Source organism: Pseudomonas sp. 22490 (assembly GCF_052044465.1).
GTDB lineage: Bacteria > Pseudomonadota > Gammaproteobacteria > Pseudomonadales > Pseudomonadaceae > Pseudomonas > Pseudomonas aeruginosa.
Genome location: NZ_JBQENS010000011.1, coordinates 1 through 54173 on the forward strand (window position 1 = coordinate 1; position 54173 = coordinate 54173).

The window sequence follows — 54173 nt, forward strand, 5'->3', positions numbered from 1 at the left end:
AGAACACCGTCTGGATCTTGATCCCCGCCACCAGCGCGTTGTCGACCTCGTCGACCCCGCCCGGCTGCTTGATGTACTGCAGGTTCGGCCGCACCGTCAGCCAGTCGGTCACATGCACCCCGTAGTACAGCTCGGCGTTGTACTCGGTGTCCTGCAGCGGCTGGTACAGCGGGTTGTCGTAGTCGTCGATGCCGTTCACCTGGTTCACCAGGCGCTGGCGCTTCTTCACATCGTCGTTGACATGGATGCGCGCGATGCCCAGGCCGATGTCGTCCTTCGGCCGCGCGTCGAACGGACCCTTGTAGACCACCCCGAGCTGCTGGTAGTTGTCCACCACGTTGGTCGCCTTGTCGTGGACCGTCAGGTTGGCGAACAGGCTCAACCCGCGCGAGGCATCGCCGTTGTGCGAAGTGACCTGCTGCTGCGCCACCACCCACCAGCCATGCTTGCTGCCGCGCGACTTGAAGTCGTTGCCGGTCAGCCCCTGCGGCTGGCCGTCGACGTCGTCGTAGACGTCATCGGCCTTCGCCGTGCTGTAGTAGTAACCCAGCCGGTACTCGCCCGGCAGTTGCTCGGCGCCGACCTTCGGCTGCCAGATCAGCTCCACCGGCAGCAACGCGCCCTTGGTCCCGCTGCCGCTCATCTTGAAGCCGTTGCCGGTCTCCAGGTTCGACGGGTTCTGCTCGTAGGCGCCGACCTGCACGTACCAGTCCGGCGCGAAGTTGTACTTCACCCGCAACGCCCACTGGCTGACCGGCCAGTTGTACCAGATGCTCCCCGCCCAGTTGCCCACCTGCGAGCCGCAGAAGGCCAGGTTCTGGAAATCGCAGGGGAAGCTGTTGAAGTCCTCGCCCTCGCCGAAACGGCCGAATTTCACGTCCAGCGCGCCGTCGAAGTACTGCTGCTTGAGCCACAGCTGGGTCAGCCGCCAGGTCTGCCCGCGGCCCCAGACCTCCTGCACCGAGCTGATGTGCCCGGCACGCGGGTCGCCGATGCGGTCGTTGGAAAGGTTCTTGCCGTTGCGCTCGGTGACGGTGAACTGGAACTCGGTAGCCTTCCAGCCGAGGATCTTCTCCAGGTCCATGTGCACGCCCAGGGCGAACTGGTCGGTGTAGCGTCCGGTCTTGTCGTCGTCATAGCCGCCGTCGAGGTTGGCCGCCGCCTCGCCGACGTACTCCAGCTTGAAGTCGTAGCCCTTCTCCAGCAGCTCGGTGCGCTTGCCGCCCCAGTCGCCGAGCATCCATTTCGAGTTCGGGGAGAACGCCTCGGCGGCGTGCGCCGCGCTCCCCAAGCCCAGCGCTCCAAGGGCAAACAGGCAGCCAACGGTCCTGGCGGCCGGTCTGGTTTTCTTGTTCTTGTACATTTCCAGCGTCCTCGTGGTTGTGGTCTAGGCAGTACGAAAGGATTCAGGAGTTCTTCTGACGATTGCCGTTCAACGCGGTGACCTTCTCCGCTGCCGCGCCCGCCGTGCGCACGGCCACGCGCTCGCCGCTCTGCGCGTCGAACAGCAGGACCCGCGCGGGATCGAAGCGCAGGCTCATGCCGCTGCCCGCGGCCGGCGCGACGTCCGGCGCCAGGCGGCAACAGACCTTGACCTGGTTGACGGTGACGAAGACCAGGGTGTCCGGCCCGGTCGGTTCGAGCACCTCGACCTCGGTACGCAGGTCATGGGCAGCGCTGCCATCGCCCAGGGCGATCTGCTCCGGTCGTACGCCGAGGATCAGCTCGCGCCCCTCCTCCAGGCCGGGCTCCAGGCTCAGCGGCAGTTCGATACGGTCCTGGCCGCTATCGAGCAGGCCGGTCCAGCGTCCGTCCCGGCGCTGCAGGCGCAACGGAATGAAATTCATCGGCGGCGAACCGATGAAGCTGGCGACGAACAGGTTGGCCGGGTCGTTGTAGATCTGCTGCGGCGTGCCGAACTGCTGGATGACGCCGTCCTTCATCACCGCCACCTTGTCGCCGAGGGTCATGGCCTCGATCTGGTCGTGGGTGACATACACGGTCGTGGTCTTCAGCCGCTGGTGCATCAGCTTCAGCTCGGTGCGCATTTCCACCCGCAGCTTGGCATCGAGGTTGGACAGCGGCTCGTCGAACAGGTAGACCTTGGGCCGCCGCGCCAGCGCCCGGCCCATGGCCACCCGCTGCTGCTGGCCGCCGGAGAGCTGCGAGGGCTTGCGTTCGAGCAGGTGCTCGATCTGCAACAGCCGGGCCACCCGCGCCACCTCCTCGTCGATGGCGGCCTGGGGCATCTTGCGGATCTTCAGGCCGAAGGCGATGTTCTCGCGCACGCTCATGGTCGGGTACAGGGCGTAGGACTGGAAGACCATGGCGATGTCGCGGTCCTTGGGGCTCATGCCGCTGATGTCCTGGCCGTCCACCAGGATCGCACCGCCGGTGATGCTCTCCAGCCCGGCGATGCAGTTCATCAGGGTCGACTTGCCGCAACCCGAGGGCCCGACGAGGATCAGGAATTCGCCGGAGTCGATCTTCAGCCGGATGTCCCTGAGGGTATCGGCCAGGCCGCTGCCGTAGCTCTTGTGCAGGTTGCGCAGTTCGAGGGTTGCCATGTTTCGTTCGTCTCCGGGGTCAGCGACCCGTCTCAGCCTTTCACGGCGCCGGCGGTGAGGCCGCGCACGAAGTACTTGCCGGCCAGTACGTAGACCACCAGCGTGGGCAGCGCGGCGATCATCGCCGCGGCCATGTCGACGTTGTATTCCTTGACCCCGGTGGTGATGTTCACCAGGTTGTTCAGGGCCACGGTGATCGGTTGCGAATCGCCGCTGGCGAACACCACGCCGAACAGGAAGTCGTTCCAGATCTGGGTGAACTGCCAGATCAGGCAGACCATCACGATGGGCGTGGACATCGGTAGCAGGATGCGCAGGAAGATGGTGAAGAAGCCGGCGCCGTCCAGGCGCGCGGCCTTGACCAGGGCATCCGGGATCGCCACGAAATAGTTGCGGAAGAACAGCGTGGTGAAGGCCAGGCCGTAGATCACGTGGACCAGCACCAGGCCACTGGTGGTATTGGCCAGGCCGAGCTTGCCGAGGGTGAAGGACATCGGCAGGAGGATCACCTGGAACGGCAGGAAGCAGCCGAACAACAGCGCGCCGAAGAACAGCTGGGAACCGCGGAAGCGCCACATCGACAGCACGTAGCCGTTCAACGCGCCGATGAAGGTGGAGATCAGCACGCCGGGCACGGTGATCAGCACCGAGTTCCAGAAGAACGCGCCGACGCTGTCCCAGGCCTTGAGCCAGCCGATGACGGTGAAGGTGTCGGGCAGCGACAGCAGGTTGCCGGTGCGGATGTCGTCCGGCGTCTTGAAGCTGGTCAGCAGCATCACCAGCAGCGGCACCAGGTAAAGCGCGCAGGCGCCCCAGAGGGTCAGGTGCACGGCCAGGCGGCTGACGCTGAAGCTCGGGTTCAGGGACGCGTCACGCATGGCGCTTGCCTCGCAGTTCGGAATACAGGTAAGGCACCACGATCGCCAGTACAGCGCCGAGCATCAGCATCGCGCTCGCCGCGCCGAGCCCCATCTGGCCACGGGTGAAGGTATGCGCATACATGAACATCGCCGGCAGGTCGGAGGAATAACCCGGGCCGCCGGCGGTCATCGCCGCCACCAGGTCGAAGCTCTTGATCGCGATATGGGCGAGGATCATCAGCGCGCTGAAGAACACCGGGCGCAGGCTCGGCAGGACGATGCGCAGGTAGATGGTCGGCAGGCTCGCACCGTCGACCTGGGCGGCGCGCACGATGGCCGGGTCGACCCCGCGCAGGCCGGCGAGGAACAGCGCCATGACGAAGCCGGAGGCCTGCCACACGGCGGCGATCACCAGGCAGTAGACGACCCGCTCCGGGTCCACCAGCCAGTCGAAGCGGAAACCTTCCCATCCCCAGTCGCGGAGCAGCTTGTCCAGGCCCAGGCCCGGATTGAGCAGCCACTTCCAGGCGGTGCCGGTGACGATCATCGACAACGCCATGGGATACAGGTAGAGGGTGCGGATGAAGCCTTCGCGGCGGATGCGCTGGTCCAGCAGCACTGCGAGGAACACTCCGAGCACCAGGCAGATGGCGATGAACGAGCCGCCGAAGAGCAGCAGGTTCTTGCTCGCCACCCACCAGCGGTCGTTGTCCCACAGGCGCTGGTACTGGCTCAGCCCGGCCCACTTGTAGCTGGGCATGAAGCGCGAGTTGGTGAAGGACAGCAGCAGCGTCCAGCCAATGTAGCCATACATGCAGAACAGCACCACGACCACGCTTGGCGCCAGCACCAGCTTCGGCAGCCAGCCTTGCAGGCGATCGAGTGGCGAGACGCGACGAGGCGCTACCGGAGCCGTGGGATAGACAGGGGAATTGGTCGCCATGCGTTTTCTCGCGTGCGAAGGAACCCACCCGTGCCGCTCGGCGGCACGGAGCCAGTCGGGAGGATCGAGCGGAGCCCAGGCCGGGCTCCGCGCCAGGGACTTACTGCGCCGCCGCCTCGATGGCGGCCGCCAGTTGCTGGGCGGCCTTCTGCGGATCCGCGGCGGGGTCGTTGAAGAAGTTGGTCACCACGTCGAAGATCGCCCCCTGCACGTAGCTGGAAGCGGCCATGCTGTGGGCCATGCTCGGCACCAGGTTGCCGTCCTGGGAAGCCTGCTTGAAGTCCTTCATCGACTGCTGGGCGCAACTGTCGAACGGCGCCATGTCGGCGTCCAGGCGAACCGGGATGGAGCCCTTGTTGAGGTTGAAGTCCTTCTGGAAGGACGGGTCGAGCACGCTGCGCGCCAGGTCTTCCTGGGCCTTGCGGTTCTCCGCGTTGCTCAGCTTGAACATCACCAGCGAGTCGATGTTGTAGTCGAAGGCTTTCTGCGTGCCGGGGAACGGCAGGCACTGGTAGTCCTTGCCCGGCACCTTGCCGGCGGCGGTGAACTCGCTCTTCGCCCAGTCGCCCATGATCTGCATCCCGGCCTTGCCGTTGATCACCATCGCCGTGGCGGCGCTCCATTCGCGACCGGCGGCGTCGGCATCGACGTAGCCGCGGAGCTTCTTCAGCGCGGCGAACACCTCGACCATCTGCGCTCCGGTGAGGGTCGCCTTGTCCTGTTCGACGAAGGCCTTGCGATAGCCTTCCGGACCCATCTTGCTCAGCACCAGGTTCTCGAACACGGTGCCGTCCTGCCACGGTTGGCTGCCATGGGCCAGCGGCGTGAAACCGGCGGCCTTGAGCTTGTCGGCGGCGACGAACAGTTCGTCGAGGGTGGTCGGCGGGGTGGCGCCGGCCTTCTTGAACACTTCCGGGTTGATGTAGAGCCAGTTCACCCGGTGTACGTTGATCGGCACTGCTACGTAGTCGCCGTCGTACTTCATGATCTGCGCCACCTGCTTCGGCAGCAGGCTGTCCCACTTGCCTTCGGCGGCCACCGCGTTGAGGTCGGCGAGCAGGCCCAGTTCGCCCCACTCCTGGATATCCGGCCCCTTGATCTGCGCCGCGGCCGGCGGATTGCCGGACACCGCGCGGGTCTTCAGCACGGTCATCGCCGCCTCGCCGCCACCGCCGGCCACGGCGAAGTCCTTCCAGGTGTGGCCCTTGGCTTCGACCAGCTTCTTCAGGGTTTCGGCGGCGCGCTTCTCGCCGGCGGAGGTCCACCAGTGCAGCACTTCGACTTCGCCGGCCTGGGCCAGCAGCGGGGAGAGACAGAGGGAGGAAAGACAGATGACGGCAGAGAGGCGACGGATCGCATTCATGAGGAAAACCTTCTTCTTGTTATTCGGAGCAAGTCTGCGCTTGCAATGCTTCGAGTCTATTCAAGCGTTCCGCGTCGCGGGTAACGAAGCGATCCGGGTTTGTCACGGAGTGGTTACATTGGGATTGAGGCAGAGCAGGAAAATCTGGACTCGAACTCGGCAAGGCGGTTTCGCGACAGAAACCTCCTACAACACGAAAATGACCTCCAGCAGCACCTCCCTGCGCGGCAGCACCTTGTCGTTCCAGAAACGCAGTACCCTGGACCCCGGCTCTCCAGCCAGGCATCGGCCGGCGAACCCACATGCTGCCCACCATCCAGTTGGATCACCAGCATCCGCTCATGACAGACGAAATCGACGATGTACGGCCCGAGAACCTTCTGCCGACGAAACTTCAGCCCGAGCAATCGATGCCCGCGCAAACACTGCCATAGCGCCCGCTCCGCCTCTGTCTGCGGCTGCCGCAGAACACGGGAGAACCTCGTGCCTGCCCGCCTCGTTCAAGGGCCCGACAGGCCAGCCCATCACTCCAGCCCCAGGCGTGGCAAGCGCAGGCTGACCCGCAGGCCGCCCTCGCGACGGTTCTGCAAACTGACTTCGCCGCCATGGGTGTGCGCGATGTTGCGCGCAATGCCCAGGCCCAGCCCGTAGCCCTGCCCTCGCGGAGACAGGCGGAAGCGCGGCTCGAAGATCTGTTCCAGGCGCTGCTCGGGCACGCCGGGGCCGTCGTCGTCGACGTGCAGCACCACCGCTTCCGGCCCGTCCTCCAGGCTCAGGCGGGCGCGTTCGCCGTATTTCAGCGCATTGTCCAGCAGGTTGCCGATACAGCGCTTGAGCGCCAGGGGCTTGCCCGGATAAGGCTCCGCGGCGCGACCGACGACCTCCACCCGGCCATCGGCCAGGTAGGGCTCGGCGATGTGCTGGAGCAACAGGTTGAGGTCGACCGGCTCGACGTTCTCGTGGATATCGGTGTCCTTCACGCATTGCAGCGCGCCCTTCACCAGCAGTTCCAGCTCGTCCAGGTCGCGCCCGAACTTCTCCTGCAAGCGCTCGTCCTCGAGGAGTTCTACCCGCAGGCGCAGGCGGGTGATCGGCGTGCGCAAGTCATGGGAGATGGCGCTGAACAACTGTCCGCGCTCGTTCAGGTAGCGGTCGATGCGCTCGTGCATGGTGTTGAAGGCGCGCGCCACCTCCACCAGTTCGCTGGCGCCGCGTTCCTCCAGCGCTGCCGACGGACTGCCCAGGGCCAGGTCGCGGGCGGCGCGCGCCAGGCGCTTGAGCGGACGGCTCTGCCAATGCATCAGCAAACCGGTGAAAAGCAGCAGCAACAGGCTGGTGAAAACGATCGAGAGCACCTGCTGCGGTTGCAGTCCCTCGGGTTCCAGGCTGACGTACGGCGCCGGCATCAGGCTGGCGATGTACAGCCACTCGCTGTCGCCGATGCGGATCTGGGTCACCAGCACCGGCGGGTTCACCGGCTCCAGGGTCAGCGCGTAGTGCGCCCAGGAACGCGGCAGCTCGTCGAGCTTCAGCGCGCCGTTGAACAGGCGCAGCTCGTCGGGACTGACGAATTCGACCTGCAGCTCGACCTCCTTGCCCAGGCGTTGGTGCAACACGTCCTGGACGATCTCCAGCACCGCCTGCTTGTTCGGCGTGTCCGGCAGGGCACGCATCTCCAGCGGCCGGTCGTTCAGCGAGACGAAGAAGCGCGTACCGCCCATGCTGCGCAACTGGTCGAGCACCAGCGGACGGTAGCCGAGCGGCAGGGAACGGAAGTAGCTGACGCTGGCCGCCATCGAGTAGGCCAGGCTGCGCGAGCTGGTGAGCAGGCCCTCGCGCTGGCTGGAGCGCAGGTGCGACAGCCAGAACAGGCTGGAAAGCCCTTGCGCGACCAGCACCGCGAGCAGGGTCAGGAGCAGCATGCGCCCGAGCAGCGAGCGCGGCACCGGCGACCAGCGCCGCCGTTCGCTCATGGCTGCAGGTGCGGCCGCACCTGCGCCGCCAGCAGGTAGCCACTGCCGCGCACGGTCTGGATCAGCCGCGGCGCCTTGCCGGTGTCGCGCAGGCGCTGGCGCAGGCGGCTGACCGCCATGTCGACGATGCGCTCAAGCGGCAGCACCTCGCGGCCGCGGGTGGCGTTGGCGATGGTGTCGCGGTCGAGGATCTGCTGCGGATGGTCGAGGAACAGCTTGAGCAGGGCGAAATCCGCGCCGCTGAGGAAGAACTCCTCGCCGTCCTCGTGGAACAGTCGGTGGCTGACCGTGTCCAGCCGCCAGTCCTCGAAAGCCAGTACGTCGCCACCGCGCACCTGGGTGAACTGCGCGCGGCGCAGCAGGGCCTTGATCCGCGCCAGCAGCTCGCGCGGGCTGAACGGCTTGCCCAGGTAGTCGTCGGCGCCCAGTTCCAGGCCGATCACCCGGTCGGCCTCGTCGGAACTGGCGGTGAGCATGATGATCGGCATGCAGGCCAGGCGCTGGTGGGAGCGAATCCAGCGACAGAGGCTGAAGCCGTCCTCGTCCGGCAGCATCACGTCGAGGATCGCCAGGCTCGCCTCCTCCTCGCACAGCGCCTGGCGGAAGTCGGCGCCCCGCGAGACGCTGCGGACCTGGAAGCCGGCGCGGCTCAGGTAGGTCTCCAGCAATTCGCGGATTTCCTGGTCATCGTCCACCAGCAGGATCGATCGTCCGTTCGCGCTCACGAGGCTCCTCCTTATGCGGTTGCTCGACGCCGACTCAACCCTCGGCGTCCAGGGCCTGCTGCAGGGCGACTCCGGCGCCGAGCAGGCCCGGATGTTCGGCGGTCATGACCCACACCGGTACGTCCTGCAGGTAAGCGCCGCTAGTCTTGCCACGGCTGGCGAAGGCCTCGGCGAAGCCGCTGGCGATGAAACGCTCGAGGAAACGCGGGACGATGCCGCCGGTAATGTAGACGCCACCGAGCGCGCCGACGGTGAGCACCGCGTTGCCGGCGACCCGCGCCAGCCACAGGAAGAAGTGCTCCAGCACGGCGTCCGCCTGGGCGTCGCCGGCCATGGCCAGGGCACCGACTTCCGCCGCACTGCTCGCGCGTACGGCGACCCCGTCCAGGGCACAGCTGATTTCATAGAGGGCGAGCAGGCCGTTGCCGGACAGTGCGCGCTCGGCGGAGACATGTCCGTAGCGCGCCTGCAGGCCCTGCCAGAGCGCGAAGTCGCGCGGCGAAGTGACCGGCAGGTCGACGTGCCCGCCCTCGCAGGGCAGCACTTCCCAACGTCCCCCGCCCAGCGGCAGCAGGCTGCCGACGCCAAGGCCGGTGCCGGGACCGATGATCAGCCGGGCGCGATCCGCCTGGGCACTGCCGGCGCGGACCTGCACCAGCTCGTCCGCACCTAGCCGCGAGGCGGCCCAGGCCATGGTGCTGAAGTCGTTGACCAGCAGCAGGTGATCCAGCCCCAGCTCCTCGCGGAACGCGGCACGATTGATCACCCAGTGGTTGTTGGTGAAACGGAAATCGGCCGCCCCGACCGGACCGGCGCAGGCCAGGCAGACCGAGTCGATGTTCGCCACCGATTCGCCGATCCGCGCCAGGTAGTCGCGCACGGCCAGTTCAGGCCGCGGGTAGTCGGCGCAGGCGAGCACCTCGATGGATTCCAGGCGCTGCCCGCGCCAGAGCGCGAAACGCGCATTGGTGCCGCCGATATCGCCGACCAGGCCGAGGCCGCCGGCGCTTCTCTTGTTGTCGTTATTCATCGTCGTTGAACCGCAATGCCCCGCGCCAGGGCGGGACGGTCGGCAGATGTTGCCGGAGAGACAGCCGCCAGCCAAGCGCCGGCGGATATCGACCTATCAGAATCAGCGCCAGCCGTTGAGGCTCTCGGTAAAGCTGCAGGCGCCCTCTTCCGCGCTGCTCATGGCGTTGCGCATGAAGGCGAACAGCTCGCGGCCGCAACCGAGATTGCCGTCCTGCGGCGCCGGCTCCAGGCTGCGCGCCTGCCATTCGGCGTCGTCGACCAGCACCCGCAACTCGCCGTTCACCCCATCCACCCGCACCCGGTCGCCGTCGCGCAGGCGCGCCAGCGGACCGCCGGCGATGGCTTCCGGACTCACATGGATGGCCGCGGGCACCTTGCCCGACGCCCCGGACATGCGCCCGTCGGTGACCAGCGCCACCTTGAAGCCACGATCCTGCAGGACCCCGAGGAACGGCGTGAGCTTGTGCAGCTCCGGCATGCCGTTCGCCCGCGGGCCCTGGAAACGCACCACGGCGACCAGGTCGCGCTCCAGCTCGCCGGCCTTGAAGGCCGCGGCCAGGCTGGCCTGGTCGTGGAAGATCCGTACCGGCGCCTCGACCACCTGGTGTTCCGGCGCCACCGCCGAGACCTTCATCACGCCGCGACCGAGGTTGCCCTCCATCAGGCGCAAGCCGCCTTCGGCGGAGAACGGCTTGTCCAGCGGACGCAGGATGGCTTCGTCGAGACTCCGTTCCGGCCCTTCGCGCCAGACCAGCCGGCCATCCTCGAGGAACGGCTCGCGGGTGTAGCGGCGCAGGCCGGGGCCGGCGACGGTCTGTACGTCCTCGTGAAGCAGCCCGCCGTCGAGCAGTTGGCGGATCAGGAAGGACATGCCGCCGGCCGCCTGGAAGTGGTTGATGTCGGCCTGGCCGTTCGGATAGATGCGCGCCAGGGTCGGCACCACATGGGACAGCTCGGACATGTCCTGCCAGGTCAACTGGATGCCCGCCGCCTGGGCGATCGCCAGCAGGTGCAGGGTGTGGTTGGTCGAGCCGCCGGTGGCGAGCAGCGCCACCACCGAGTTGACGATGGCCTTCTCGTCGACGATCTCCGCCATCGGCACGTAGTTGCCGTTCTCGGGGGTCAGCCGGCTGGCCTGGCGTGCCGCTTCGCGGGTGAGTTCGTCGCGCAGGGGGGTGTTCGGGTTGACGAAGGAGGCACCGGGCAAGTGCAGGCCCATCACCTCCACCAGCAACTGGTTGGTATTGGCGGTGCCATAGAAGGTGCAGGTGCCGGGTGCATGGTAGGAGGCCATTTCCGAGGCCAGCAGCTCTTCGCGAGTGGCCTTGCCCTCGGCGAACAGTTGGCGCACCGCGGCCTTTTCCTTGTTGGAGATGCCGGTCGGCATCGGCCCGGCCGGGACGAACACGGTGGGCAGGTGGCCGAAGCGCAGCGAGCCGATCAGCAGGCCCGGCACGATCTTGTCGCAAACACCCAGGCACAGCGCTGCATCGAACATGTTGTGAGACAGCGCGATGGCGGTGGACATGGCGATCACGTCGCGGCTGGCCAGCGACAGTTCCATGCCCGGCTCGCCCTGGGTCACCCCGTCGCACATGGCCGGCACGCCGCCGGCGAACTGGCCGACCGAACCGATCTCGTGCAGCGCCTGCTTGATCAGCCCCGGAAAGCGCTCGAACGGCTGGTGCGCCGAGAGCATGTCGTTGTAGGCGGAAACGATGGCCACGTTGGCCTGGTTCATCAGCCGCAGGGTCTGCTTGTCGCTTTCGCCACAGGCCGCGACCCCGTGGGCGAGGTTGCCGCACGGCAGGGTGCCGCGGTGCGGCCCCTTGCTGGCCGCCGCCCGGACCATCTCGAGATAGCGCTGGCGAGTGGCCGCGCTACGGGCCTGGATGCGGCGGGTGACTTCGAGCACACGAGGGTGCATGGCAGATTCTCCTACAGACTATCAATTGTTGTTTTTACAACATAATCATCGGTTGAAGGATGTTTACTTTTCTTTCTGGACGAAATGTAATGGTTTTTACCACAACAATAGAAAAGAGACGACCTCATTATGACTATCCGCCTGGCCATCAACGGCTTCGGTCGCATCGGCCGAAACGTTCTTCGCGCCCTGTATACCGGCCACTACCGCGAACAGTTGCAGGTAGTGGCGATCAATGACCTCGGCGACGCCGCGGTCAACGCCCACCTGTTCCAGTACGACAGCGTCCATGGACGCTTTCCCGGCGAGGTCGAGCACGATGCCGAAAGCCTGCGGGTGATGGGCGACCGCATCGCCGTCAGCGCCATCCGCAACCCGGCGGAACTGCCCTGGAAGAGCCTCGGCGTGGACATCGTGCTCGAGTGCACGGGGCTCTTCACCAGCCGCGACAAAGCCGCTGCCCACCTGCAGGCCGGCGCCGGCAAGGTGCTGATCTCGGCGCCCGGCAAGGACGTCGACGCCACCGTGGTCTACGGCGTCAACCACGAGGTGCTGCGCGCCTCCCATCGGATCGTCTCGAACGCCTCCTGCACCACCAACTGCCTGGCACCGGTGGCCCAGGTGCTGCATCGCGAGCTGGGCATCGAGCACGGCCTGATGACCACCATCCATGCCTACACCAACGACCAGAACCTCTCCGACGTGTACCACCCGGACCTGTACCGCGCACGTTCGGCGACCCAGTCGATGATCCCCACCAAGACCGGCGCCGCCGAGGCGGTCGGCCTGGTCCTGCCGGAACTCGCCGGCAAGCTTACCGGGCTGGCGGTGCGGGTGCCGGTGATCAACGTGTCGCTGGTCGATCTCACCGTGCAGGTGGCCCGGGATACCAGCGTAGACGAGGTCAACCGCCTGCTGCGCGAGGCCAGCGAGGGCTCTCCGGTGCTCGGCTACAACACCCAGCCGCTGGTGTCGGTGGATTTCAATCACGACCCGCGCTCGTCGATCTTCGACGCCAACCACACCAAGGTCAGCGGCCGGCTGGTCAAGGCGATGGCCTGGTACGACAACGAGTGGGGCTTCTCCAACCGCATGCTGGACAGCGCCCTGGCGCTGGCCGCCGCCCGCGACTGACGCGCCTCAGCGGAACTTGCGCCGACCGCGCGCCTGCAACGCCAGCAGGCGCAGGTCGGCCTCGGCGAGGATCAGTCGCTGCTCGGCCTTGTCCGCGCGCTTCCAGGCACGGATTTCCTGGCGCGTACGCCCGCAGCCACGGCACACGTCGGCATCGAACTCACAGATATTGATGCAAGGACTTTTCAAGCGTTCCCCCTTTTTCGGCGCGGACCGCAACCGGTCCTCGCCCGTCACTTCACGACAGGCGGCGGGCCGGCGTCCAGGAGGGAATGACTATCGGGCCGATCGAGCGGCCCGCGGTCACTCGGCCTCGGCGTCGCGCAGGCTTTCGTAGGCAGGCGCGGCATAGATGCCGGCCTCGACGCAGAGCGCCATGACCCGCGGCAGGTCCTGGGTATAGACCAGCACCGCCTGCAACTCGTCGTCCAGCGGCTCGCTGAAATCCACCAGCACGTAACCGCCCTTTTCCGGATACATGCTGCTCAGTTGCACCTGGATACGGTTGAGGGCGACCAGCGGCTCGGTCTTGAGCAACTGCTTCGGCTTGATGTTGAACGCCACGTCCTTGCCGAAGGAGGCGACGATCCGGGCGAACAGCTCGGCATAGGTGTCGGCCTGGAACAGCACGATATCCGGCAGGCTACCGACCACCACCCACTCGCCGAGCGGGATCGGGAAACTGTCGTCGTAGTTGATGTCCGGGTTGGCGGCGAGGAACCCTGCCGGATCGGCGTAGGCCTGGGCCGCCTCGTCGGCGATCCGCCGGATCTCCTCGGCGCCCATGCAGCCGGTGCTGATGAGGGTGATCAGTTCGTTCAGGGTCTCTTTCATGGGGAGTTCCAGGGTCGATGAAACGGAGCGGGCCGGCCTCGCCGGCGCGGCCGGATGAATTCTACAGGGTGGAACGACGGTCAGCGGCGCGGCCAGTCGTCGTCGGCGTCCAGTGCCTCGCGCTCCTCGCGCATGGCCTCCGCCAGGGCGCGCTCTTCGTCATCGGGATCGGCGCCCGCGACAGCCTCCGCGACGGCAGGCTCGACGGCTTGCTCCGCGACCACGGGAATCGGCCCAGCCGCTGGCTCGGCGGACTCGTCGCCCTGCTCCGAGGGCTCCGGAGGGTCGAGCAGGTCGTCGAAGTCGGTCTTCAGGCCCTGCTCCATCTCGTCCAGTTCCAGCAGCAGGCTGCGGAAGCTGGTTTCCTCGCGCGGCTTCTCCGGCTCGCCGGCCTCCCCCTCGATCTCCTCGAGGCTTTCCCCGGCCTCGGCGATGGCGCGATCGGCCAGGGCCTGGATCGAGGCAGGAATCGCATCCTCGTCGAGATCGTCGCGCGGCGGCTGCGCCGCGGGCGCCACTTCGACCGGCGGTTCCGGCTCGGGCTCCATCTCGCGCAGCGCCGACAGCGGCGGCAGCTCGTCGAGGCTCTTCAGGTTGAAATAATCGAGGAACGCCTTGGTAGTCGCCAGCATCGCCGGGCGCCCCGGCACCTCGCGGTAGCCAACGATGCGGATCCACTCCCGCTCCATCAGCGTCTTGACGATCTGGGTGTTCACCGCCACGCCGCGGATCTCCTCGATCTCGCCACGGGTGATCGGCTGGCGGTAGGCGATCAGCACCAGGGTTTCCAGCAGCGCGCGCGAATAGCGCTGCGGACGCTCCTCCCAGAGGCGCCCGACCCACGGCGAGAAACGCTCGCGAATCTGCAGGCGATACCCGGACGCGACTTCCTTCAGTTCGAAGGAGCGCCCTGCGCAGGACAGTGCCAGGATCGCCAGGGCGTCGCGGAACTGCCCCGGCTCCGGCCGCTCTGCCTCGTCGAACAGCTCAGCCAGGCGTTCCAGCGACAGCGGCTTGCCGGCCGCGAGGAGGATGCCTTCGAGCAGGGTGGCGAGTTCGTGGGGATCGGACAGGTTCATCGTCGCAACGGATACCGGAGCCAGGAAGAGGGAAAGATAGCGGAATCGGGCATGCAGCTTAACAGGCTACGGCAGGGAGCGAAGCCGGAAGCTCGGAAAAGGCGACCGTCCGCAGGAGGACGAACGGCCAGCGGCGCGCTCACTCGAAATCGTCTTCCAGGGCTTCCTCCAGGGTTTCGCCTTCCTCCGCTTCGCGGGCTATCCGCAGGCGCACATGGATGGCGCCGAAAGCCTCGTTCTGCACCAGTTCCACCATCTGCTCCTTGACCAGTTCGAGGATCGCCATGAAGGTGACCACCACGCCGAGCTTGCCCTCCTCCAGGGTGAACAACTGGATGAAGGGCACGAAGGCGCCGCCTTTCAGGCGCTCCAGCACTTCGCTCATGCGTTCGCGGGTGGACAGTACCTCGCGGGTCACCTGGTGGCTCTCGAACAGGTCGGCGCGGCGCAGCATCTCGCCCATCACCAGCATCAGCTCCTGCAGCGCCAGCTCCGGCAGCAGCTTGCGCGCCCGCGCCTCGGGAGCAGCCACCGCCGGCACCAGCACGTCGCGGCCGACCCGGGGCAGTTCGTCGAGGTCTTCGGCGGCCTTCTTGAACCGTTCGTACTCCTGCAGGCGGCGGATCAGCTCGGCCCGTGGATCTTCCTCTTCCTCCTCGGCTTCCGCCGAGCGCGGCAGCAACATGCGCGACTTGATCTCCGCCAGCATCGCCGCCATCACCAGGTACTCGGCGGCCAGCTCCAGGCGCACCGCCTTCATCAGCTCGACATAGCCCATGTACTGGCGGGTGATTTCCGCCACCGGGATATCCAGGATGTCGATGTTCTGCTTGCGGATCAGGTACAGCAGCAGGTCGAGCGGGCCCTCGAAGGCCTCGAGGAAGACCTCCAGCGCGTCCGGCGGGATATAGAGGTCCTGCGGCAGCTCGGTGACCGCCTCGCCGTAGACCAGCGCCAGTTGCAGCGGCACCCGCTCGGCGGCGGGTTCGGCTGGAGGGGTGTCGGCGTTGGCCGGGTTATCGTCCTGCATCGCTAGGCTCGTGGTGGGCGGATTCGGGCGGCGCTCAGGCCGGCTGCATGAACGGCGCCGGATCGCCGCAACCCACGCGGATCACTTCGGGATCGGTGTCGGTCAGGCTGATCACGGTGGAGGCCTCGCCGCCGCCATAGCCCCCGTCCACGATCAGGTCGACCTGGTGTTCCAGTACCTGGCGCATTTCATAGGGATCGTTCAGTGGCTCGCCGCTGCCGGGCATGATCAGGCTCACGCTCATCAGCGGTTCGCCCAGTTCCTCCAGCAGCGCCCGGGCGATCGGACAGTTCGGCACGCGCAGGCCGATGGTGCGGCGCTTGGGGTGCAGGAGCATGCGCGGCACCTCGCGGGTGGCGCTGAGGATGAAGGTGTAGGGACCGGGGGTGTGCGCCTTGAGCAGGCGGAACAGGCCGGTGTCGACCTTGGCATAGACGCCCAGCTCGGAAAGGTCGCGGCAGACCAGGGTGAAGTTGTGCTTGTCGTCCAGTTGGCGGATGCGGCGGATGCGATCCACCGCGGTCTTTTCGCCGATGCGGCAGCCCAGGGCATAGGACGAGTCGGTGGGATAGACGATCACCCCACCCTGGCGGACAATTTCCACCGCCTGCTTGACCAGCCGCGGCTGGGGATTTTCCGGATGGATCTGGAAGAACTGGCTCATTCGGCCCCCTTGGCTTCGGAATGACGTTCGGTATCGCGAAAATGCCTGGCGAAACGCGGCCACATGGCCGGAAGGTCCTCTGGAACCGCACGGTACATGCCCAGTTCGGACCAGTCGCCCGGCGCGTGGAAATCGCTGCCGGCGGTGACCATCAGGCCGAACTCGCGGGCCAGGATCGACAGGGTACCGACCTGTTCGGCCGGCTGCACGCCATTGACCACCTCGATGGCGTGTCCGCCGGCCTGGAGAAAGTCGGCGACCAGGCGCCGGCGCTTGGTCCGGGTGAAATCATAATGATACGGGTGCGCCAGGCTGATCCAGGCGCGCGCCTCGCGCAGGCAGCCGACCACTTCCTCCAGGGTCGGCCAGTGCTGCTTGACGTCTCCCAGCTTGCCGGCCCCCAGCCACTTGCGGAACGCGTCGGCGCGATCCTTGACCCAGCCGCCCTGGACCAGGAACTCGGCGAAATGCGGCCGCGCCGGCGCGTTGCCGCTGTCGCCCAGGGCCTGCTGGATCGCCCGCGCGCCCTCCAGCGCACCGGGCATACCCTTGGCCGCAAGCCGCCGGTCGATTTCCTCGGCGCGCGCCCAGCGGCCCCGGTGCAGGGCTTCGGTCGCCTGGCGCAGGGGAGCGGCGTCGAGGTCGAAACCGTAGCCCAGCACATGAATGGTGGCACCGCCCCAGGTGCAGGACAGCTCGACACCGTTGACCAGTTCGATACCGAGTCGAGCGGCCGCCTGGTGGGCTTCCGGCAGGCCTTCCAGGGTGTCGTGGTCGGTCAGCGCCAGCAGCCCGACGCCTTTCTCGTGGGCCCGCTGCACCAGGGCGGCGGGCGCGAGCACGCCATCGGAGGCGGTACTGTGGCAATGCAGATCGACACGCATGGCTGAATCCTGATTCCAGTGAAGAATGGTGATGAAGCAACGCCGATTCGCTGCCTCGCGGTATCGAGACGTACCGTTCATGGGTCCGGGGAGCCTGCTCCACCTGGCGAATGCGCCTGCGGCACAGGCCTGACGCATTCGGAAAGACAGGATGACTGTTTCAGAACATCCAGAGGTTGCTATTATGCCGTTTCAACCGTGTCCTGACTGCCACCATGAAGCAATTCATCGATTTCATCCCACTGATCCTGTTCTTCATCGTCTACAAGATAGACCCTCAGAACGTCGAGTTCGCCGGGTTCAATCTGAGTGGCATCTACGGCGCGACCGCGACCCTGATCCTCGCCTCGGTGATCGTCTACGGCGCCCTCTGGCTCAAGCACCGCCACCTGGAAAAGAGCCAGTGGTTCACCCTCGGCGCCTGCCTGGTCCTCGGCGGCCTGACCCTGGCCTTCCACGAGGACACCTTCCTCAAGTGGAAGGCGCCGCTGGTCAACTGGCTGTTCGCCCTGGCCTTCGCCGGCAGTCACTTCATCGGCGACAAGCCGATGATCCAGCGCATCATGGGCCATGCCATCCAGTTGCCGCAGGGCCTCTGGGTGCGCCTGAACATCGCCTGGGTGGTGTTCTTCCTGGTGTGCGGCTTCGCCAACCTGTACGTGGTCTTCACCTATCCGAACTTCTGGGTGGACTTCAAGGTGTTCGGCAGCCTCGGCATGACCTTGCTGTTCCTGATCGGCCAGGGCCTGTTCCTGGCTCGCCACCTGCACGACGCCGATACCGGCGAAAAGCCCAAGGACTGACATGCTCTACGCGATCATCGCCCGTGACATCCCCGCTTCCCAGGAACGCCGCCTGGCCAGCCGCCCGGCCCACCTGGCCCGTCTCGAACAGCTGAAGGAAGAAGGCCGCCTGGTACTCGCCGGCCCGCACCCGGCGATCGACAGCAACGACCCGGGCGCCGCCGGCTTCACCGGCAGCCTGATCGTCGCCGAATTCGATTCGCTGGCCGCGGCGCAGAGCTGGGCCGAGGCCGATCCCTACCGGGCCGCCGGGGTGTACGCCGAGGTGGTGGTCAAGCCGTTCAAGAAAGTCCTGCCCTGAGGCAGTCGCCGGGTACCGGCGGCCGGCCCGGTCGCCCTCCCGGCAAACGTTTTCGCACCGGACGCCGCTTTCCGGTGCCCGCCGCAGCGCAACCAGGCCGGCCCGGCGCTTCCGCCAAGCCGGAAGGGCGAACCGGAAGACAGTGCAATCCGTCGCTTCATCGGTACAAGGAGTCATGATGCGTCCATCCGCTGCCCATTGCCTGCTGCTGAGCCTGGGAGCTTCCCTGGCCCTGGCCGAGGAACCCGCGCCGGCACCGATTCCAGCCGCGCAGCCTTCCATTACGCAGGCTACCGCCGAACTGGAGCGCCGCCTGGTGGAAACGGAACGCCAGCGCGACGAACTGGTCAGTCGTATGCGCCAGGAGAACCGCCAGTTGCGCGAGCAGCTGCAGGCGGCCCAGGCGCAGCGGCAACCGCCGCTGCTCACGGAAGAGCAGACCTGGTATGTCGCCGGCGCCGCCACGGCCCTGCTCGCGTTCGTCCTCGGTGCCCTGAGCCGCGGCCGCCGGCGACAGCGACGCGAATGGATCAATTGAGCGACACTCGATGAGCGAACTGCTGTTGATCGACGATGACCGGGAGCTCTGCGAGCTGCTCGGTACCTGGCTGGTCCAGGAAGGTTTCTCCGTGCGTGCCAGCCACGACGGCGCCCAGGCCCGTCGCGCCCTCGCCGAGCAGACACCGGATGCCGTGGTGCTCGACGTGATGCTGCCGGACGGTAGCGGCCTGGAACTGCTCAAGCAACTGCGCGGCGACCATCCCGACCTGCCGGTGCTGATGCTGTCCGCCCGCGGCGAGCCGCTGGACCGCATCCTCGGTCTGGAACTGGGCGCCGACGACTACCTGGCCAAGCCCTGCGACCCGCGCGAACTCACCGCACGGCTGCGCGCCGTGCTGCGGCGAACCCACCCGGCGCAACCCAGCGCGCAGATGCAACTGGGCGACCTGTCGCTGAACCTGACGCGCGGCGTGGCGCAGATCGACGGCCAGGAGATCAGCCTGACCCTTTCCGAAAGCCGCATCCTCGAAGCGCTCCTGCGCCAGCCCGGCGAGCCGCTGGACAAGCAGGCCCTGGCGCAACTGGCGCTGGGCCGCAAGCTGACCCTCTACGACCGCAGCCTGGACATGCACGTCAGCAACCTGCGCAAGAAGCTCGGCAGCCACCCCGACGGCAGCCCGCGCATCCTCGCCCTGCGCGGCCGCGGCTACTACTACAGCCACTGAGCGGGTTTCGTCAGCCCGCCGACACAAGGTCTTTACCCAAGCTTTACTCAGGGCTGACCGCGCTTGACCTTGACCTCCCTAGACTGGGCTCATCCGGTAAATGGCCGGACCCAGAAAGGAGAAACACCATGCGCAAGACGCTAACCGCCCTGTTCATCGCCGCCGCCCTGCCGACCTTCGCCATGGCCGCGCCCGCCGCCAACGACCTGCCCCCCCCGCCGATGGAAGGCGGCCACATGATGGGCCAGCACGGTCCCCGGCATGGCGGCCCGATGAAGGAACTGGACCTGACCCGCGAACAGCGCCAGCAGATGGGCAAACTGATGGGCGAACAAATGAAGGCCCGCCACGAGATCACCCAGCGCTACCTGGCCAAGCTGCCGGCGGCCGAGCAGAAGGCCCTGAAGGACGAACTCAAGGCCAGCCACGAGAAGACCCAGAAGGACATCCGCGCCCTGCTCACCCCCGAGCAGCAGAAGAAGTTCGACGAACTGCAGAAGAAGCGCGAGCAGCGCAAGGCAGAGTGGGCCGAATTCCAGCAATGGAAGGCCGACAAGAAGTCCAACTGACGTCCGAGCCACCGCTACCGGGTCCTCCGGTAGCGGTCTTCCGACCAGCCGGAATCGCATATCCTAGGGGTTTACCCTCGCGGCCGGCCCGACATGCGATTCAACAGGAAAACCATGCGTTCACTCTTCTGGCGAATCCTCGCCGCCTTCTGGCTGGCCCTGCTGCTGGTCGCCGGGCTGTCCATCCTGCTGGGTCGTGCGCTGAACCAGGACACCTGGATCATCGCCCGCCATCCTGGCCTGAAGGATCTCGCCGAGCAGTGGACCGCCCTCTACGAAGAACAGGGCAGCTACGCGGCCCAGGGCTTGCTGGAGCAACGCCGTCGCGACTACGGGATTTCCATCCAGGTGCTCGATGAAAGCGGCCAGCGCCTGGTCGACGGCACCTACCTGCCGCGCCCCCACCACCGCCCGCCGCGCACCAGCGACCGCAACCTGCCGCGCTTCCCCTGGCGCCAGCTGAGCCAGGAATACGTCAGCCCGCAGAGCAACCATACCTATCTGTTCATCTACCGCATCCCGCACCCGGAGCTGGAGGCCTGGCACCGCGGCAGCCTGCTCTGGCCGCTCAGCGCGCTGGGCATCGCACTGGTGGTGCTGACCCTGTTCAGCCTGCTGCTGACGCTGTCCATCACCCGTCCGCTGAACCGTCTGCGGCGCGCCGTGCACGACCTCGGCCAGACCGCCTACCAGAAGGACAGCCTGGCCCGCCTGGCGCGGCGCGGCGATGAACTGGGCACCCTGGCGCGCGATTTCAACCGCATGGGCGAACGCCTGCAAAGCCTGATCGGCAGCCAGCGTCAGTTGCTCCGCGACGTATCCCACGAACTGCGCTCGCCGCTGGCGCGCCTGCGCATCGCCCTGGCCCTGGCCGAACGCGCCGAACCGGAAGCGCGCGCGCAGATGTGGCCGCGCCTGGAACAGGAATGCGACCGCCTGGAAGCGCTGATCGGCGAGATCCTCGCCCTCGCCCGGCTCGACGCCGAACCCGGCGCGAGCCAACGGATCGCCCTGCTACCGCTGCTCCAGCGGCTGCGCGAAGACGCCCTGCTGCTGGCTCCGGAACAGGATATCCGCCTGGAGGTGGCGCCTGACCTGAGCATCGACGGCTGGCCGGACATGTTCGAACGCGCGGTGGACAACCTGCTGCGCAACGCCGTGCGCTTCAACCCCGTCGGCCAACCCCTGGAGGTGCGTGCCAGCAGCGCCGGCGACTACCTGCGCCTGAGCGTCCGCGACCATGGGCCAGGCATCGCCGCCGAACTGCAGGAGCAGTTGGGCGAGCCGTTCTTCCGCGCACCCAACCAGAGCAGCCCGGGACACGGCCTGGGCCTGGCCATCGCCCGCCGCGCCATCGAGCGCCACGGCGGGCACCTGCGCCTGGGCAACCATCCCGACGGCGGCTTCATCGCCACCCTCAGCCTGCCGCTACGGCGCAAGGCGACCGAATGACGCCGCGCCCAGATGAACAATTCCCCAGGAGCATCCGGCATGACTCTTCCCGCTTCGTTGTTCCTCGATGAACACCCGCTCGCCCAGGCCATCGCGCCGCCGCCGGAACCTCCCGGCGACGAACCGCAATCGCTGGTCCTGGCGGTCGAGCTGGGACAGGTCGCCCAGCAACTGCGGCATCGCTGGGCGCGCCTCGACCTGAACCTGCCGGAACGCGGCACCTGGCCGCTGGAAAGCTGGCGCCCGGCCTTGCACGAGGCGCTCTACGGCCTGCTCGGCGGCGCCGCGCAGGCCCGCCCGTGGCAGCGCATCACACTGAATCCGGCGCTGGACGCACGCCACGGCCGGCTGCGCCTGGACATCCTCGGCCAGGCGGAAGAAGGCCGGCGCTGGCTGCCGGCGGCCGTGGAAGCCGCCCGACGACTGGCCGGCTGGCAGGGCGGACGACTGCTCTGGCACGCCCAGGGCGCGTATTGGTGCGTACGCCTGCTGTTGCCGCTCAGCCCGGCCAGGCGCTGACGAAGGCCGTCGGGTCGAGTTCCGCCGGCGTGCGCAACTCGCCCATCGGCGTACCCAGGTAGACGAAGCCGATGATCCGCTCCTGCTCGCCGAGCCCCAGGCCGGCGTGCACCACCGGATCGGTGGCCATCTCGCCGGTCCGCCACATCGCCCCCAGTCCCTGGGCATAGGCGCCCAGCACCAGGCCGTGGGCGGCGCAGCCGGCAGCCAGCAGTTGCTCAGCGTGCGGCACCTTCGGGTGGTCCTGCAGGCAAGCGACCGCCACGACCAGCAGCGGTGCGCGCAGCGGCATGTTGCGGGCCTTGGCCAGCGCTTCCTCGGCGGCGTCCGGCTGGCGGCTCGCCAGGGCGCGGGCGTAGAGGTCGCCCAGGGCCCGGCGGCCTTCGCCCTCTACCAGGATGAAGCGCCAGGGCCGCAGTTGCCCGTGGTCCGGGGCACGCAAGGCGACCCGGAACAGCCGGTCGAGCTGCTCCGGCGAGGGCGCGGGATCGCTCAGGCGGGCGTGGGAAACGCGAGTGAGCAAGGCGTCGAGAGCCTCCATGGGCGAACTCCTGTCAGAAACGAAATCGCCATTGTAGACGCAATCGCCAGGCTCACGCCCGCTCTCAGGCGACCCGTCCCGGCGCCAGGTGCGGCTGCAGCGGCGGGGTCAGCGGCGGCAGGCCGTAGGCGGCACGCGCGGCATCGCAGGCCGGGTTGGGCTGGCCGTTGGCCCAGGCCGCCTCGAACTCGCGGCAGGTACTCGAGCGCTGCTCGTAGACGGTGCAGCGAACGCCGCAACCGACCTCGCCGAGCAGCCCGACGCAGCGTGCCGGCTTGTTCTCGGTACCGCTCATGGCAACCATCTGCGGGCTGATGCGGACGGTCAGTTCGTCGGGTACGACGCCACCTGCGGAACGGCACTCGCCCCAATAGAAAGACACACGAAAATGCGCACAGCAGGCGCCGCAGGTAAGACACGGATTGTCAGTGGACATGGTTGGCAGAACACCAGAGAAACCGGCGAGCGCCGGCGGGCGAAGCGAGATTCTAGCGATTTCGCGGCAGCTGTGAAGAGGGGGGCAGCGGCAGATTTACTCTCCGCGGACGGCTGGTAGAATGGCCGGTCCGCCACAGCCCAGAGCCCCACGATCCATGGCCTTGCCGACCCTACGTATCCTCGGTTTCATCATCGGCATCTTCCTGATCACTCTGGCCGCCAGCATGCTGGTCCCGATCCTGACCATGCTCGCCTTCGACCGTACCGAAGGCATCCAGGCATTCATCTGGTCCAGCGTCGCCACCTTCGTCACCGGCCTCGGCCTGGTCCTGCCGGGACGTCCCGAGCATGTCCACCTGCGCCCGCGGGACATGTACATGCTCACCGTATCGAGCTGGGTGCTGGTATGCATCTTCGCCGCCCTGCCGTTCGTCCTGCAGCAGCACATCAGCTACACCGATGCCTTCTTCGAAAGCATGTCGGGAATCACCGCCACCGGCTCCACCGTGCTCAGCGGGCTGGACGACATGTCCCCGGGCATCCTCATCTGGCGCTCTCTGCTGCACTGGCTGGGCGGCATCGGCTTCATCGCCATGGCCGTGGCGATCCTGCCGATGCTGCGGATCGGCGGCATGCGCCTGTTCCAGACCGAATCCTCGGACCGCTCGGAAAAAGTCCTGCCACGCTCGCACATGGTCGCCAAGTACATCGTCGCCACCTATGTCGGCATCACCCTGCTCGGCAGCCTGGCCTTCTGGGGCGCGGGCATGAGCCCGTTCGACGCGGTCAACCACGCCATGTCGGCGATTTCCACCGGCGGTTTCTCCACCTCCGACCAATCCCTGGCCAAGTGGAAGCAGCCAGCGGTGCACTGGACCGCGGTAGTGGTGATGATCCTCGGCAGCCTGCCGTTCGCGCTCTACGTCGCCACCCTGCGCGGACACCGCAAGGCGCTGATCAAGGACCAGCAGGTCCGCGGCCTGCTCGGCCTGCTGCTGGTGACCTGGCTGCTGATGGGCACCTGGTACGCGGTAACCTCCAAGCTGCCCTGGATGGATGCTTTCCGCATCGTCGCAGTGAACGTCACCTCGGTGGTCACCACCACCGGCTTCGCCCTCGGCGACTACAGCATGTGGGGGCACTTCTCGATCATGCTGTTCTTCTACCTCGGCTTCATCGGCGGTTGCTCCGGTTCTACCGCCGGCGGTATCAAGATCTTCCGCTTCCAGGTCGCCTATACCCTGCTCAAGGCCAACCTCTACCAGTTGATCCATCCGCGCGCAGTGCTCAAGCAGAACTACAACGGCCATCGCCTGGACGAGGAAATCGTCCGCTCGATCCTGACCTTCTCGTTCTTCTTCGCGATCGTCGTCTGCCTGCTCGCCCTCGGCCTGTCGCTGATCGGCCTGGACTGGATGACCGCCCTCACCGGCGCCGCCAGTACCGTGGCCGGCGTAGGCCCGGGGATGGGGCCCATCATCGGCCCCTCGGGCAACTTCGCCAGCCTGCCGGACGCCGCCAAGTGGCTGCTGGCCGCCGGCATGCTGCTCGGTCGCCTGGAGATCATCACCGTGCTGGTCCTGCTGACCCCGGCGTTCTGGCGCCACTGAGCGCTCACGGGCCTGTCTGCAATGGCTCTACTCAGGGACTGAAAAGCCGGTGTAAGCTTCTGCACCATGACGACACAGCCGCAACCCGGCCACGTGAGCCTGGATAGCTCCACCCAGCCCGCCCGCGTCAGAGCCATAGGTGATTGGACGCTCGCCCACTACACGGCTCTGGAGCGCGAGGTGACGCGCCTGCGCAGCGAAGTGGCGGCCAACGTCAGCTTCGACCTGAGCCAACTGGGCGCCCTGGATACCGCCGGCGCCGCCCTGCTCGCCGAATTGCTCGGCGCCGAGCGCCTGGCCGACCTCGCCGAGCTGGAGCCCGGCCTGCCGCGCGAGCGCCAGGCCCTGCTGAAGACCGTCGGCCACGCCCTGCACGACTTCTGCGAGCCGGAGAAACCCAAGCCGCCAACCACCGCCATCGAACTGCTGGCTCGCATCGGTTGTGCCATGGAGACCTTCTGGCTGCACCTCAAGGCACTCCTCGGCTTCATCGGCCTGACCCTGGAGACCCTGTTCCGCAGCCTGGTCCGCCCGGCCAGTTGGCGGGTCACGCCGCTGGTGGCGAACATCGAGAAGAGCGGCCTGGACGCGGTGCCGATCATCGCCCTGCTGACCTTCCTGGTCGGCGCGGTGATCGCCTTCCTCGGCGCCACGGTGCTGGCCAACTTCGGCGCGACCATCTACACGGTCAACCTGGTGGTGTTCTCCTTCCTCCGCGAGTTCGCCGTGCTGCTCACCGCGATCCTCATGGCCGGCCGCACCGCCAGCGCCTTCACCGCGCAGATCGGCTCGATGAAGGCCAACGAGGAGATCGACGCGATCCGCGCCCTCGGCCTCAACCCCATCGAGCTGCTGGTGCTGCCGCGGGTGCTGGCGCTGCTGGTATCGCTGCCGATGCTGACCTTCGTCGGCATGCTCTGCGGCATCGTCGGCGGCATGACCGTCTGCGCCTGGACCCTGGACATCCCGCCGGCGATGTTCCTGTCGATCATGGAGGACGGAATCGGCGTACAGCATTTCCTGGTCGGTATCAGCAAGGCCCCGCTGTTCGCCTTCCTGATCGCCGTGATCGGCTGCCTGGAAGGCTTCAAGGTCAGCGGCAGCGCCCAGTCGGTGGGCGAGCACACCACCACCAGCGTGGTCCACTCGATCTTCGTGGTGATCCTGCTCGACGCCCTCGCCGCGCTGTTCTTCATGGAGATGGGCTGGTGAACCAGGACAACCCGCAGGCGATCATCCAGGTCCGCGACCTGTGCAACCGTTTCGGCGCCCAGGCGGTCCACGAGCACCTCGACCTCGACGTCCGTCGCGGCGAGATCCTCGGCGTGGTCGGCGGCTCCGGCACCGGCAAGTCGGTGCTGCTGCGCAGCATCGTCGGCCTGCGCCGGCCGACCTCCGGCAGCGTGCGGGTGTTCGGCGAAGACCTGCTGCAACTGCCAGAGGAGCGCCGCTCCCTGGTCGAACGGCGCTTCGGCGTGCTGTTCCAGCAGGGCGCGCTGTTTTCCTCGCTTACCGTGGTGGAGAACGTCGCCCTGCCGCTGATCGAGAACGCCGGCCTGCCGCGCGCCGACGCCGAGCACCTGGCCCAGGTCAAGCTGGCCCTGGCCGGGCTACCGGCCAACGCCGGCGACAAGTATCCGGCCTCGCTTTCCGGCGGCATGATCAAGCGCGCCGCCCTGGCCCGCGCCCTGGCGCTGGACCCGGACATCCTGTTCCTCGACGAGCCCACCGCCGGCCTCGACCCGATCGGCGCGGCGGCCTTCGACAACCTGATCCGTACCCTGCGCGACGCCCTCGGCCTGACCGTGTTCCTGGTCACCCATGACCTGGACACCCTGTACACCATCTGCGACCGGGTCGCCGTGCTGTCGCAGAAGAAGGTCCTGGTAGTCGATACCCTGGAACGGGTCGCCGCCACCGACGACGCCTGGGTCCGCGAATACTTCCACGGGCCGCGCGGGCGCGCCGCCCACCAAGCCGCCGCCGTGCCGGAGAATCACTGAGATGGAAACCCGAGCCCACCATGTGTTGATCGGCCTGTTCAGCGTGATCGTGATCGGCGCCGCCCTGCTCTTCGGCCTGTGGCTGGCCAAGTCCGGCTCGGAGGGCAAGTTCAACTACTACGACATCGTCTTCAACGAAGCGGTCAGCGGCCTTTCCCAGGGCAGCTCGGTGCAGTACAGCGGGATCAAGGTCGGCGACGTGGCCTTCCTCCGCCTCGATCCGAAGGACCCGCGCAAGGTCTGGGCACGCATCCGCGTGGTGGCCAGCGCGCCGATCAAGCAGGACACCACCGCCAAGCTGGCGCTCACCGGGATCACCGGCACCTCGATCATCCAGCTCAGCAGCGGCACGCCCGCCAGCCCGATGCTGGAGGGCAAGGACGGGAAGATCCCGGTGATCGTCGCCACGCCCTCGCCGCTGACCCAGTTACTGAGCAACGGCGAAGACCTGATGGGCAACATCAACCAGCTCATCGCGCGCTTCAGCAACCTGCTCTCCGAGGAAAACACAGCGCGCATCAGCCGCACCCTCGACCATCTCGACCAGGCCACCGGCGCGCTCTCCGCCGAGCGCGAGAACGTCAGCGCGGTGATGCAGCAGTTGGCCCAGGCGAGCAGGCAGGCCAACGCCGCCCTGGCCCAGGCCAGCGAGTTGATGCGCAGCGCCAACGGCCTGCTCAACGAGCAAGGCAAGGGGATGCTGGAAAACGCCAACAAGACCATGGCTTCGCTGGAGCGCACCAGCGCCACCCTCGACCAGTTGATCAGCGAGAATCGCCACTCGCTGGACGGCGGCATCCAGGGACTCGCCGAGCTGGGCCCGGCGGTCAGCGAACTGCGCGATACCCTGGCGGCACTGCGCGGAATCAGCCGGCGCCTGGAAGAGAACCCGGCGAACTACCTGCTGGGCCGGGAAAAAACCAAGGAGTTCACCCCATGAGGCTCGCCCTTCGCCCGCTGCGTCGCCTGTCCCTGGCCGCCAGCCTGGCCGCGCTCGCCACCCTCGGCGCCTGCTCGATCCTGCCGGAGGCGCAGGTCCTCCAGGTCTACCTGCTACCGGTGCACAACCCTCCGGCCAGCGCCGCCGCGCGGCCGGTCGACTGGTCGCTGCGGATCGCCCGGCCGCGTACTAGCCTGGTGCTGGAGAGCCCGCGCATCGCGGTGCGCCCGCACGGCGACGAAATCAGCGTGTACCAGGGCGCGCGCTGGAGCGATCCGGCGCCGTCGCTGCTGCGCGATCGTCTGATGCAGGCGTTCCAGGCCGACGGCCGGGTCCGCGGCCTGAGCAGCGACGACAGCAACCTGCAGGCCGATTTCGAACTGGGCGGCGACCTTCGCGCCTTCCAGACCGAGTACCCGAACGGCCAGGCCAGCGCGCTGATCCGCTACGACGCGCGCCTGGTGCGTACCGACGACAAGCGCGTGGTCGCCAGCCGGCGTTTCGAGGTCAGCCAGCCGGTGGATGGCAAGAAGGTCGCGGCGGTGGTCAGCGCCTTCGGCAAGGCCGGCGATACGCTGTCGGCCCAGGTTCTCGACTGGACCCTAAGCCAGGCCTCGGCGCAACCCGCCGTGCAGCCCTGAAGCGTCCCGCCTGGCCTGGCGACTAGCCCGGGCGCTCCTGGCGGCGCGCCCGGTATTCGTTGGGCGTGCAGCCGAACCAGCGGCGGAATGCCCGGAAGAAATTGCTCGGATCGGCGAAACCCAGCAGGTAGGCGACTTCCAGCAAGGTCAGGCCGGGCTGCTGGAGATACTGTTCGGCCATATCCCGGCGCGTGTCGTCGAGCAGTTGCTGGTAGCTGGTGCCTTCTTCCTGGAGGCGCCGTTGCAAGGTGCGCTGCGACAGGTGCAGCGCCTGGGCCACCCGTTCGCGCTTGGGTTCTCCCTGCGGCAGCAGCCGGCACAAGGTCTGCCGGGTCAGATGGGTAATGCGGCTGGTACTGAAACGCGCCAGGTATTCGCCGGCGAAGCGATCGTGCAACTGGGCCAGCGCCTCGTTGGCCGAGGGTAGCGGCGTCTCGAGGTCGACGCGGGAAAACACCAGCGCGAACTCCTCGGCGTGAAAGCGCAGCGGCGCGCGGAACAGCTCGACATAGGGTGCCAGCGGCTCGCGGGGCGCGCCGGGCAGTTCCACCGCCAGCGGGTCCAGCGACCGGCCGGTGATCCAGCGGACCATGTCCACCAGGTAGGCCAGCGAGCATTCGGCACTCTGCGGTGGCGCCGGCAGGCGATCGCCATGCACCGTGACGCCGATTCGATAGCCCTGCGGCGTGCGCCGGAAAGTCAGGTCGGACGCTTCCGCGATGATCCGCTGGTAGCGCTCCAGGCGCGCGAAGCCTTCCGCCAGGTTGCGGCTCGACATCAGCGCATAGCCGACGACGTGGAAAGCCGGGCGCCGGACCCGGGCGATGTTCAGGGCGATCGCCGGGTTGCCGCTGAGCGCCACCGCACGCTGCCACAGACGGCTCATGGCGTCCTGCGGGAAGCGCGCGTCGGGGTCCTGCAAGGCCTGGTAGTCGAGGCCCAGCTCGGCGAACAGCTGGCGTCCGTCGAGGCCTTCCAGCTCCAGGGCGAGGACGATGCCCTGGACCCAGCTGGACAAGGTTGTACGTTCCGGCATCGGTCTCTTCTTGTTCTGGCGGGAGGCACGCCGACCGTCGTCCGGCCTGGCGGCCCAAGGATACTAAACTGGCCCTGTATGTCATCCGCGACATCGTGCGGCCCGCACTACACTGCGCGGACACAACGAGAGGAGGCATTCCATGAGCAGCCCTGATGACGAGCGTTTCCACAGTTTCGCCGAGTTCTACCCCTACTACCTGCAGGAACACAGCAACGCGGTGTGCCGCCGCCTGCACTACGTCGGCAGCCTGCTGGTGCTGGCGGTGCTCTTCCACGCCGTGGCCAGCCAGCAGTGGCTATGGCTGCTGGCGCTGCCGCTGGTGGGCTACGGCTTCGCCTGGGTCGGCCACTTCGTCTTCGAGAAGAACCGCCCGGCCACCTTCAAGTACCCGCTGTGGTCGTTCATGGGCGACTGGGTGATGCTCAAGGACGCTTTCACCGGCCGCATCCGCTTCTGACCCATCCGCGCGGCTGGCCCCCGGGCCGGTCGCTCCCCCGGGACGACCGTCGGTCCCGGATCGGCGCGCTTTCCTGAACTATCGATCAGCTGTCACTGGCCGCCGCGCAAACGCTTGGTTAAGATTCCGCCAGCAACCTGGCCACCCGCCATTCCCCAGGCGGAAAGCTCACGAGGCCGAGCCGGGACGAAAATACACAGGGATCCTCTCCAGCGCATGAAGCCTACCCTCCCCGACCGCTCGCCGACGAGCCGGTCCGTCGCGTCCATGCGTGAATACTATTCGCGCGTGCTGGCCTATATCGCCTGTGGCGCCAGCATCGCGGCGGGAACCTACACCCAGTATTTCAGCTACGGCATCCTCTGGATGGTGCCCTATGCGCTGCTCTACCCGCACCTGGCGTACCACCTCGGCCAGCGCTTCCGCCAGCACGACCCGCGCAAGGTGACCCGCGCCCTGCTCGCGGTCGACGCCGTGCACTGTGGCCTGGGCATGGCGCTGCTCGGCTTCTCCGTGGTGCCCAGCCTGATGTTCCTGCTGGTGCTGAGCTTCACCGCGCTGGTCATCGGCGGCCTGCGCCTGCTCGGCATGGCCTTGCTGGTATCGGCCAGCAGCGCCCTGCTGGTCGCCGTGCTCGTCGCCCCGCCGCTGCTGGGCAATACCCCGGTCGAGGTGGCCGCGGTCAGCATCCTGTTCTGCGGACTGTACATCTGCATCACCGCCTTCTTCGGCCACCAGCAGGGCCTGCGCCTGGCCCAGGTGCGCCAGGAGATCGCCCGCGAGCAGGAAAAGGCCGCGCGGCTCGCGCGCAACCTGGCCAAGTACCTGTCGCCGCAGGTCTGGGAAATGATCTTCAGCGGCAAGAAGAGCGTGCGCCTGGAAACCCAGCGCAAGAAGCTCACCGTGTTCTTCTCCGACATCCGCGGCTTCACCGAGCTATCCGAGGAACTGGAAGCCGAGGCCCTGACCGACCTGCTCAACAACTACCTCAACGAAATGTCGAAGATCGCCCTCAAGTACGGCGGCACCATCGACAAGTTCGTCGGCGACTGCGTCATGGTGTTCTTCGGCGACCCCAGCACCCAGGGCGCGAAGAAGGACGCGGTGGCTGCGGTATCGATGGGCATCGCCATGCGCAAGCACATGAAGGTGCTGCGCCAGCAGTGGCGGGCCCAGGGCATCACCAAGCCGCTGGAAATCCGCATGGGCATCAACACCGGCTATTGCACGGTGGGCAACTTCGGCGCCGACACGCGCATGGACTACACCATCATCGGCCGCGAGGTGAACCTCGCCAGCCGCCTGGAAAGCGCCTCGGAAGCCGGCGAAATCCTCATTTCCCACGAGACCTACTCGCTGATCAAGGACGTGATCATGTGCCGCGACAAGGGCCAGATCGCGGTCAAGGGCTTCAGCCGCCCGGTGCAGATCTACCAGGTGGTGGACTCGCGCCGCGACCTCGGCGCCGCGCCCAGCTACGTCGAGCACGAATTGCCCGGCTTCTCCATGTACCTGGACACCAACAACATCCAGAACTACGACAAGGAACGGGTCATCCAGGCCCTGCAACAGGCCGCCGAACGCCTGCGCGACAAGGTCATCCTCTAAGTTCGTCGAACGCCGCCGGCAGTTCGTCGCGCCATTCCGGCGCAGTCCGCGGGCCGCTCGCCTGCAGAGCCAGGAACTCCTCCGCCGAAACCCGCCAGGACTGCTCCCGCGCCCAGCACCCGCAGGCCTGGCGATCCAGCGCCAGCGCCTGGCGGCAGGCTTCGCCAAGATCCTCGTGCATGACCCCGGTCACGCCCTGCTGCAATACATCCAGCGGCCCCGGCACGGCGAAGGCCGCCACCGGCACGCCACAGGCCAGGGCTTCGAGCATCACCAGGCCATAGGTATCGGTCAGCGAGGGGAACACCAGCACCGAGGCCGCCCGGTAGGCGTCGGCCAGCGCGCGGCCATGGCGGTAGCCGAGAAAACGCGCCTGTGGATAGCGCTGCTCCAGCGCCGCCCGCTGCGGGCCGTCGCCCACCAGCCATTTTTCGCCCGGCAGTTCGAGATCGAGGAACGCCTCCAGGTTCTTTTCCGTCGCCAGCCGCCCGACATACAGGAACACCGGCGGCCGCTCTTTCGCCGGAGGTGTCTCGGCGGGATGGAACAATTCGGTATCGACGCCCTTGCGCCACAGCCGCAGGTGCTGGAAGCGCCAGGCGCAGAACTCGTCGCGCAGGCGCGGGGTGCTCACCAGCACCGCCCGGCTCGGCCGATGGAAGGTGCGCAGGAAGGCATAGCCCCAGGACAACGGCAGCCACGGACAGCGGTCACGCAGGTATTCGGGAAAGCGCGTATGGATCGCCGAGGTGAAGTCCAGGCCGCGCTTGCCCAGCCAGCGCCGCGCGGCCCAGCCGAGCGGCCCCTCGGTGGCCAGGTGCACGGCATCCGGGGCGAAGGCCTCGATCAACCCGCCGAGGCGCCAGAGGTTCCAGGCCAGGGGGATTTCCGGATAGCTGGGACAGGGCAGGCAGCGGAAGTCGGCGGGCGACAGCACCCGTACCTGGTGGCCCAGCAGTTCCAGCTCGCGCTGCAGGGCCAGCAGGCTGGTGACGACTCCGTTGACTTGCGGTAACCAGGCGTCGCTGACGATCAATAGCCTCATGCCGCCGGCTCGACCGCCGCGGCCTGCGCCGCCAGCCGCGCCTGCTCCTCGGCCAGGCGGTAGAGCTGGATGCTGCCGTCCCAGTGTTCGATCAGCGCCGTGCAGGACTCCACCCAGTCGCCGCAGTTGAGGTAATCGACGCCCTCGATGCGGCGGATCTCGGCATGGTGGATGTGCCCGCAGACCACCCCGTCGAGCCCGCGCTTGTGGCACTCGTGGGCGATGGCTTCCTCGAAGTCGCTGATGAAGTTCACCGCGGTCTTGACCTTGTGCTTGAGGTACGCCGACAGCGACCAGTAGCCGTAGCCCCAGCGCCGCCGCCAGTGGTTCAGCCAACGGTTGAGGAGCAGGGTGAACTCGTAGGCGGAATCGCCGAGGAACGCCAGCCAGCGGTGGTAGCGGGTGATCACGTCGAACTGGTCGCCGTGTATCACCAGCAGCTTGCGGCCGTCGGCGGTACTGTGCACCGCCTCGTCGACCAGGCGGATGTTGCCGAGGATCAGGCTCGAATAGCGGCGCAGGAATTCGTCATGGTTGCCGGTGACGTAGATCACCTCGGTGCCGCGCTTGCTCAGGGTGAGCAGGCGGCGGATCACGTTGGTGTGCGCCTGCGGCCAGTAGATGCCGCCGCGCAGCTTCCAGCCGTCGATGATGTCGCCCACCAGGTAGATGCGATCGGCGTGGTAGCGCTTGAGGAACGCCGCCAGGTGTTCGGCCTGGCAATCCCGCGTCCCCAGGTGGACATCCGAGATCCACAGGGTCCGAACCCGCTGCTTGCGGTTCGAGGTGAAGCGTTGCGCGGTGCTCATCGGCGGGTCTCCGACGGTGTTTTTCCGATCTTGGACGGCGCCGGTGAAACGACTGTGACAGGCCGGCGACCGTTGCGTGACAGGGCGCGACTGTCTGTCGCCGGCGCCAGCGGGTAGACTGGGCGCCTGCCTCCGGGAGCTTCGCCATGGGTTCGATCCTTTCCCTGCGCCACTACAGCCACGACCAGATCGTCCACAGCCATGACCATGCCCAATTGGTCCTGGGCCTCAGCGGCTGCCTCGAGTTCGAGGTCGAGGGGCGCGGCAGCCGCGTGTTGCGGCAGACCTTCGCGGTGGTGCCGGCGCAAGCCCGGCATGCCTGCTCGAGTCCCGCCGGCAGCCGCTGCCTGGTCCTCGACCTGCCCTGCGACGGCAGCCTGCTGCTGGGCCTGGGCGAACACGCCGAAGCCGGTCGGCGGCTGTTCGAGCGACCGCAGGCGCTGTCGCTGACGCCCGCCCAGGGCCAACTGGTGAACTGGCTGGCCAGCGGCCCGATCAACGACCCGGTAATCGCCCACCAGGGCGCCGGCCTGCTCCTCGCCAGCCTGGCCAGCGAGCGCCAGCCGCCGCGCCAGCAGCCCCGCCTGCCACTGGCCAGCCTCGACGCCTACCTCGACCGCCATGCCGCCCATCCGCTACAGGTAGCCGACCTGGCGCGGCTGGCCGGTCTTTCGGTGGCGCGCTTCCACAGCCTGTTCCTCGCCGAGACCGGACAGACGCCCATGGACTACGCGCGCAGCCGACGCCTGCACCAGGCCCACGAACTGTTGCTGGAGAGCAGCCTGGCGGTGGGCGAGATCGCCGCCCGGGTCGGCTACGCCTCGCAGAGCGCCTTCACCGCAGCGCTGGTCCGCGAGTTCGGCGTCACCCCGCGACAACTGCGTCGCGAGTCCCGCGACAAAACCGGCTAGCCGCACGACAGACAAATCCGTCACGACTCCTTACTCTCTGCCCATCGACAGAACAGGAGTCAGCATGGACATCATCGAATGGCAGGATTTCGAACGCGTCGAACTGCGCGTCGGCACCATCCTCAGCGCCGCTCCCAACCCCAAGGCACGCAAACCCGCCTATGTCCTCGAGGTCGACCTCGGACCGCTCGGCCTGCGCACCTCCAGCGCGCAACTGACCGCACACTACCAGGCCGAGCAACTGGTCGGACGCCAGGTCCTCTGCGTCTGCAACTTCGCTCCGAAGCAGATCGCCGGGGTGCGCTCGGAGGTCCTGGTCACCGGGGTCTACGATAGCGAGGACAAGGTGGTCCTGGCCGGCTTCGACAAGCCCCTGCCCAACGGTGCGCGCCTGGCCTGAAGGATCCCCATGAATCGACGTTCCGCCCTCGCCGCCCTGCACGGCGGCGCCCTCCTCTTCGGCCTGACCGGGGTGTTCGGCAAGCTGGCCAGCGCCTCCCCCGGGGTGATCGTGTTCGGTCGTGCGCTGTTCGCGGTGCTCGCCCTCGGCCTCTTCGCCCGCCTCGCGGGCCAGGCCTGGCGCGCCCTGGGACCCGCGCAATGGCTGCGCCTGGCGCTCTGCGGCCTGCTCCTGGCCGGCCACTGGGTGAGTTTCTTCATCGCCGTGAAGACCGCCGGCGTGGCCATCGCCACCCTCGGCTTCGCCAGCTTCCCGGCCTTCACGGTAATCCTCGAAGGGCTGCTCTTCCGCGAGCGCATTCATCTCGCGGAAGGACTGCTGGTGGTCCTGGTCAGCCTTGGCCTGGTGCTGGTCACGCCGAACTTCGACCTCGCCAGCGGCGCCACCCTCGGCCTGCTCTGGGCGATCCTTTCCGGCCTGCTGTTCGCCCTGCTGTCGCTGGCCAACCGTAGCAACAGCGGGCAGGTCGGCCCGGTGCAGGCGGCGCTCTGGCAGAACCTGGTAGTCGCCCTGTGCCTGCTGCCATTCGCGGTCGGCGAACTACCGGCGCTACCCGCTCTCGACTGGCTCTGGCTGGCCCTGCTGGGCGTCTTCTGCACCGGCCTGGCGCACAGCCTGTTCGTGGCCAGCCTGGCGGTGGTCAAGGCCCGCACCGCGGCACTGGTATTCGCCCTGGAGCCGGTCTACGGGATCGCCTTCGCCTGGCTGCTGTTCCATGAGACGCCGGGGCCGCGGATGTTCCTCGGCGGTGCCCTGATCATCCTCGCCATCGTGCTGTCGGCGCGCCTCGGTGCACGGGGCAGGAAAACCGCAGTCGGCGACGAACGAGGCGATCCCGAGCGCGCCTGAATCCGCCCCGGCCGTCACACCGGCAACCATCGAAAGTCCGCAGGGAATAAAAAAACCCGGTCGAACACGCGGGGGGAAGGGGTTCGACCGGGTGCTGCGTCCAATCACCGGAGCGTTGGCAGAGGGACGCAAAGGGAGGTGTCGGTTTCCAGCGCCTGCCGCATCCGCTCACGGGCTCGCGCCAGGCCTTTCTCACGGAATTCCGGGCCCATGTTCATGCCCTCCGCGTGGATGAAGGTGACGTCGTGGATGCCGACGAAGCCCAGCACCTGGCGCAGATAGGGTTCCTGGTGATCGAGACCACCGCCGGCGTAGATCCCGCCGCGGGCGGTGAGAACGAAGGCGCGCTTGCCCTGTAGCAGGCCTTCCGGCCCCTGCTCGGCGTAACGGAAGGTCAGGCCGGCGCGCAGCACATGGTCGAACCAGCTCTTCAGGCTGCTGGGAATGGCGAAGTTGTACATCGGTGCCGCCAGCACCAGCACGTCCGCCATCCGCAACTCCTCGGTCAGGCGATTGGAACGCTCGAGGGCGCGCCTTTCCGCAGCGCTATGGCCATCACAGGGGGTGGTCCAGGCTCCCAGCAATAATTCATCGAGGTGCGGCAGCGGCTCGCGCGCCAGGTCGCGGACCTGGAAGCGATCAGCGGGATGCGCGATTTTCCAGTGGGAGATGAATTCCGCCGTCAGCAGGCGGGAAACCGAGCCCCGTTGGCGGGCACTGCTCTCGATAACCAGGACACGGGACATGACTCGACCTCCACCCACTGCGCTACAACGATGGAGGTGAGGGTAGAGAATGATTAATCGATTAAAAAGTTGAAAAAACCGCTGTTAAATATCGACCAGGTTGATTTATAAACAGGCACCACCTAGTCTTTCGGTGAGAGAACGCTCTATTTCGCGATCTTGCAGGTCAGCTTGATCCGCAACTTGATGATGTCGCGGCCGAACTGCGCGGTGAAGTTGCTGTTCTGCCCGGGCTGGATCACGCCCTTGCGCACTTTCGGGGTCTCCGGGCCGTTGCGGAACACCGCCGTGCACTCTGCCGCCTGGCCTCCCAGGTTGGTGAGAAGGATCGCGCCCATGTCGCGCCCGATGTCCTGGGTGCTGTAGGAGACCTCGGTGCCGTTGAGTTGCGGGTCGACCTCGATCGGATAGGCGAAAGCGGACAGGGGCAGCAGCGATAGTGCGAAACAGCAAAGCCTTTTCATGGCCGGACTCCCGGTAGCGACAGATGGAAAAATGGCAACACCCTGAAAACCACGGCATCCCGTACGTCAAGAGAATGGACAGCTACCCCGTACAGGACGCCGACGACACGATAAGCGAAGTCGCCCCTCCGGCGCACTCGTCATCGCCTGCCGGCCGCGGAAACGCCGGCGAGGCATCCCTGCATTCGAGGAGGCGGAAATGAAAGCGCCACGCGTAACCCTGGACCAATGGCGGACCCTGCAGGCGGTGGTCGACCACGGCGGCTTCGCCCAGGCCGCGGAAGCCCTGCACCGCTCGCAATCGTCGATCAGCTATACCGTGGCGCGCATGCAGGAACAGCTCGGCGTGCCGCTGCTGCGCATCGACGGACGCAAGGCGGTGCTGACCGAGGCCGGCGAAGTATTGCTGCGCCGTTCGCGGCAACTGGTCAAGCAGGCCGGGCAACTGGAGGAACTGGCGCACCACATGGAACAGGGCTGGGAACCCGAGGTGCGCCTGGTGGTGGACGCCGCCTACCCCACCGCGCGGATCGTCCGCTCGCTGTCCGCCTTCATGCCGCAGAGCCGCGGCTGTCGCGTGCTGCTGCGCGAGGAAGTGCTCTCCGGCGTCGAGGAAGCGCTGATCCAGGGCGCCGCCGACCTGGCGATCAGCGGCCTGATCATTCCCGGCCACCTCGGCGCCGACCTCAGCGTGGTCGAGTTCGTCGCCGTGGCCCACCCCGACCATCCGCTGCACCGCCTGCAACGCGAACTGACCCACCAGGACCTGGAAACCCAGATGCAGGTGGTGATCCGCGACAGCGGCCGGCTACAGCCGCGCGACCACGGCTGGCTGGGCGCCGAACAGCGCTGGACGGTGGGCAGCCTGGCTACCGCGGCGACCTTCGTCGGCAACGGCCTGGGCTTCGCCTGGCTGCCGCGACACATCATCGAGCGCGAACTGCAGAGTGGCCAGCTCAAGCCGCTGCCGCTGAGCCAGGGCGGCGTGCGGCAGAGCCGCTTCTACCTCTACACCAACAAGGAAAAGCCGCTCGGCCCGGCCAGCCAGATCCTCATGGAAATGCTCAAGTCGTTCGCCAACGTACCGCTCAACGCGCCCTTCGCGGCGCCCGAACCGGCCGCCGAGTGAACGCAGATGCCTGACTTCCAGCACCGCGACTGCACCCTCGTCTACGACGACCACCCCGGTCCCACCGAGCGCGCGCCGGTCCTGCTGCTGCACGGTCTCGGTTCGAGCGCCCGCGACTGGGAATACCAGTTGCCGGCCCTGCTGGGCCGCTACCGCCTGCTGGTCCCGGACCTGCGCGGCCACGGCCGCTCCGGCAAGCCGCGCGGCGGCTACAGCATGGCCGGCTTCGCCGAGGACTGCGCGGCGCTGCTCGACCGGCTCGGCTGCGGCCCGGTACACCTGGTCGGCATCAGCATGGGCGGGATGATCGGCTTCCAGTTGGCCTGCGACCGACCCGACCTGCTGCGCAGCCTGACCATCGTCAACAGCACTCCGGAAGTCATCCCGCGCAAGCCTCGCGAACATCTGGAGGTGGCCAAGCGCAAGCTCCTCTCGCGCCTGCTCAGCCTGCGGACCATCGGCCGCGCCCTCGGCCGGCTGTTGTTTCCCAAGGCGGAACAGGCCGGGCTGCGAGAGAAGATCGAGGCGCGCTGGGCGGAGAACGACAAGCGCGCCTACCTGGCCAGCCTCGACGCGATCATCGGCTGGGGCGTGCAGGAACGATTGGCCGAGATCGCCTGTCCGACCCTGGTGATCAGCGCGGATCGCGACTACACGCCGGTATCGCTGAAGCAGGCCTATTGCGAGCGGATCGCCGACGCCCGCCTGGTGGTGGTGGAGGACTCCCGCCACGCCACGCCGATGGACCAACCCGAGATTTTCAACACCACCCTGCTCGGCTTCCTCGCCGATATCGATAAAACCAAGGAACAACCATGCTCAAACGTCTCCTGATCGCCGCCTGCACCCTGCTCTTCGCCGGTTCCCTGCTGGCCGCCACGCCTGCCGCCAAGCCGCACGTCCTGATCGCCACCAGCCTCGGCGAGATCGAGGTAGAACTCGATCCGGCCAAGGCGCCGATCAGCGTGAAGAACTTCCTCGAGTACGTCGACAGCGGCTACTACGACGGCACCCTGTTCCACCGCGTGATCCCGGGCTTCATGGTGCAGACCGGCGGCTTCAGCGCCGGCATGCAGGAGAAGAAGACCCGTGCACCGATCAAGAACGAGGCCGACAACGGCCTGCTCAACGAGCGCGGCACCCTCGCCATGGCCCGTACCGGAGTGGTCGATTCGGCCACCAGCCAGTTCTTCATCAACCTGACCGACAACGACTTCCTCAACCATGGTGCCCGCGACTTCGGCTATGCCGTGTTCGGCAAGGTGGTGCGTGGCATGGGCGTGGTCGACCAGATCGCCAAGGTTCCCACCACCCGCCGCAACGGCTTCGCCGACGTGCCGAGCGACGACGTGGTGATCCTGTCCGCCAAACGCCTCTGAGTCCAGCCGCAGGGGCTTGATCCGGCGGGCCCAGGACGGGCCCGCTCCAGAAGAGAGCCATCATGCTTTATCGTCGTTTCGAACGTCTGATCGACCCGTTCCGCAGTGCTTCCGAACGCATGCCGCCCAGCGAAGTGCTGCGTTTCTATGTCTACTTCCTGCGCCAGGTCTGGCCGGTGTTCCTGGCCCTGCTGGTGGTCGGCCTGATCGTCGCGCTGATCGAGGTGGCGCTGTTCAGCTACCTCGGCCGCATCGTCGATCTCGCCCAGAGCACGCCCAGCGCGGAGTTCTTCCGCGTGCACGCCAACGAACTGATCTGGATGGCGGTGGTGGCGCTGGTCCTGCGCCCGCTGTTCAACGCCCTGCACGACATGCTGGTGCACCAGAGCATCAACCCGAGCATGACCAACCTGATCCGCTGGCAGAACCACCGCTACGTGCTCAAGCAGAGCCTCGGCTTCTTCCAGAACGATTTCGCCGGGCGCATCGCCCAGCGCATCATGCAGACCGGCAACTCGTTGCGCGATTCGGCGGTGCAGGTGGTGGACGCCCTCTGGCACGTGCTGATCTATACCGTCAGCGCCCTGGTGCTGTTCGCCGAGGCCGACTGGCGCCTGATGATCCCTCTGGTGCTGTGGGTGTTCGCCTACGTCGGCGCCCTCGCCTACTTCGTTCCCCAGGTCAAGCGCCGCTCGGTGGAGGCCTCGGATTCGCGCTCGAAGCTGATGGGGCGGATCGTCGACGGCTACACCAACATCACCACGCTGAAGCTGTTCGCCCACACCCGCCAGGAAGAGGACTACGCCCGCGAAGCGATCGGCGACCAGACCCTCAAGTCGCAACGCGCCGGGCGCGTAGTGACCTCCATGGACGTGACCATCACGGTGATGAACGGCGTGCTGATCACTGGCACCACCGGCCTGGCCCTGTGGCTGTGGAGCCAGGAGCTGATCTCGGTGGGCGCCATCGCCCTGGCCACCGGGCTGGTGATCCGCATCAACAACATGTCCGGCTGGATCATGTGGGTGGTCGGCGGCATCTTCGAGAACATCGGCCAGGTCCAGGATGGCATGCAGACCATCGCCCTGCCGCGCAAGGTGGTCGACCGCGAGGACGCCCAGCCGCTGCGGGTAGAGCGCGGCGAGGTGGAGTTCGAGCACATCGCCTTCCACTACGGCAAGGGCAGCGGCGTGATCCAGGGTCTCGACCTGAAGGTCCGGCCCGGCGAGAAGATCGGCCTGGTCGGACCTTCCGGCGCCGGCAAGTCGACCCTGGTCAACCTGCTGCTGCGCCTGTACGACCTGGAGAGCGGACGCATCCTGGTCGATGGCCAGGACATCGCCGGGGTGACCCAGGAAAGCCTGCGCGCGCAGATCGGCATGGTCACCCAGGACACCTCGCTGTTGCACCGCTCGATCCGCGACAACCTGCTCTACGGCCGCCCCGGCGCCAGCGACGCGGAACTCATGGAAGCGGTGCGCAAGGCTCGCGCCGACGAGTTCATCCCGCTGCTCAGCGACGCCGAGGGCCGCCGCGGCTTCGACGCCCATGTCGGCGAACGCGGAGTGAAGCTCTCCGGCGGCCAGCGCCAGCGCATCGCCATCGCCCGGGTGCTGCTCAAGGACGCGCCGATCCTGATCCTCGACGAAGCGACCTCGGCGCTGGACTCGGAAGTCGAATCGGCGATCCAGGAAAGCCTGGAGACCCTGATGCAGGGCAAGACGGTGATCGCCATCGCCCACCGCCTGTCGACCATTGCGCGCATGGACCGCCTGGTGGTGCTGGACAAGGGCCACATCGCCGAAAGCGGCACGCATGCCGAGTTGCTCGCCCATGGCGGCCTCTATGCGCGCCTCTGGCAACACCAGACCGGCGGCTTCGTCGGCGTCGACTGAAGCCTCGGCACCGGGCGGCGGCTCGCGCCGCCCGGCCTGGGTGACCTTGTCAAAGGCTCTGCAACGGGCCTTTTCGCGGCAATCATCACCGCCGTCGATCTCGACTAGCACGCGCTTCGATTTTTTCCGCCAGCGAAACGGTGTTCTTATCGAACCCGTGCCCCGGCTCGATCCCGACGCCTGCCGCATCGTCCCCGTCCACCTGGCGTCGGCCACGGACGACCAAGGATGCCAGTGCTCGGTACCGGGGATTTCGCCCCATCGCTACGGAGAATCACAGAATGAAACTTGCCTCTGTCGTGTCCGCCGTCATCACCAGCCTCGCCCCCATGGCCTTCGCCCAGGACGTGGACAAGGACCCGGGCCGCGGCCTGCCGGTCGAGGAATACCACTACGGCATGCAACTGGACGTGAAGAATGTCCTGCACCGTACCGACAATTCGACCAGGACCGGCGTAGTGCCGGTGACCGTGGTCTACGAGGACCATAGCGGCGAGCTGCACAAGATCCGCTTCCTCGAATGGGGCGGCAGCACCAGCAACGGCTGAGCGGACGCCACGCCCTATCGTTCCGGCCCCCTTCAGGCCTGGCGGTAGGGCAACAGGCCGTGGGCCTCCTCGGCGTAGGCGCGCACACCCGCCCGCTCCTGTTCGAGGAACTGCGCCACGGCATCGCGCAGACCGGGATGCGCCAGGTAGTGCCAGGAGCGCGTCAGCACCGGCTCGAAACCGCGGATCAGCTTGTGTTCGCCCTGGGCGCCGGCGTCGAAGCGCGCCAGGCCGGCGCCGATGGCGAATTCCAGGCCCTGGTAGAAGCAGGTCTCGAAGTGCAGCCGGTCGAACTCGGCCAGGCATCCCCAGTAGCGCCCGTACAGGGTATCTCCAGCGACCAGGCTGAACGCCATCGCCACCGGCTTGCCACGCTGGTGGGCGAAGACCACGCGGATCGCCTCCGGCATGCGCTCGGCCAGCAGGCCGAAGAACTCGCGGCTCAGGTAGGGATCGCGGTCGCGCACCAGGTAGGTGTTGGCGTAGCAGAGATAGACGAAATCCCACTCCAGTTCGGACAACTGGCCGCCTTCCCGCCATTCGAACTCGATGCCCTGTCCGCCGACCTGTTCGCGCTCCTTGCGCAGTTGCTTGCGCTTACGCGAACTGAGGGCCTCGAGGAAGTCCTGGAAGTCCCGATAGCCGCGGTTGTGCCAGTGGTACTGGCAACCCAGGCGTTCGAGCCAACCGTCACGCGCGGCAAGCAAGGTGTCCGCCCGGGCGTCGGTGAAATTCACATGGATGCTCGACAGACCGCTCGCCTCGGCCTCCTCGCCAAGGGACGCGAGCAGCCCCTGCAACCCTTCGTCCTCGCCCAGCAGGCGCGCACCGGCGACCGGGGTGAAGGGCACCCCTACCAGCAGCTTCGGGTAGTAGCGGATACCGGCCCGCTGGCAGGCGTCGGCCCAGCTCCAGTCGAACACGTATTCGCCGTACGAGTGCGCCTTCACATAGGCCGGCAGCGCCGCGCACAGCCGCCCTTGCGGATCGCGCAGCACGCGATGAGCCGGGCGCCAGCCGGTAGCGGGCGTCACGCTGTGGCTGTCTTCCAGCGCGGACAGGAAAGCATGACGCAGGAATGGCTGGGCGGGAGGCAGCAAGGCGTCCCACTCGGCGGCGTCGATATCGGCAAGGGTGGCAAGCGTCTGGATCGGCATGCGCGCCAGTCTGGCGCGAGACGCAAGGCAAGTGAAGCCGGTCGATGGAAAAAAAGCGCCCGGCGGACCCGCGATGAAACCGCCCTTCACCAAGCGAAGGCTTCGATCCATCCTACGTAGAGCGCATAACGCCAACGGCGTTATCCGCCGATACCCCGCCGCAACGGCGGAGCGAAAGCTGGGAACCCTCCGCGTAGGGCGAATAACGCCGGAGGCGTTATCCGCCGATACCCGCCGCGACGGCATTCCCGATCGGGCCCTAGATCATGCCCAGCAGCAACAGGACCAACAGCACCACCAGCAATGCGCCGATGATCCCCGAGGGCCCGTAGCCCCAGTTGCGCGAATGAGGAAAGACCGGCAGACCGCCGATCAGCAGCAGGATCAGGATGATCAGAAGAATCGTACCGAGACTCATGGGCGTCGCTCCTGTTCGGCTCATGGGGCAAAGGGCGGGAGATTCCGCCCTTGTAGTTCTCGACCCCCGCCGAGCAACGAAGATTCAATAAATCCGCGACCTCCAGCCTCAGTGGATGACCTTGGGCGCCGGCCCCTTGAGCAGACGCATGAACATCAGCGCCACCGCCTGGGCGTCGCCGAGGGCGGTGTGGCGACCGCTGACCGGCACATCCAGGGCCCGCGCCAGGGTGTCGAAGCGCAGGTCGATGTGTGCGTCGGGAAAATGCCGGCTGACCTTCCGGTGGTACAGCGACGAAATCTCGATGGAGGGGTTGTGCAACTGTCGGTCGAGGAGCTGGCGCAGGTGCCGGTTCAGCACGGCGACATCGAACGACAGATAGTAGCCCAGCAGCGGTCGGTCGCCGATGAACGCCAGCACCTGGCGCAGGGCCTGCTCCAGCTGCAACTGTCCCTCCAGGTCGGCGCGGCGCAGCTTGTGGATGCGGATCGACTCCGCATCCAGGCTCGGCGGCGGCTCGACGTAGAGTTCCAGGCGCTCACCCATGACCAGTTTGCCGCGCCGCACCAGCACCGCGCCGATGCTGAGGATGTCGGCACGACGCGGGTCGAGGCTGGTGGTCTCGAGATCGAGGGAGATCACTTCCTCCGCCTCGACCGCCTCGTGCATCCACCAATACAGCCGGCGGCGCCAGCCCGGCCAGCGGCTGTCGGGCAACTTGACCATGGTGTTCATCGGGTCTCCAGGTGGAATTGACGGGCCACGCTCTGCTTGAACTTCTTCACCACATGCAGGCCGTAGCGCAGCATGTCGCGATCGTGGCGGCTCATGCCGCTGACGTCCAGGCCCTGCTGGCGACCGTCGCGTTGGCCGGCCAACTGGCGGGTCAGGCGCAGTTGCAGGAACAGCTCGAAAGACTCGCTCAGGTCGTCCGCCAGGCGTGCTTCGAGGACCTTGTGTCGCTTCAGCGCCTCGATCCGTGCCAGGGTCCCGCGGGTCTCCAGGCCTTCGCGCAGGGCCAGGGTGCGGATGCCGTGGACGATGGGGAAGATCCCGCCGCGCTTGAGATCGAGGCGGGCGTCCTGGGTTTTCAGCTGGCCGAGGAAGGTCAGCGGCGTATCGAATTGCAGGGCCGCCGCCGCGATATCCGCCAGCCAGCGCTCGCCGCCGTCGGCGAAACCGCGCAGTTGCCGACGCAACGGCTCGAACAGCTGCAGGTTGCCGGCCACCGGCCAGGCATCGGCCAGGATCGACAGGCGCAACAGCTGCTCCGGCTTGCCCTCCAGCAGCGTCCCGCGCAGCTCCGCCTGCCAGGCCGCCAGCGGCTTGCACCATTCCGGCCGACTGGCCATTACCCCTCCGGGACAGGGCGGATAACCGAACTCCAGCAAGGCCGCGCTGAAGCGCTGCATCATCGCCAGGGCCTGTTCCTGCGGCAGATCGTCGGCCAGGACCAGGGCATTGTCCTGGTCGGTCTTCAGCAACTGCTCGCCGCGTCCTTCGCTGCCCATCACCAGCAAGCAGCAGCGCCCGCGCAGGGTTGGCGGCAGCAACAATTCGAAAAGCCGTTCGAGCAATTGCTCGTTGAGCGCGCTGACCAGCTGCATGATGAAGCGCAGGCGGATACCGTTGCCGGCCAGGGTAGCGATCAGGGTGTCCAGGGTTTCCGCGCAGCGGCGCAGGTCGCCGAGGTCGTCGGCGCGGGCGATGCGCAGCGCCAGGACGTGGGAATGGGTGGAGAACAGGCTGAGCACCTGGGTCAGGTGCAACAGGCCGATCACCTGACCGTCCTCCGTGACCGCGACCCGCTCGATACGCTGGCGCGTCATGAGGATCATCGCGTCGAACAGGAAATCGCCCAGTTCGACGCTGGCCAGCGGACCATGGGCCAACGGCCCGATAGCCTCCAGCTCGCTGCGCCCGTCGCGGAAGTGCGCGCTCATGAGGTCGGTGCGGGTGACGATGCCGAGCTCGGGCCCGTCCCTCTCCAGCCGCACCAGCAGGGCATCGGCGCCGTGGCTCAATTGCAGGCGCGCGGCGTCGCCGAGGGACAGCGAGGCCTCCACCTCCAGCGCCGGCAGCAAGTGCTCGCGGGCGATGCGGGTAAGGATGAACTCGGCAAGGTTCTGCCCGTCGCGCTGGGCCAACTGGCGCTTGGCCGCCAGGTCGGCCTGGAAGAACCGGGCGAAACCCGGGTTCTCCCCGCACAACTGGTGGAAGCAACTGGCCGGCAGTTCGTAGACGATGCTTTCCTCGATCGCCAGGTAGCGATGCTTGCTGCTGCCGGAAAACAGCCCGCGGACGTCGAACAGGTCGTCCGCGGCGTACTGGGCGAACACTCGCCCGTCGTCGCCGCGCTCCTCGACCACGCCCTTGAGCAGGACGAACAGCCCGGGGACCGCCGAACCGGCCTCCAGCAAGGTTTCCCCCGGCGCGTAGTAGCCTACGCTGAGGGCCTGCTTGAGGGTCTCGCGCTGATGGGGACGCAACTGGTCGAAGGGCGGCGAGGCGAAGTTGAAACTGTCAGGCATGGCTCATCTCGCTGTAACCGGGACGCTGAAACGAAAGGCGGCGGACCGGAAATCCGGCCGCCGCCTCGGGCTACGTCTTCACGTAGCGCTTAGTGGGCCACCGCGCCAGAGGCGCCCAGGCCGGTCTGGGAACGGATGAACTGCGGGAAGAAGCGCGCCCGCTCCTCGTCGGCCGCCGCCGACTTGTCGGTGATGGAGAAGAACCAGATACCGACGAAGGCGACGATCATCGAGAACAGCGCCGGGTACTCGTACGGGTAGATGGCTTTCTCGTGGCCGAGGATTTGCACCCAGATGGTCGGGCCGAGGACCATCAGGCCCACCGCGGTGATCAGGCCCATCCAGCCGCCGATCATGGCGCCGCGGGTGGTCAGCTTCTTCCAGTACATGGAGAGCAGCAGCACCGGGAAGTTGCAGCTGGCGGCGATGGAGAAGGCCAGGCCGACCATGAAGGCGATGTTCTGCTTCTCGAAGAGGATGCCGAGCACGATGGCGACCACGCCCAGGGCCACGGTGGTCATCTTCGAGACCCGCAGCTCGTCCTTCTCGTTGGCCTTGCCGCCCTTGAACACGCTGGCGTACAGGTCATGGGAGACGGCCGAGGCCCCGGCCAGGGTCAGCCCGGCGACCACCGCGAGGATGGTGGCGAAGGCCACCGCCGAGATGAAGCCGAGGAACAGGCTGCCGCCCACCGCGTCGGCCAGGTGCACCGCCGCCATGTTGTTGCCGCCGATCAGGGCGCCGGTGGCGTCCTTGAAGTCCGGGTTGGTGCTGACCAGCAGGATCGCGCCGAAACCGATGATGAAGGTCAGGATGTAGAAGTAGCCGATGAAACCGGTGGCGTAGAACACGCTCTTGCGCGCTTCCTTGGCGTCGCTGACGGTGAAGAAGCGCATCAGGATGTGCGGCAGCCCGGCGGTGCCGAACATCAGCGCGAAGCCCAGGGAGAATGCCGAGATCGGATCCTTGACCAGGCCGCCCGGACTCATGATCGCCTCGCCCTTCGGATGCACCTTGATGGCTTCGGAGAACAGCGTGCTGACGTCGAAGTTGACGTGCTTGAGCACCATGATCGCCATGAACGAGGCGCCGGAGAGCAACAGCACGGCCTTGATGATCTGCACCCAGGTGGTCGCCAGCATGCCGCCGAACAGCACGTAGAGCACCATCAGGATGCCCACCAGGACCACCGCGACATGGTAGTTGAGGCCGAACAGCAGCTCGATCAGCTTGCCGGCGCCGACCATCTGCGCGATCAGGTAGAACGCCACCACCACCAGCGAGCCGCAGGCCGACAGGGTGCGGATCTGCTTCTGCTTGAGGCGGTAGGAGGCGACGTCGGCGAAGGTGTACTTGCCCAGGTTGCGCAGGCGCTCGGCGATGAGGAAGAGGATGATCGGCCAGCCGACCAGGAAGCCGATCGAGTAGATCAGGCCGTCGTAGCCGGAAGTGAAGACCAGCGCCGAAATACCCAGGAAGGATGCCGCCGACATGTAGTCGCCGGCGATCGCCAGGCCATTCTGGAAGCCGGTGATGCGGCCGCCTGCGGCATAGTAGTCGGCCGCCGAGCGGTTGCGCTTGGATGCCCAGTAGGTGATGCAGAGGGTCGCGCCGACGAAGGCGACGAACATGACGATGGCCGAGACGTTCAGCGGCTGGCGCTGCACGTCGCCGGTCAGCGCGTCGGCCCAGAGGGCCGGAGCGAAGGCCGCAAGGCCGAGCGCGGCAAGGAGACGAGCGATCATTGCTGCGCCTCCTTGAGGATTTCCTGGTTCAGGCTGTCGAACTCGCCGTTGGCGCGACGCACGTACAGGCCGGTCAGGATGAACGCGGCAAGGATCAGTCCGACACCCATCGGGATGCCCCAGGTCACGGACGAATCGGGACTGATACGCGCGCCCAGCAGCTGCGGCTGGAAAGCGATCAGCAGGATGAATATCACGTAGAGGCCAAGCATGATCGAAGAAAGTATCCAGGCGAAACGCTCTCGCTTGGCCACCAACTCCTTGAAGCGCGGATTGGTATCAATCCGCTGGTAGATGCTGTCGTTCATTGTTTTTATCCTCACAGCGGGGTGACGCGGAATGTCGTCGATATCCACTGTAGGACGCTGGTGCAAGCGCTCCAGACGACTTTAGTCGTAGCGTTTCGCCAGCCGCTCTAGACCGGTATTCCCGGGCCTTCCGGCAGATTCCGGAGCCAGCCTTCGGCAAGGAAAAACGCCGTGCCCGGTTGCCCGGGCACGGCGTTCCCCGATCGAACCAGCCGTGCTACTGCACCCAGTCCTTGACCCGTCCCGGGTTGGCCGCCACCCACTGCTTCGCCGCATCCTCGGGTTTGGCGCCCTCCTGGATCGCCAGCATCACCTGGCCGACCTCGTTGCCATCCTTCCAGCCGAACTTCTTCAGGAACTCCCAGACCGGCTTGGCCTTGGCCTCCAGCGCCGGGTTGGCGACGGTGTCGACATGCTCGGTATCGCCATAGACCTTCTTCGGATCGTCGAGGAACTTCAGCTTCCACTTGGCGAACATCCAGTGCGGAATCCAGCCGGTCACCACCACCGGCTTCTTCTCGTTCTCGGCACGGGTCAGCTCGGCGATCATGCCGCTGCCGGAACTGGCCACCAGCTTGTAGTCGAGGCCATATTGCTTGATCGCCTCGTCGGTCTTGATCATCACCCCGGCGCCGGCATCGATACCCACCACGCGGCCGCCGAAAGCGTCCTTCTGCGCCTGGAGGTCGGCGATGCTGTTGGCGCTCACGTATTCGGGGACGATCAGGCCGATGCGTGCGTCCGGATAGTTGATGGCAAGGTTGACCACCTTATCCTTCATCTTCTCGTAGTAGGCGCCGTGGGTGCCCGGCAGCCAGGCCGAGAGCATGGCATCGAGCTTGCCGCGCGCCACGCCCTGCCACATGATCCCCGCCGCCACCGGCATCAGCTTCACCTCGTAGCCGAGCTTCTCGCGGATCACCTCGGCGGCCACATGGGTGGTCGCCACGCTGTCCGACCAGCCGTCCACGTAACCGATGGTGATCACCGGCTTGTCCGCCGCGGCCGCCATCCCCACAGCCGCCGACATTGCCAGGCCCGCACTCCAGCACAACAGTCGTCGCATCATTCGCATCAGACGTACCCCTTGTTCTATGCCGACGGGGACGCTCCCCGGCGGTCGCGGCACTCTGCGGTGCCGCCGTCCATCATCGGCGCGCCCGGACGGCGGACTGCTCTGAGAACGACACCCATCGCACCCGATAACGACATGCCTCGAACTGCGCTGCGGCACGCTGCGGATGTGCTCCGAGACAGTGCGATCGAAGCGCTCTATGCACTCGATTGGACAGGCCGATTTCCGCTTGGCCGAGCGCCTGGATAGGCTTTTGCCAAAGAGGAATGATTCTCGATCAAAGGAGAGCAGCCATGCTCAAGACCCTGACCTTCACCGTCATGCACTTCATCATCGCCTTCAGCGTGGCCTATGCGCTGACCGGCAGCATAGCGGTCGGCGGGCTGGTGGCGGCGGTCGAGCCGCTGTGCAACTCGGTCGGTTTCTACTTCCACGAGAAGATCTGGAAACGCTTCGAGAAAGACGGCGCGCCCGGCTAGCGCCCATGGCTGGCTGCACCGCCACGCCTGAAGGGATATTCGCGAGGCACGGCAAGAGGCGGGAAAGACCGATTGGAACGCTGGCTGCAATAACCCACTGCACTACTGAGGCTTGCAGTTGTAATAGCGGCAGTATATTCACTCAGTACTTTTCCCTCGAAGGGATTCCCCCGATGCCCCACTTCCTCCGTTTCGCTGCCCTGCTCGGCGGCCTCGCCCTCGGTTGTGCCAATCTGGCGCAGGCCCGGGACGTGGACGCCGCGAGCTACGGCTATCCACTGACCAACCCGTTCGAGGCGACCATCGCCACCACGCCGCCGGAACTGCGTCCCGAGCTTCCGCACAGCGAGGACATCGACCAGAAGGACTACAGCCTGAAATTGCGCCCGGAGCGCGAGTTCGCCCTGCCGGACAACTTCTGGCCGGTGAAGAAGCTGCGCTACCGCCTGGCCCGCCAGGATCATGCGGCGCCGCTGATCTTCATCATTGCCGGGACTGGCGCCCACTACGCCAGCAGCTTCCCGGAATACCTGAAGAAGCTCTTCTACCAGGCCGGCTACCACGTGGTGCAGTTGTCCTCGCCGACCAGTTGGGACTTCATGGCCAGCGCCTCGCGCTTCGCCACACCGGGCTTTTCCAGCGACGACGCCGATGACCTGTACCGGGTGATGCAGGCGGTGCGCGCGCAGCAGCGCGACCTGCCGGTGACCGACTATTACCTCACCGGCTATAGCCTGGGGGCGCTGAACGCCGCGTTCGTCAGCCACCTCGACGAAAGCCGCCGGAGCTTCAACTTCAAGAAAGTGCTGCTGCTCAACCCACCGGTGAACCTCTACACCTCGGTGAGCAACCTCGACAAACTGGTGGAAACCCAGGTCAAGGGCATCACTGACTCGCGCACCTTCTACGAGGTGGTGCTGAGCAAGCTGACCCGCTACTTCCGGCAGAAAGGCTACGTCGACATCAACGACGCCATGCTCTACGACTTCCAGCAGTCAAAGCAACGCCTGAGCAACGAAGAAATGGCCATGCTGATCGGCACCTCGTTCCGCTTCTCCGCCGCCGACATCGCCTTCACCTCGGACCTGGTCAACCGTCGCGGCCTGATCACCCCGCCGAACTACCCGATCAACGAAGGCACCAGCCTGGAGCCCTTCTTCAAGCGCGCGCTACAGTGCGACTTCGAGTGCTACATGACCGAGCAACTGATCCCGATGTGGCGAGCCCGTTACGACGGCGGCAGCCTGACCCAACTGGTCAACCAGGTCAGCCTCTACAAGCTGCAGGACTATCTGCACGACAGCCCGAAGATCGCCGTGATGCACAACGCCGACGACGTCATCCTCGGCCCGGGCGACCTCGGCTTCCTCCGCCGGACCTTCGGCGAACGCCTGACCGTCTATCCCTATGGCGGTCACTGCGGCAACCTCAACTACAAGGTCAACGCGCAGGACATGCTGGACTTCTTCGCCACGCCCGCTGCCGGACAGACCAAGGTCGCCAGCGCGGCCCTCACCCAGCAGGCAGGAAACTGATCGATGAGCCGAACCGCACACTGGATGTTCGCCCTTCTGCTGAGCGCTGCCGCCAGCGCCCAGGCCGACGAGGCCGCCGCGCCGGCCGAACTGCCGCCACGCCAGCTCGACGGCGACGGTTTCAGCCGTCCACTGGACCAACTCAAGTTCAATCCCGGCCTGGATCAACGCGAATTCGAGCGCGCCACCCTCGACGCACTGAACATGTACGATCCCTGGGAATCCTGGAACCGCCGGGTCTACCACTTCAACTATCGCTTCGACGAGTGGGTGTTCCTGCCCGTGGTACGAGGCTACGAATACGTCACCCCGCACTTCGTCCGCAGCGGCGTGAGCAATTTCTTCGACAACCTCGGCGACGTGCCCAATCTGCTGAACAACCTCGCCCAATTGAAGGGCAAGGCGGCGATGGAAACCACCGCGCGGCTGCTGTTCAACACCACCTTCGGTGTGCTCGGCCTGTGGGACCCTGCGACCAGGATGGGCCTGCACAAGCGCAGCGAGGATTTCGGCCAGACCCTCGGCTTATACGGCGTGGGCAGCGGCCCCTACCTGGTGCTGCCGATCCTCGGCCCGTCCAACCTGCGCGACACCGGCGGACTGGTGGTGGACTACGTCGGCGAATACCAGGTGAACTACCTCAACGTTCCCCAGGCCAGCGGCGACCACCCGGAGATCACCGCCCTGCGCGTGGTGGACAAGCGCTACAACACCAGCTTCCGCTACGGCCAGATGAACTCGCCGTTCGAGTACGAGAAACTGCGCTACATCTATACCGAGGCGCGCAAGCTGCAGATCGCCGAGTAAGACGAAGAACCGCCGCCCTGGTGCGGCGGTTTCTTTTTCTCAAAACAATCCAATAACTCGATAGGAATCACACAAAACTCGCATCCATATATCGAGCACAGAGGACTATCATCGAGTCATACACGAACCAGGAGGTTCCCATGACCCGCTACCGTGATGTCCTCGAACTGCATACCGGCCACCCCGCCTCCGATGGCGCCGGCGTCCGCCTGACCCGCGTGATCGGCGGCCCTTCCCCGGAACGCTTCGACCCGTTCCTGATGCTCGACCAGTTCGATACCCAGAACCCGGACGACTATGTCGCCGGTTTCCCTTCGCACCCGCACCGCGGCTTCGAGACCGTGACCTACATGCTCGAAGGGCGTATGCGCCACGAAGACCACCTCGGCAATCGCGGCCTGCTCAAGCCCGGCGGCGTACAGTGGATGACCGCCGCCCACGGCATCATCCACAGCGAGATGCCGGAACAGGTGGAAGGCGCGATGCGTGGCTTCCAGCTGTGGGTCAACCTGCCGGCGAAGAACAAGCTGGCCCCGGCCGGCTATCGCGATATCGAGCCGGAAGACGTGCCGCGCCTGGAAACCGCCGGAGGCGTGAAGGTCACGGTGATCGCCGGTCGCTTCGACGACGGCCAGGCGCAGCAGATCGGCGCCGTGGAAAGGCCGGACACCGAGCCGCACTACTACGACCTGCAACTGCCTGCCGGCGGCCGCATCGCCCCGCGCCTGCCGGACGGCCATCGCGTGCTGCTGTACGTCTACGAAGGCAGCCTGACGGTGGAAGGCGAACGCCCGGTGGAAATCGCCACCAATCGCCTGGCTCGGCTGTCCGAAGAAGGGGAACTGAGCCTGCGCAGCGAAGCCGGCGCCCGGGTACTGGTGCTCGCCGGCAAGCCGTTGCGCGAGCCGATCGTCCAGTACGGTCCGTTCGTGATGAACAGCCGCGAGGAAATCGAGCAGGCGCTACGCGACTATCGCGACGGTGTCCTGGCCGTCTGAGCCGTGCGCGAGCCGCCCTTCGGGGCGGTTTTTTCCTTCCGCCTGTCCCGTCCTGAATAAGGTTTACCGCTCTATCCGCAGGAAGCGCTCCAGTTCCGCCCGCTTGCCCATCGCATCGTGGTAGCCCAGTTCGATCAGTTCGCTGCAATAGCCGCGCTCGAACAACAGGTAGCTCAATACCCCCGCCCCGCTGGCGCGGGTCGCTCCGGGACCGCGCAGGAAAAGCCGCAGCACCCGCGACAGCTCCCGGTAGTGCCGCGCGGCGATCTCGTCCAGCGGCCGGCTCGGCGACACCAGCAATACCTCCACCGGCTCCAGCCCACCCGCCTGGCGGCGCACCTCCGGCGCCACCAACTGGCCGATCTGGTTCATCCGCTGCAACTGCTCGATGTCGCCTTCCAGGCTGTCGATGAAGGTGCTGTTCAACAGGTGGGCGCCGATCTGCGCCAGGCTCGGCGGTCGGTCGGACGGCGGCAGGCCGGTCATGGCACTGTCGCCACCGGTGGCCGGGTTGCCGCTGACGCCGATCACCAGCACCCGCGTGGCGCCCAGGTGCAACGCCGGGCTGATGGGCGCCTGGGAACGCACCGCGCCGTCGCCGAAGTATTCGCGGTTGATCCGCACCGGCGGGAACAGCAGCGGGATCGCCGCGCTGGCCAGCAGGTGCCGAAGCTCCAGGCGGGTGGGAATGCCCAGGCGCCGATGGCGTACCCAGGGATCGATGGTCGCGCGCCCCTGGTAGAAGGTCACCGCCTGCCCCGACTCGTAGCCGAACGCGGTCACCGCCACCGCGCGCAACTGGCGCTGGCGCACCGCCGCATGAATCCCGGAAAAATCCAGCTCACGTGCCAGCAGCTCATGCAACGGCCGGTTGTCCAGCAACGCCACCGGCACCCGCCGCCCCAGGCCGAGCAGGCTATGGCCGAGGAAGCGCGAGGCCTGGCGGGTCACGCCCGGCCAGTCGCTGCGATAGACATGTTCGGTGCGGAATCCCTGCCAGACCGCGGTCAGGCGCTGGATCGCCTGGCGGAATTGCAGGGCGCCGCAAGCCAGGCCAACGGCGTTGATGGCGCCGGCGGAGGTACCGACGATGACCGGGAAAGGATTGCCGGCGCTGTCCGGCAGCAGGTCGGCGATGGCGGCCAGGACACCGACCTGGTAGGCCGCGCGGGCGCCGCCCCCGGAAAGGATCAGGCCGGTGAGCGGCGGACGTGGGGCAAGGGGATCGGACACAGCGGGGCTTCCGTCATGAACTGCGGCGAGTATAGCCAGACCCCGCGCGCGTCCGGAATGCCCGTCCTCAGCGCTTGCGCCGTTTCGGATAGAGCTTGGCTTCGCCTGGCGGGCGGGTCTTGAAACGCCGGTGCGCCCACAGGTACTGCTCGGGCTGCTGGCGCACGCAGCGCTCGACCCACTGGTTGATCCGCAGGCAATCGGCTTCCTCGCTCTCGCCGGGGAAGTCCTCCAGCGGCGGGTGGATGGTCAGGCGATAACCGTTGCCATCGGCCAGGCGGCTCTGGGTGAACGGCAACACCCGCGCCCGGCCCAGGCGGGCGAACTTGGTGGTGGCGGTGACGGTGGCCGCCGGGATGCCGAACAGCGGCACGAACAGGCTCTGCTTGGCGCCGTAGTCCTGGTCCGGTGCGTACCAGATGGCGCGGCCGCCACGCAGCACCTTGAGCATCGAGCGCACGTCCTCGCGCTCGATGGCGGTGGCATCGAG

The 54173-nt window shown here is 66.8% G+C and carries 58 protein-coding genes and 1 pseudogene (1 of these 59 running past the window's edge); 27 read left to right on the plus strand and 32 right to left on the minus strand.

The features are described 5' to 3' along the window. The 10 genes from ACTJJX_RS14030 to edd all read right to left on the minus strand — a co-directional run. Window positions 1–1363: carbohydrate porin OprB (locus ACTJJX_RS14030; RefSeq protein WP_003116413.1), on the minus strand; the 1363-nt coding region annotated here is incomplete at its 3' end. A gap of 43 nt (window positions 1364–1406) precedes the next feature. After that, window positions 1407–2567: an ABC transporter ATP-binding protein gene (locus tag ACTJJX_RS14035; protein ID WP_003452792.1), complete on the minus strand. Its 1161-nt coding sequence runs from the start codon at window positions 2565–2567 to the stop codon at window positions 1407–1409. Between the two features lie 32 nt (window positions 2568–2599). Beyond that, the gene (locus ACTJJX_RS14040) at window positions 2600–3445 is read right to left on the minus strand and encodes a carbohydrate ABC transporter permease (protein WP_003091470.1); all 846 of its coding nucleotides are present in this window, start codon (window positions 3443–3445) and stop codon (window positions 2600–2602) included. After that, a complete protein-coding gene (locus tag ACTJJX_RS14045) occupies window positions 3438–4370 on the minus strand; it encodes a carbohydrate ABC transporter permease (RefSeq protein WP_003091471.1) in 933 nt (310 codons plus the stop codon). Before ACTJJX_RS14045 ends, ACTJJX_RS14040 begins: the two co-directional genes overlap by 8 nt. Before the next feature lie 100 nt (window positions 4371–4470). Further along, entirely contained in the window at window positions 4471–5733 is a 1263-nt protein-coding gene (locus ACTJJX_RS14050) for an ABC transporter substrate-binding protein (RefSeq protein ID WP_003091472.1), read from the minus strand. 113 nt (window positions 5734–5846) lie between these two features. After that, window positions 5847–6200, minus strand: a complete 354-nt coding sequence (locus tag ACTJJX_RS14055; RefSeq protein ID WP_305954361.1) for an endonuclease domain-containing protein — start codon at window positions 6198–6200, stop codon at window positions 5847–5849. A 57-nt stretch (window positions 6201–6257) separates the two neighbouring features. After that, the gene (gtrS, locus tag ACTJJX_RS14060) at window positions 6258–7679 is read right to left on the minus strand and encodes a two-component system sensor histidine kinase GtrS (RefSeq protein ID WP_003130488.1); all 1422 of its coding nucleotides are present in this window, start codon (window positions 7677–7679) and stop codon (window positions 6258–6260) included. A 23-nt stretch (window positions 7680–7702) separates the two neighbouring features. Then, window positions 7703–8431 (minus strand): two-component system response regulator GltR, encoded by a 729-nt coding sequence (gene gltR / locus ACTJJX_RS14065; protein WP_003091475.1) that lies wholly within the window; start codon window positions 8429–8431, stop codon window positions 7703–7705. A gap of 34 nt (window positions 8432–8465) precedes the next feature. Then, window positions 8466–9461, minus strand: a complete 996-nt coding sequence (locus tag ACTJJX_RS14070) for a glucokinase (protein ID WP_003114838.1) — start codon at window positions 9459–9461, stop codon at window positions 8466–8468. A gap of 102 nt (window positions 9462–9563) precedes the next feature. Further along, window positions 9564–11390 carry a phosphogluconate dehydratase gene (gene edd / locus ACTJJX_RS14075; RefSeq protein WP_003091478.1) on the minus strand — a complete coding sequence of 609 codons (1827 nt, stop codon included), beginning with the start codon at window positions 11388–11390 and terminating at the stop codon, window positions 9564–9566. A gap of 129 nt (window positions 11391–11519) precedes the next feature. On the opposite strand from edd, the gene gap reads away from it, so the two are divergent. Beyond that, window positions 11520–12524 carry a type I glyceraldehyde-3-phosphate dehydrogenase gene (gene gap / locus ACTJJX_RS14080; protein WP_003091480.1) on the plus strand — a complete coding sequence of 335 codons (1005 nt, stop codon included), beginning with the start codon at window positions 11520–11522 and terminating at the stop codon, window positions 12522–12524. A gap of 6 nt (window positions 12525–12530) precedes the next feature. On the opposite strand, the gene ACTJJX_RS14085 is transcribed toward gap, so the two are convergent. The 6 genes from ACTJJX_RS14085 to ACTJJX_RS14110 all read right to left on the minus strand — a co-directional run bounded on the left by ACTJJX_RS14085 (window position 12531) and on the right by ACTJJX_RS14110 (window position 17015). Continuing rightward, a complete protein-coding gene (locus tag ACTJJX_RS14085; RefSeq protein ID WP_003091481.1) occupies window positions 12531–12713 on the minus strand; it encodes a DUF1289 domain-containing protein in 183 nt (60 codons plus the stop codon). A gap of 114 nt (window positions 12714–12827) precedes the next feature. Continuing rightward, a complete protein-coding gene (locus ACTJJX_RS14090) occupies window positions 12828–13358 on the minus strand; it encodes a hypothetical protein (protein ID WP_003114836.1) in 531 nt (176 codons plus the stop codon). Window positions 13359–13438: 80 nt separating this feature from the next. Then, window positions 13439–14437 carry an SMC-Scp complex subunit ScpB gene (gene scpB, locus ACTJJX_RS14095; protein ID WP_003114835.1) on the minus strand — a complete coding sequence of 333 codons (999 nt, stop codon included), beginning with the start codon at window positions 14435–14437 and terminating at the stop codon, window positions 13439–13441. A 139-nt stretch (window positions 14438–14576) separates the two neighbouring features. Then, on the minus strand, window positions 14577–15329 hold the full coding sequence (locus ACTJJX_RS14100) for a segregation and condensation protein A (RefSeq protein WP_003124353.1): 753 nt from the start codon (window positions 15327–15329) through the stop codon (window positions 14577–14579). Between the two features lie 172 nt (window positions 15330–15501). Next, complete coding sequence (locus ACTJJX_RS14105) at window positions 15502–16131, minus strand: L-threonylcarbamoyladenylate synthase (RefSeq protein ID WP_003091486.1); 630 nt, start codon at window positions 16129–16131, stop codon at window positions 15502–15504. Next, window positions 16128–17015, minus strand: a complete 888-nt coding sequence (locus ACTJJX_RS14110) for a PHP domain-containing protein (RefSeq protein WP_003114833.1) — start codon at window positions 17013–17015, stop codon at window positions 16128–16130. The genes ACTJJX_RS14105 and ACTJJX_RS14110 overlap by 4 nt, the downstream gene beginning before the upstream one ends. A gap of 215 nt (window positions 17016–17230) precedes the next feature. Between ACTJJX_RS14110 and ACTJJX_RS14115 the strand changes: the two genes are divergently transcribed. The 7 genes from ACTJJX_RS14115 to ACTJJX_RS14145 all read left to right on the plus strand — a co-directional run bounded on the left by ACTJJX_RS14115 (window position 17231) and on the right by ACTJJX_RS14145 (window position 21885). After that, complete coding sequence (locus ACTJJX_RS14115) at window positions 17231–17818, plus strand: septation protein A (protein ID WP_003091488.1); 588 nt, start codon at window positions 17231–17233, stop codon at window positions 17816–17818. A gap of 1 nt (window position 17819) precedes the next feature. Beyond that, a complete protein-coding gene (locus tag ACTJJX_RS14120) occupies window positions 17820–18119 on the plus strand; it encodes a YciI family protein (protein WP_003091489.1) in 300 nt (99 codons plus the stop codon). A 175-nt stretch (window positions 18120–18294) separates the two neighbouring features. Further along, window positions 18295–18657: a hypothetical protein gene (locus ACTJJX_RS14125; RefSeq protein ID WP_003114832.1), complete on the plus strand. Its 363-nt coding sequence runs from the start codon at window positions 18295–18297 to the stop codon at window positions 18655–18657. A 10-nt stretch (window positions 18658–18667) separates the two neighbouring features. After that, the gene (locus tag ACTJJX_RS14130; protein WP_003091491.1) at window positions 18668–19345 is read left to right on the plus strand and encodes a response regulator transcription factor; all 678 of its coding nucleotides are present in this window, start codon (window positions 18668–18670) and stop codon (window positions 19343–19345) included. Window positions 19346–19473: 128 nt separating this feature from the next. Continuing rightward, the gene (locus tag ACTJJX_RS14135) at window positions 19474–19914 is read left to right on the plus strand and encodes a Spy/CpxP family protein refolding chaperone (protein WP_003114831.1); all 441 of its coding nucleotides are present in this window, start codon (window positions 19474–19476) and stop codon (window positions 19912–19914) included. Window positions 19915–20028: 114 nt separating this feature from the next. Further along, a complete protein-coding gene (locus ACTJJX_RS14140) occupies window positions 20029–21366 on the plus strand; it encodes a sensor histidine kinase (RefSeq protein ID WP_003114830.1) in 1338 nt (445 codons plus the stop codon). A gap of 39 nt (window positions 21367–21405) precedes the next feature. After that, entirely contained in the window at window positions 21406–21885 is a 480-nt protein-coding gene (locus ACTJJX_RS14145; RefSeq protein WP_016852634.1) for a hypothetical protein, read from the plus strand. Here ACTJJX_RS14145 and ACTJJX_RS14150 read toward each other — a convergent pair. Next, window positions 21866–22426, minus strand: a complete 561-nt coding sequence (locus ACTJJX_RS14150; RefSeq protein ID WP_003114828.1) for a nitroreductase family protein — start codon at window positions 22424–22426, stop codon at window positions 21866–21868. The genes ACTJJX_RS14145 and ACTJJX_RS14150 overlap by 20 nt on opposite strands. Before the next feature lie 64 nt (window positions 22427–22490). Continuing rightward, on the minus strand, window positions 22491–22862 hold the full coding sequence (locus ACTJJX_RS14155; protein ID WP_003114826.1) for a YkgJ family cysteine cluster protein: 372 nt from the start codon (window positions 22860–22862) through the stop codon (window positions 22491–22493). A 157-nt stretch (window positions 22863–23019) separates the two neighbouring features. Here ACTJJX_RS14155 and ACTJJX_RS14160 point away from each other — a divergent pair, with 157 nt between their 5' ends. The 5 genes from ACTJJX_RS14160 to ACTJJX_RS14180 all read left to right on the plus strand — a co-directional run bounded on the left by ACTJJX_RS14160 (window position 23020) and on the right by ACTJJX_RS14180 (window position 28058). Further along, the gene (locus ACTJJX_RS14160; RefSeq protein ID WP_003114825.1) at window positions 23020–24474 is read left to right on the plus strand and encodes a TrkH family potassium uptake protein; all 1455 of its coding nucleotides are present in this window, start codon (window positions 23020–23022) and stop codon (window positions 24472–24474) included. 66 nt (window positions 24475–24540) lie between these two features. After that, window positions 24541–25686: an MlaE family ABC transporter permease gene (locus ACTJJX_RS14165; protein WP_003158341.1), complete on the plus strand. Its 1146-nt coding sequence runs from the start codon at window positions 24541–24543 to the stop codon at window positions 25684–25686. Further along, window positions 25683–26477: an ABC transporter ATP-binding protein gene (locus tag ACTJJX_RS14170; RefSeq protein ID WP_003114823.1), complete on the plus strand. Its 795-nt coding sequence runs from the start codon at window positions 25683–25685 to the stop codon at window positions 26475–26477. Before ACTJJX_RS14165 ends, ACTJJX_RS14170 begins: the two co-directional genes overlap by 4 nt. A gap of 1 nt (window position 26478) precedes the next feature. After that, the gene (locus tag ACTJJX_RS14175; protein ID WP_003114822.1) at window positions 26479–27417 is read left to right on the plus strand and encodes an MlaD family protein; all 939 of its coding nucleotides are present in this window, start codon (window positions 26479–26481) and stop codon (window positions 27415–27417) included. Next, on the plus strand, window positions 27414–28058 hold the full coding sequence (locus tag ACTJJX_RS14180; protein ID WP_016852633.1) for an ABC-type transport auxiliary lipoprotein family protein: 645 nt from the start codon (window positions 27414–27416) through the stop codon (window positions 28056–28058). The genes ACTJJX_RS14175 and ACTJJX_RS14180 overlap by 4 nt, the downstream gene beginning before the upstream one ends. 22 nt (window positions 28059–28080) lie before the next feature. Here ACTJJX_RS14180 and ACTJJX_RS14185 read toward each other — a convergent pair whose 3' ends face one another. Next, complete coding sequence (locus ACTJJX_RS14185) at window positions 28081–29094, minus strand: AraC family transcriptional regulator (protein WP_003114821.1); 1014 nt, start codon at window positions 29092–29094, stop codon at window positions 28081–28083. A gap of 142 nt (window positions 29095–29236) precedes the next feature. Here ACTJJX_RS14185 and ACTJJX_RS14190 point away from each other — a divergent pair, with 142 nt between their 5' ends. Next, a complete protein-coding gene (locus ACTJJX_RS14190; protein ID WP_003114819.1) occupies window positions 29237–29554 on the plus strand; it encodes an Mpo1-like protein in 318 nt (105 codons plus the stop codon). Between the two features lie 216 nt (window positions 29555–29770). After that, window positions 29771–31162, plus strand: coding sequence for a protein CyaB (locus tag ACTJJX_RS14195; protein ID WP_003124349.1), 1392 nt, complete (start codon window positions 29771–29773; stop codon window positions 31160–31162). Here the strand turns inward: ACTJJX_RS14195 and ACTJJX_RS14200 are convergent. Then, the gene (locus tag ACTJJX_RS14200; RefSeq protein WP_015649197.1) at window positions 31152–32207 is read right to left on the minus strand and encodes a glycosyltransferase family 4 protein; all 1056 of its coding nucleotides are present in this window, start codon (window positions 32205–32207) and stop codon (window positions 31152–31154) included. The genes ACTJJX_RS14195 and ACTJJX_RS14200 overlap by 11 nt on opposite strands. Continuing rightward, window positions 32204–33016 carry a UDP-2,3-diacylglucosamine diphosphatase gene (locus ACTJJX_RS14205; RefSeq protein WP_003091510.1) on the minus strand — a complete coding sequence of 271 codons (813 nt, stop codon included), beginning with the start codon at window positions 33014–33016 and terminating at the stop codon, window positions 32204–32206. The genes ACTJJX_RS14200 and ACTJJX_RS14205 overlap by 4 nt, the downstream gene beginning before the upstream one ends. Window positions 33017–33162: 146 nt before the next feature. Here ACTJJX_RS14205 and ACTJJX_RS14210 point away from each other — a divergent pair, with 146 nt between their 5' ends. The 3 genes from ACTJJX_RS14210 to ACTJJX_RS14220 all read left to right on the plus strand — a co-directional run bounded on the left by ACTJJX_RS14210 (window position 33163) and on the right by ACTJJX_RS14220 (window position 35236). Continuing rightward, on the plus strand, window positions 33163–33927 hold the full coding sequence (locus tag ACTJJX_RS14210) for a helix-turn-helix domain-containing protein (protein ID WP_003091511.1): 765 nt from the start codon (window positions 33163–33165) through the stop codon (window positions 33925–33927). 64 nt (window positions 33928–33991) lie between these two features. Continuing rightward, window positions 33992–34327 carry a tRNA-binding protein gene (locus ACTJJX_RS14215; RefSeq protein WP_003109191.1) on the plus strand — a complete coding sequence of 112 codons (336 nt, stop codon included), beginning with the start codon at window positions 33992–33994 and terminating at the stop codon, window positions 34325–34327. 9 nt (window positions 34328–34336) lie between these two features. Next, on the plus strand, window positions 34337–35236 hold the full coding sequence (locus tag ACTJJX_RS14220) for a DMT family transporter (RefSeq protein ID WP_003116401.1): 900 nt from the start codon (window positions 34337–34339) through the stop codon (window positions 35234–35236). Window positions 35237–35340: 104 nt separating this feature from the next. Here ACTJJX_RS14220 and azoR3 read toward each other — a convergent pair whose 3' ends face one another. Next, the gene (azoR3, locus tag ACTJJX_RS14225; RefSeq protein ID WP_003114814.1) at window positions 35341–35982 is read right to left on the minus strand and encodes an FMN-dependent NADH-azoreductase AzoR3; all 642 of its coding nucleotides are present in this window, start codon (window positions 35980–35982) and stop codon (window positions 35341–35343) included. 146 nt (window positions 35983–36128) lie between these two features. Then, complete coding sequence (locus ACTJJX_RS14230; protein ID WP_003091533.1) at window positions 36129–36446, minus strand: hypothetical protein; 318 nt, start codon at window positions 36444–36446, stop codon at window positions 36129–36131. Between the two features lie 199 nt (window positions 36447–36645). Between ACTJJX_RS14230 and ACTJJX_RS14235 the strand changes: the two genes are divergently transcribed. From ACTJJX_RS14235 to ACTJJX_RS14255, 5 genes are all read left to right on the plus strand, one after another. Then, the gene (locus ACTJJX_RS14235; RefSeq protein WP_003091534.1) at window positions 36646–37575 is read left to right on the plus strand and encodes a LysR family transcriptional regulator; all 930 of its coding nucleotides are present in this window, start codon (window positions 36646–36648) and stop codon (window positions 37573–37575) included. 6 nt (window positions 37576–37581) lie between these two features. Continuing rightward, window positions 37582–38409 (plus strand): alpha/beta fold hydrolase, encoded by an 828-nt coding sequence (locus tag ACTJJX_RS14240; protein WP_003114813.1) that lies wholly within the window; start codon window positions 37582–37584, stop codon window positions 38407–38409. Beyond that, a complete protein-coding gene (gene ppiA, locus ACTJJX_RS14245; protein ID WP_003114812.1) occupies window positions 38391–38954 on the plus strand; it encodes a peptidylprolyl isomerase PpiA in 564 nt (187 codons plus the stop codon). The genes ACTJJX_RS14240 and ppiA overlap by 19 nt, the downstream gene beginning before the upstream one ends. Before the next feature lie 62 nt (window positions 38955–39016). Further along, a complete protein-coding gene (locus ACTJJX_RS14250) occupies window positions 39017–40849 on the plus strand; it encodes an ABC transporter ATP-binding protein (protein ID WP_003109184.1) in 1833 nt (610 codons plus the stop codon). Between the two features lie 281 nt (window positions 40850–41130). After that, window positions 41131–41397: a DUF2790 domain-containing protein gene (locus ACTJJX_RS14255; RefSeq protein ID WP_003091540.1), complete on the plus strand. Its 267-nt coding sequence runs from the start codon at window positions 41131–41133 to the stop codon at window positions 41395–41397. A 32-nt stretch (window positions 41398–41429) separates the two neighbouring features. On the opposite strand, the gene ACTJJX_RS14260 is transcribed toward ACTJJX_RS14255, so the two are convergent. The 7 genes from ACTJJX_RS14260 to ACTJJX_RS14290 form a co-directional block, all read right to left on the minus strand. Beyond that, window positions 41430–42554, minus strand: coding sequence for a GNAT family N-acetyltransferase (locus ACTJJX_RS14260; RefSeq protein WP_003114811.1), 1125 nt, complete (start codon window positions 42552–42554; stop codon window positions 41430–41432). Between the two features lie 259 nt (window positions 42555–42813). Beyond that, a complete protein-coding gene (locus ACTJJX_RS14265; protein WP_003109182.1) occupies window positions 42814–42972 on the minus strand; it encodes a DUF3309 family protein in 159 nt (52 codons plus the stop codon). A gap of 108 nt (window positions 42973–43080) precedes the next feature. Then, window positions 43081–43707: a 3'-5' exonuclease gene (locus ACTJJX_RS14270; RefSeq protein ID WP_003114810.1), complete on the minus strand. Its 627-nt coding sequence runs from the start codon at window positions 43705–43707 to the stop codon at window positions 43081–43083. Next, window positions 43704–45503, minus strand: a complete 1800-nt coding sequence (locus tag ACTJJX_RS14275) for a CBS domain-containing protein (protein WP_003116398.1) — start codon at window positions 45501–45503, stop codon at window positions 43704–43706. Before ACTJJX_RS14275 ends, ACTJJX_RS14270 begins: the two co-directional genes overlap by 4 nt. A gap of 89 nt (window positions 45504–45592) precedes the next feature. Further along, window positions 45593–47248: a cation acetate symporter gene (locus tag ACTJJX_RS14280; RefSeq protein ID WP_003091546.1), complete on the minus strand. Its 1656-nt coding sequence runs from the start codon at window positions 47246–47248 to the stop codon at window positions 45593–45595. After that, window positions 47245–47556 (minus strand): DUF485 domain-containing protein, encoded by a 312-nt coding sequence (locus tag ACTJJX_RS14285; protein ID WP_003091547.1) that lies wholly within the window; start codon window positions 47554–47556, stop codon window positions 47245–47247. Before ACTJJX_RS14285 ends, ACTJJX_RS14280 begins: the two co-directional genes overlap by 4 nt. A 217-nt stretch (window positions 47557–47773) precedes the next feature. Beyond that, window positions 47774–48631 carry a glycine betaine ABC transporter substrate-binding protein gene (locus tag ACTJJX_RS14290; RefSeq protein WP_003114808.1) on the minus strand — a complete coding sequence of 286 codons (858 nt, stop codon included), beginning with the start codon at window positions 48629–48631 and terminating at the stop codon, window positions 47774–47776. A 293-nt stretch (window positions 48632–48924) separates the two neighbouring features. On the opposite strand from ACTJJX_RS14290, the pseudogene ACTJJX_RS14295 reads away from it, so the two are divergent. The 4 genes and pseudogenes from ACTJJX_RS14295 (at window position 48925) to ACTJJX_RS14310 (ending at window position 52450) form a co-directional block, all read left to right on the plus strand. Next, window positions 48925–49141, plus strand: a pseudogene (locus ACTJJX_RS14295) (DUF2061 domain-containing protein). 142 nt (window positions 49142–49283) lie between these two features. Continuing rightward, complete coding sequence (locus tag ACTJJX_RS14300; protein WP_016852631.1) at window positions 49284–50645, plus strand: alpha/beta fold hydrolase; 1362 nt, start codon at window positions 49284–49286, stop codon at window positions 50643–50645. A gap of 3 nt (window positions 50646–50648) precedes the next feature. Continuing rightward, complete coding sequence (locus tag ACTJJX_RS14305; protein ID WP_016852630.1) at window positions 50649–51452, plus strand: MlaA family lipoprotein; 804 nt, start codon at window positions 50649–50651, stop codon at window positions 51450–51452. Window positions 51453–51592: 140 nt separating this feature from the next. Beyond that, window positions 51593–52450 carry a pirin family protein gene (locus tag ACTJJX_RS14310; protein ID WP_003116397.1) on the plus strand — a complete coding sequence of 286 codons (858 nt, stop codon included), beginning with the start codon at window positions 51593–51595 and terminating at the stop codon, window positions 52448–52450. A 63-nt stretch (window positions 52451–52513) separates the two neighbouring features. Here ACTJJX_RS14310 and ACTJJX_RS14315 read toward each other — a convergent pair whose 3' ends face one another. After that, window positions 52514–53683: a patatin-like phospholipase family protein gene (locus tag ACTJJX_RS14315; protein WP_003091575.1), complete on the minus strand. Its 1170-nt coding sequence runs from the start codon at window positions 53681–53683 to the stop codon at window positions 52514–52516. A gap of 67 nt (window positions 53684–53750) precedes the next feature. Beyond that, window positions 53751–54173, minus strand: the 3' portion of a protein-coding gene (locus ACTJJX_RS14320) for a lipid A biosynthesis lauroyl acyltransferase (protein ID WP_016852629.1). The gene runs 516 nt beyond the window's last position; 423 of the gene's 939 nt are visible here — the last part of the coding sequence; its start codon lies beyond the right edge, outside the window; it ends in the stop codon at window positions 53751–53753.

Excerpts from the sequence above, each read along its gene's own strand:
- ACTJJX_RS14035 (WP_003452792.1), bottom strand. The coding sequence starts at position 2,567 with ATGGCAACCCTCGAACTGCGCAACCTGCACAAGAGCTACGGCAGCGGC.
- ACTJJX_RS14040 (WP_003091470.1), bottom strand. The coding sequence starts at position 3,445 with ATGCGTGACGCGTCCCTGAACCCGAGCTTCAGCGTCAGCCGCCTGGCC.
- ACTJJX_RS14045 (WP_003091471.1), bottom strand. The coding sequence starts at position 4,370 with ATGGCGACCAATTCCCCTGTCTATCCCACGGCTCCGGTAGCGCCTCGT.
- ACTJJX_RS14050 (WP_003091472.1), bottom strand. The coding sequence starts at position 5,733 with ATGAATGCGATCCGTCGCCTCTCTGCCGTCATCTGTCTTTCCTCCCTC.
- ACTJJX_RS14070 (WP_003114838.1), bottom strand. The coding sequence starts at position 9,461 with ATGAATAACGACAACAAGAGAAGCGCCGGCGGCCTCGGCCTGGTCGGC.
- edd (WP_003091478.1), bottom strand. The coding sequence starts at position 11,390 with ATGCACCCTCGTGTGCTCGAAGTCACCCGCCGCATCCAGGCCCGTAGC.
- gap (WP_003091480.1), top strand. The coding sequence starts at position 11,520 with ATGACTATCCGCCTGGCCATCAACGGCTTCGGTCGCATCGGCCGAAAC.
- ACTJJX_RS14090 (WP_003114836.1), bottom strand. The coding sequence starts at position 13,358 with ATGAAAGAGACCCTGAACGAACTGATCACCCTCATCAGCACCGGCTGC.
- scpB (WP_003114835.1), bottom strand. The coding sequence starts at position 14,437 with ATGAACCTGTCCGATCCCCACGAACTCGCCACCCTGCTCGAAGGCATC.
- ACTJJX_RS14105 (WP_003091486.1), bottom strand. The coding sequence starts at position 16,131 with ATGAGCCAGTTCTTCCAGATCCATCCGGAAAATCCCCAGCCGCGGCTG.
- ACTJJX_RS14110 (WP_003114833.1), bottom strand. The coding sequence starts at position 17,015 with ATGCGTGTCGATCTGCATTGCCACAGTACCGCCTCCGATGGCGTGCTC.
- ACTJJX_RS14115 (WP_003091488.1), top strand. The coding sequence starts at position 17,231 with ATGAAGCAATTCATCGATTTCATCCCACTGATCCTGTTCTTCATCGTC.
- ACTJJX_RS14120 (WP_003091489.1), top strand. The coding sequence starts at position 17,820 with ATGCTCTACGCGATCATCGCCCGTGACATCCCCGCTTCCCAGGAACGC.
- ACTJJX_RS14125 (WP_003114832.1), top strand. The coding sequence starts at position 18,295 with ATGATGCGTCCATCCGCTGCCCATTGCCTGCTGCTGAGCCTGGGAGCT.
- ACTJJX_RS14130 (WP_003091491.1), top strand. The coding sequence starts at position 18,668 with ATGAGCGAACTGCTGTTGATCGACGATGACCGGGAGCTCTGCGAGCTG.
- ACTJJX_RS14135 (WP_003114831.1), top strand. The coding sequence starts at position 19,474 with ATGCGCAAGACGCTAACCGCCCTGTTCATCGCCGCCGCCCTGCCGACC.
- ACTJJX_RS14140 (WP_003114830.1), top strand. The coding sequence starts at position 20,029 with ATGCGTTCACTCTTCTGGCGAATCCTCGCCGCCTTCTGGCTGGCCCTG.
- ACTJJX_RS14145 (WP_016852634.1), top strand. The coding sequence starts at position 21,406 with ATGACTCTTCCCGCTTCGTTGTTCCTCGATGAACACCCGCTCGCCCAG.
- ACTJJX_RS14150 (WP_003114828.1), bottom strand. The coding sequence starts at position 22,426 with ATGGAGGCTCTCGACGCCTTGCTCACTCGCGTTTCCCACGCCCGCCTG.
- ACTJJX_RS14155 (WP_003114826.1), bottom strand. The coding sequence starts at position 22,862 with ATGTCCACTGACAATCCGTGTCTTACCTGCGGCGCCTGCTGTGCGCAT.
- ACTJJX_RS14160 (WP_003114825.1), top strand. The coding sequence starts at position 23,020 with ATGGCCTTGCCGACCCTACGTATCCTCGGTTTCATCATCGGCATCTTC.
- ACTJJX_RS14165 (WP_003158341.1), top strand. The coding sequence starts at position 24,541 with ATGACGACACAGCCGCAACCCGGCCACGTGAGCCTGGATAGCTCCACC.
- ACTJJX_RS14175 (WP_003114822.1), top strand. The coding sequence starts at position 26,479 with ATGGAAACCCGAGCCCACCATGTGTTGATCGGCCTGTTCAGCGTGATC.
- ACTJJX_RS14180 (WP_016852633.1), top strand. The coding sequence starts at position 27,414 with ATGAGGCTCGCCCTTCGCCCGCTGCGTCGCCTGTCCCTGGCCGCCAGC.
- ACTJJX_RS14185 (WP_003114821.1), bottom strand. The coding sequence starts at position 29,094 with ATGCCGGAACGTACAACCTTGTCCAGCTGGGTCCAGGGCATCGTCCTC.
- ACTJJX_RS14190 (WP_003114819.1), top strand. The coding sequence starts at position 29,237 with ATGAGCAGCCCTGATGACGAGCGTTTCCACAGTTTCGCCGAGTTCTAC.
- ACTJJX_RS14195 (WP_003124349.1), top strand. The coding sequence starts at position 29,771 with ATGAAGCCTACCCTCCCCGACCGCTCGCCGACGAGCCGGTCCGTCGCG.
- ACTJJX_RS14200 (WP_015649197.1), bottom strand. The coding sequence starts at position 32,207 with ATGAGGCTATTGATCGTCAGCGACGCCTGGTTACCGCAAGTCAACGGA.
- ACTJJX_RS14205 (WP_003091510.1), bottom strand. The coding sequence starts at position 33,016 with ATGAGCACCGCGCAACGCTTCACCTCGAACCGCAAGCAGCGGGTTCGG.
- ACTJJX_RS14210 (WP_003091511.1), top strand. The coding sequence starts at position 33,163 with ATGGGTTCGATCCTTTCCCTGCGCCACTACAGCCACGACCAGATCGTC.
- ACTJJX_RS14215 (WP_003109191.1), top strand. The coding sequence starts at position 33,992 with ATGGACATCATCGAATGGCAGGATTTCGAACGCGTCGAACTGCGCGTC.
- ACTJJX_RS14220 (WP_003116401.1), top strand. The coding sequence starts at position 34,337 with ATGAATCGACGTTCCGCCCTCGCCGCCCTGCACGGCGGCGCCCTCCTC.
- azoR3 (WP_003114814.1), bottom strand. The coding sequence starts at position 35,982 with ATGTCCCGTGTCCTGGTTATCGAGAGCAGTGCCCGCCAACGGGGCTCG.
- ACTJJX_RS14230 (WP_003091533.1), bottom strand. The coding sequence starts at position 36,446 with ATGAAAAGGCTTTGCTGTTTCGCACTATCGCTGCTGCCCCTGTCCGCT.
- ACTJJX_RS14235 (WP_003091534.1), top strand. The coding sequence starts at position 36,646 with ATGAAAGCGCCACGCGTAACCCTGGACCAATGGCGGACCCTGCAGGCG.
- ACTJJX_RS14240 (WP_003114813.1), top strand. The coding sequence starts at position 37,582 with ATGCCTGACTTCCAGCACCGCGACTGCACCCTCGTCTACGACGACCAC.
- ppiA (WP_003114812.1), top strand. The coding sequence starts at position 38,391 with ATGCTCAAACGTCTCCTGATCGCCGCCTGCACCCTGCTCTTCGCCGGT.
- ACTJJX_RS14250 (WP_003109184.1), top strand. The coding sequence starts at position 39,017 with ATGCTTTATCGTCGTTTCGAACGTCTGATCGACCCGTTCCGCAGTGCT.
- ACTJJX_RS14255 (WP_003091540.1), top strand. The coding sequence starts at position 41,131 with ATGAAACTTGCCTCTGTCGTGTCCGCCGTCATCACCAGCCTCGCCCCC.
- ACTJJX_RS14260 (WP_003114811.1), bottom strand. The coding sequence starts at position 42,554 with ATGCCGATCCAGACGCTTGCCACCCTTGCCGATATCGACGCCGCCGAG.
- ACTJJX_RS14265 (WP_003109182.1), bottom strand. The coding sequence starts at position 42,972 with ATGAGTCTCGGTACGATTCTTCTGATCATCCTGATCCTGCTGCTGATC.
- ACTJJX_RS14270 (WP_003114810.1), bottom strand. The coding sequence starts at position 43,707 with ATGAACACCATGGTCAAGTTGCCCGACAGCCGCTGGCCGGGCTGGCGC.
- ACTJJX_RS14275 (WP_003116398.1), bottom strand. The coding sequence starts at position 45,503 with ATGCCTGACAGTTTCAACTTCGCCTCGCCGCCCTTCGACCAGTTGCGT.
- ACTJJX_RS14280 (WP_003091546.1), bottom strand. The coding sequence starts at position 47,248 with ATGATCGCTCGTCTCCTTGCCGCGCTCGGCCTTGCGGCCTTCGCTCCG.
- ACTJJX_RS14285 (WP_003091547.1), bottom strand. The coding sequence starts at position 47,556 with ATGAACGACAGCATCTACCAGCGGATTGATACCAATCCGCGCTTCAAG.
- ACTJJX_RS14290 (WP_003114808.1), bottom strand. The coding sequence starts at position 48,631 with ATGCGAATGATGCGACGACTGTTGTGCTGGAGTGCGGGCCTGGCAATG.
- ACTJJX_RS14300 (WP_016852631.1), top strand. The coding sequence starts at position 49,284 with ATGCCCCACTTCCTCCGTTTCGCTGCCCTGCTCGGCGGCCTCGCCCTC.
- ACTJJX_RS14305 (WP_016852630.1), top strand. The coding sequence starts at position 50,649 with ATGAGCCGAACCGCACACTGGATGTTCGCCCTTCTGCTGAGCGCTGCC.
- ACTJJX_RS14310 (WP_003116397.1), top strand. The coding sequence starts at position 51,593 with ATGACCCGCTACCGTGATGTCCTCGAACTGCATACCGGCCACCCCGCC.